57 protein-coding genes (2 of these 57 only partly in view) are annotated in these 54,885 nt (G+C 72.1%); 30 read left to right on the top strand and 27 right to left on the bottom strand.

What is annotated here, in order from left to right; translation table 11 throughout:
* The 3 genes in view from HZF19_RS17010 to HZF19_RS00635 are tightly spaced (at most 25 nt apart) and all read left to right on the top strand, a layout consistent with a single transcriptional unit that may run on beyond the window.
* A protein-coding gene (locus tag HZF19_RS17010) for an ECF transporter S component (protein WP_235979054.1) crosses the window boundary here: on the top strand, positions 1-58 show its final stretch. 770 nt of this gene lie to the left of the window's left edge; 58 of the gene's 828 nt are visible here — the last part of the coding sequence; the start codon falls outside the window, past its left edge; the stop codon is at positions 56-58.
* A gap of 25 nt (positions 59-83) precedes the next feature.
* Positions 84-1,055 carry a 2-hydroxyacid dehydrogenase gene (locus HZF19_RS17015; protein ID WP_208026785.1) on the top strand — a complete coding sequence of 324 codons (972 nt, stop codon included), beginning with the start codon at positions 84-86 and terminating at the stop codon, positions 1,053-1,055.
* Positions 1,052-2,074 (top strand): TIM barrel protein, encoded by a 1,023-nt coding sequence (locus tag HZF19_RS00635; protein WP_208026786.1) that lies wholly within the window; start codon positions 1,052-1,054, stop codon positions 2,072-2,074. Before HZF19_RS17015 ends, HZF19_RS00635 begins: the two co-directional genes overlap by 4 nt.
* Before the next feature lie 7 nt (positions 2,075-2,081).
* Here the strand turns inward: HZF19_RS00635 and HZF19_RS00640 are convergent, their stop codons facing one another.
* Positions 2,082-2,933 carry a B12-binding domain-containing protein gene (locus HZF19_RS00640; RefSeq protein ID WP_208026787.1) on the bottom strand — a complete coding sequence of 284 codons (852 nt, stop codon included), beginning with the start codon at positions 2,931-2,933 and terminating at the stop codon, positions 2,082-2,084.
* Positions 2,934-3,000: 67 nt separating this feature from the next.
* Between HZF19_RS00640 and fni the strand changes: the two genes are divergently transcribed.
* A complete protein-coding gene (gene fni, locus HZF19_RS00645; protein WP_208026788.1) occupies positions 3,001-4,107 on the top strand; it encodes a type 2 isopentenyl-diphosphate Delta-isomerase in 1,107 nt (368 codons plus the stop codon).
* Here the strand turns inward: fni and HZF19_RS00650 are convergent.
* From HZF19_RS00650 to HZF19_RS00660, 3 genes are read right to left on the bottom strand one after another with little or no spacing between them, the layout of a single operon-like run.
* A complete protein-coding gene (locus tag HZF19_RS00650; protein WP_208026789.1) occupies positions 4,070-4,972 on the bottom strand; it encodes a phytoene/squalene synthase family protein in 903 nt (300 codons plus the stop codon). The two genes, fni and HZF19_RS00650, sit on opposite strands and share 38 nt — an antisense overlap.
* Positions 4,969-6,453, bottom strand: a complete 1,485-nt coding sequence (locus HZF19_RS00655; protein WP_208026790.1) for a phytoene desaturase family protein — start codon at positions 6,451-6,453, stop codon at positions 4,969-4,971. Before HZF19_RS00655 ends, HZF19_RS00650 begins: the two co-directional genes overlap by 4 nt.
* A gap of 2 nt (positions 6,454-6,455) precedes the next feature.
* On the bottom strand, positions 6,456-7,583 hold the full coding sequence (locus HZF19_RS00660) for a polyprenyl synthetase family protein (protein WP_208026791.1): 1,128 nt from the start codon (positions 7,581-7,583) through the stop codon (positions 6,456-6,458).
* A 143-nt stretch (positions 7,584-7,726) separates the two neighbouring features.
* Here HZF19_RS00660 and HZF19_RS00665 point away from each other — a divergent pair, with 143 nt between their 5' ends.
* From HZF19_RS00665 to HZF19_RS00675, 3 genes are read left to right on the top strand one after another with little or no spacing between them, the layout of a single operon-like run.
* Positions 7,727-8,122, top strand: coding sequence for a lycopene cyclase domain-containing protein (locus HZF19_RS00665; protein ID WP_208026792.1), 396 nt, complete (start codon positions 7,727-7,729; stop codon positions 8,120-8,122).
* A complete protein-coding gene (locus tag HZF19_RS00670) occupies positions 8,115-8,438 on the top strand; it encodes a lycopene cyclase domain-containing protein (RefSeq protein WP_208026793.1) in 324 nt (107 codons plus the stop codon). Before HZF19_RS00665 ends, HZF19_RS00670 begins: the two co-directional genes overlap by 8 nt.
* Positions 8,435-8,926, top strand: a complete 492-nt coding sequence (locus tag HZF19_RS00675; RefSeq protein WP_208026794.1) for a sterol desaturase family protein — start codon at positions 8,435-8,437, stop codon at positions 8,924-8,926. Before HZF19_RS00670 ends, HZF19_RS00675 begins: the two co-directional genes overlap by 4 nt.
* Here HZF19_RS00675 and HZF19_RS00680 read toward each other — a convergent pair.
* Entirely contained in the window at positions 8,923-10,071 is a 1,149-nt protein-coding gene (locus HZF19_RS00680) for a CpaE/TadZ family protein (protein ID WP_208026795.1), read from the bottom strand. The genes HZF19_RS00675 and HZF19_RS00680 overlap by 4 nt on opposite strands.
* 65 nt (positions 10,072-10,136) lie before the next feature.
* On the opposite strand from HZF19_RS00680, the gene HZF19_RS00685 reads away from it, so the two are divergent.
* Together HZF19_RS00685 and HZF19_RS00690 are read left to right on the top strand one after the other, a co-directional pair.
* The gene (locus HZF19_RS00685) at positions 10,137-11,060 is read left to right on the top strand and encodes a Swt1 family HEPN domain-containing protein (protein WP_208026796.1); all 924 of its coding nucleotides are present in this window, start codon (positions 10,137-10,139) and stop codon (positions 11,058-11,060) included.
* Between the two features lie 55 nt (positions 11,061-11,115).
* Positions 11,116-12,252 carry an LLM class flavin-dependent oxidoreductase gene (locus HZF19_RS00690; RefSeq protein WP_208026797.1) on the top strand — a complete coding sequence of 379 codons (1,137 nt, stop codon included), beginning with the start codon at positions 11,116-11,118 and terminating at the stop codon, positions 12,250-12,252.
* A gap of 19 nt (positions 12,253-12,271) precedes the next feature.
* Here HZF19_RS00690 and HZF19_RS00695 read toward each other — a convergent pair whose 3' ends face one another.
* On the bottom strand, positions 12,272-13,039 hold the full coding sequence (locus HZF19_RS00695) for an SHOCT domain-containing protein (RefSeq protein WP_208026798.1): 768 nt from the start codon (positions 13,037-13,039) through the stop codon (positions 12,272-12,274).
* 868 nt (positions 13,040-13,907) lie between these two features.
* Between HZF19_RS00695 and HZF19_RS00700 the strand changes: the two genes are divergently transcribed.
* Complete coding sequence (locus HZF19_RS00700) at positions 13,908-14,087, top strand: hypothetical protein (protein WP_208026799.1); 180 nt, start codon at positions 13,908-13,910, stop codon at positions 14,085-14,087.
* Between the two features lie 15 nt (positions 14,088-14,102).
* Here HZF19_RS00700 and bioD read toward each other — a convergent pair whose 3' ends face one another.
* The 5 genes from bioD to HZF19_RS00725 are packed head-to-tail and all read right to left on the bottom strand — an operon-like array spanning position 14,103 to position 19,765.
* Positions 14,103-14,792, bottom strand: coding sequence for an ATP-dependent dethiobiotin synthetase BioD (bioD, locus tag HZF19_RS00705; RefSeq protein WP_208026800.1), 690 nt, complete (start codon positions 14,790-14,792; stop codon positions 14,103-14,105).
* Positions 14,789-15,925 carry an aminotransferase class I/II-fold pyridoxal phosphate-dependent enzyme gene (locus HZF19_RS00710; protein WP_208026801.1) on the bottom strand — a complete coding sequence of 379 codons (1,137 nt, stop codon included), beginning with the start codon at positions 15,923-15,925 and terminating at the stop codon, positions 14,789-14,791. The genes bioD and HZF19_RS00710 overlap by 4 nt, the downstream gene beginning before the upstream one ends.
* Entirely contained in the window at positions 15,922-16,992 is a 1,071-nt protein-coding gene (locus tag HZF19_RS00715) for an alpha/beta hydrolase (RefSeq protein ID WP_208026802.1), read from the bottom strand. Before HZF19_RS00715 ends, HZF19_RS00710 begins: the two co-directional genes overlap by 4 nt.
* Positions 16,989-18,272 (bottom strand): adenosylmethionine--8-amino-7-oxononanoate transaminase, encoded by a 1,284-nt coding sequence (bioA, locus tag HZF19_RS00720; RefSeq protein ID WP_208026803.1) that lies wholly within the window; start codon positions 18,270-18,272, stop codon positions 16,989-16,991. The genes HZF19_RS00715 and bioA overlap by 4 nt, the downstream gene beginning before the upstream one ends.
* Complete coding sequence (locus HZF19_RS00725) at positions 18,269-19,765, bottom strand: ABC1 kinase family protein (protein ID WP_208026804.1); 1,497 nt, start codon at positions 19,763-19,765, stop codon at positions 18,269-18,271. The genes bioA and HZF19_RS00725 overlap by 4 nt, the downstream gene beginning before the upstream one ends.
* Positions 19,766-19,829: 64 nt before the next feature.
* Between HZF19_RS00725 and HZF19_RS00730 the strand changes: the two genes are divergently transcribed.
* Complete coding sequence (locus tag HZF19_RS00730) at positions 19,830-20,636, top strand: sulfite exporter TauE/SafE family protein (RefSeq protein WP_208026805.1); 807 nt, start codon at positions 19,830-19,832, stop codon at positions 20,634-20,636.
* 86 nt (positions 20,637-20,722) lie between these two features.
* On the opposite strand, the gene HZF19_RS00735 is transcribed toward HZF19_RS00730, so the two are convergent.
* Positions 20,723-21,247 carry a DUF6036 family nucleotidyltransferase gene (locus tag HZF19_RS00735; protein ID WP_208026806.1) on the bottom strand — a complete coding sequence of 175 codons (525 nt, stop codon included), beginning with the start codon at positions 21,245-21,247 and terminating at the stop codon, positions 20,723-20,725.
* Complete coding sequence (locus HZF19_RS00740; RefSeq protein ID WP_208026807.1) at positions 21,237-21,812, bottom strand: helix-turn-helix domain-containing protein; 576 nt, start codon at positions 21,810-21,812, stop codon at positions 21,237-21,239. Before HZF19_RS00740 ends, HZF19_RS00735 begins: the two co-directional genes overlap by 11 nt.
* Positions 21,813-21,995: 183 nt before the next feature.
* Between HZF19_RS00740 and HZF19_RS00745 the strand changes: the two genes are divergently transcribed.
* The 4 genes from HZF19_RS00745 (at position 21,996) to HZF19_RS00760 (ending at position 25,867) form a co-directional block, all read left to right on the top strand.
* On the top strand, positions 21,996-23,234 hold the full coding sequence (locus tag HZF19_RS00745) for a hypothetical protein (RefSeq protein WP_208026808.1): 1,239 nt from the start codon (positions 21,996-21,998) through the stop codon (positions 23,232-23,234).
* A gap of 166 nt (positions 23,235-23,400) precedes the next feature.
* Positions 23,401-24,000: a GNAT family N-acetyltransferase gene (locus tag HZF19_RS00750; protein WP_208026809.1), complete on the top strand. Its 600-nt coding sequence runs from the start codon at positions 23,401-23,403 to the stop codon at positions 23,998-24,000.
* Positions 23,997-25,253 (top strand): alpha/beta hydrolase family protein, encoded by a 1,257-nt coding sequence (locus tag HZF19_RS00755; protein WP_208026810.1) that lies wholly within the window; start codon positions 23,997-23,999, stop codon positions 25,251-25,253. Before HZF19_RS00750 ends, HZF19_RS00755 begins: the two co-directional genes overlap by 4 nt.
* Before the next feature lie 14 nt (positions 25,254-25,267).
* Positions 25,268-25,867: a hypothetical protein gene (locus HZF19_RS00760; RefSeq protein ID WP_208026811.1), complete on the top strand. Its 600-nt coding sequence runs from the start codon at positions 25,268-25,270 to the stop codon at positions 25,865-25,867.
* A gap of 234 nt (positions 25,868-26,101) precedes the next feature.
* On the opposite strand, the gene queD is transcribed toward HZF19_RS00760, so the two are convergent.
* Genes queD through queC form a run of 3 tightly spaced genes read right to left on the bottom strand, consistent with a single transcriptional unit; the run spans position 26,102 to position 27,878 of the window.
* Positions 26,102-26,470: a 6-carboxytetrahydropterin synthase QueD gene (gene queD, locus HZF19_RS00765; RefSeq protein ID WP_208026812.1), complete on the bottom strand. Its 369-nt coding sequence runs from the start codon at positions 26,468-26,470 to the stop codon at positions 26,102-26,104.
* Positions 26,471-26,490: 20 nt separating this feature from the next.
* Positions 26,491-27,144, bottom strand: a complete 654-nt coding sequence (gene queE / locus HZF19_RS00770) for a 7-carboxy-7-deazaguanine synthase (protein ID WP_208026813.1) — start codon at positions 27,142-27,144, stop codon at positions 26,491-26,493.
* Positions 27,141-27,878, bottom strand: coding sequence for a 7-cyano-7-deazaguanine synthase QueC (gene queC, locus HZF19_RS00775; protein ID WP_208026814.1), 738 nt, complete (start codon positions 27,876-27,878; stop codon positions 27,141-27,143). Before queC ends, queE begins: the two co-directional genes overlap by 4 nt.
* Before the next feature lie 74 nt (positions 27,879-27,952).
* On the opposite strand from queC, the gene HZF19_RS00780 reads away from it, so the two are divergent.
* The 5 genes from HZF19_RS00780 (at position 27,953) to HZF19_RS00800 (ending at position 34,837) form a co-directional block, all read left to right on the top strand.
* Complete coding sequence (locus HZF19_RS00780; protein WP_208026815.1) at positions 27,953-29,686, top strand: N-acyl-D-amino-acid deacylase family protein; 1,734 nt, start codon at positions 27,953-27,955, stop codon at positions 29,684-29,686.
* Between the two features lie 80 nt (positions 29,687-29,766).
* Positions 29,767-30,258 carry a hypothetical protein gene (locus HZF19_RS00785; RefSeq protein WP_208026816.1) on the top strand — a complete coding sequence of 164 codons (492 nt, stop codon included), beginning with the start codon at positions 29,767-29,769 and terminating at the stop codon, positions 30,256-30,258.
* 130 nt (positions 30,259-30,388) lie between these two features.
* The gene (locus tag HZF19_RS00790) at positions 30,389-31,516 is read left to right on the top strand and encodes a carboxypeptidase-like regulatory domain-containing protein (protein WP_208026817.1); all 1,128 of its coding nucleotides are present in this window, start codon (positions 30,389-30,391) and stop codon (positions 31,514-31,516) included.
* Positions 31,513-33,651, top strand: coding sequence for a transglycosylase domain-containing protein (locus tag HZF19_RS00795; protein WP_208026818.1), 2,139 nt, complete (start codon positions 31,513-31,515; stop codon positions 33,649-33,651). The genes HZF19_RS00790 and HZF19_RS00795 overlap by 4 nt, the downstream gene beginning before the upstream one ends.
* Before the next feature lie 82 nt (positions 33,652-33,733).
* Positions 33,734-34,837 (top strand): trypsin-like peptidase domain-containing protein, encoded by a 1,104-nt coding sequence (locus HZF19_RS00800; RefSeq protein ID WP_208026819.1) that lies wholly within the window; start codon positions 33,734-33,736, stop codon positions 34,835-34,837.
* A 245-nt stretch (positions 34,838-35,082) separates the two neighbouring features.
* Here the strand turns inward: HZF19_RS00800 and glgP are convergent, their stop codons facing one another.
* Together glgP and HZF19_RS00810 are read right to left on the bottom strand one after the other, a co-directional pair.
* On the bottom strand, positions 35,083-37,644 hold the full coding sequence (glgP, locus tag HZF19_RS00805) for an alpha-glucan family phosphorylase (RefSeq protein WP_208026820.1): 2,562 nt from the start codon (positions 37,642-37,644) through the stop codon (positions 35,083-35,085).
* Between the two features lie 50 nt (positions 37,645-37,694).
* Positions 37,695-38,150: a peroxiredoxin gene (locus HZF19_RS00810; RefSeq protein ID WP_208026821.1), complete on the bottom strand. Its 456-nt coding sequence runs from the start codon at positions 38,148-38,150 to the stop codon at positions 37,695-37,697.
* Between the two features lie 55 nt (positions 38,151-38,205).
* On the opposite strand from HZF19_RS00810, the gene HZF19_RS00815 reads away from it, so the two are divergent.
* Together HZF19_RS00815 and HZF19_RS00820 are read left to right on the top strand one after the other, a co-directional pair.
* Positions 38,206-39,045, top strand: a complete 840-nt coding sequence (locus tag HZF19_RS00815) for a ParA family protein (protein WP_208026822.1) — start codon at positions 38,206-38,208, stop codon at positions 39,043-39,045.
* Positions 38,993-39,448: a hypothetical protein gene (locus HZF19_RS00820; protein WP_208026823.1), complete on the top strand. Its 456-nt coding sequence runs from the start codon at positions 38,993-38,995 to the stop codon at positions 39,446-39,448. The genes HZF19_RS00815 and HZF19_RS00820 overlap by 53 nt, the downstream gene beginning before the upstream one ends.
* A 14-nt stretch (positions 39,449-39,462) precedes the next feature.
* On the opposite strand, the gene HZF19_RS00825 is transcribed toward HZF19_RS00820, so the two are convergent.
* The gene (locus tag HZF19_RS00825; RefSeq protein ID WP_208026824.1) at positions 39,463-39,975 is read right to left on the bottom strand and encodes an ANTAR domain-containing protein; all 513 of its coding nucleotides are present in this window, start codon (positions 39,973-39,975) and stop codon (positions 39,463-39,465) included.
* Between the two features lie 129 nt (positions 39,976-40,104).
* Between HZF19_RS00825 and HZF19_RS00830 the strand changes: the two genes are divergently transcribed.
* The 3 genes from HZF19_RS00830 to HZF19_RS00840 all read left to right on the top strand — a co-directional run bounded on the left by HZF19_RS00830 (position 40,105) and on the right by HZF19_RS00840 (position 44,568).
* Positions 40,105-40,860: an esterase/lipase family protein gene (locus HZF19_RS00830; protein WP_208026825.1), complete on the top strand. Its 756-nt coding sequence runs from the start codon at positions 40,105-40,107 to the stop codon at positions 40,858-40,860.
* Positions 40,861-40,984: 124 nt separating this feature from the next.
* A complete protein-coding gene (locus HZF19_RS00835) occupies positions 40,985-42,004 on the top strand; it encodes a zinc-dependent alcohol dehydrogenase family protein (protein ID WP_208026826.1) in 1,020 nt (339 codons plus the stop codon).
* Between the two features lie 185 nt (positions 42,005-42,189).
* Complete coding sequence (locus HZF19_RS00840) at positions 42,190-44,568, top strand: putative bifunctional diguanylate cyclase/phosphodiesterase (protein WP_208026827.1); 2,379 nt, start codon at positions 42,190-42,192, stop codon at positions 44,566-44,568.
* Here HZF19_RS00840 and HZF19_RS00845 read toward each other — a convergent pair.
* The 3 genes from HZF19_RS00845 to HZF19_RS17020 all read right to left on the bottom strand — a co-directional run bounded on the left by HZF19_RS00845 (position 44,540) and on the right by HZF19_RS17020 (position 48,093).
* The gene (locus HZF19_RS00845) at positions 44,540-45,964 is read right to left on the bottom strand and encodes a putative bifunctional diguanylate cyclase/phosphodiesterase (protein WP_208026828.1); all 1,425 of its coding nucleotides are present in this window, start codon (positions 45,962-45,964) and stop codon (positions 44,540-44,542) included. The genes HZF19_RS00840 and HZF19_RS00845 overlap by 29 nt on opposite strands.
* A gap of 62 nt (positions 45,965-46,026) precedes the next feature.
* Entirely contained in the window at positions 46,027-47,430 is a 1,404-nt protein-coding gene (locus HZF19_RS00850) for a sensor histidine kinase (protein ID WP_208026829.1), read from the bottom strand.
* Positions 47,431-47,433: 3 nt separating this feature from the next.
* On the bottom strand, positions 47,434-48,093 hold the full coding sequence (locus tag HZF19_RS17020; protein ID WP_208026830.1) for a response regulator transcription factor: 660 nt from the start codon (positions 48,091-48,093) through the stop codon (positions 47,434-47,436).
* Positions 48,094-48,243: 150 nt separating this feature from the next.
* Here HZF19_RS17020 and HZF19_RS00860 point away from each other — a divergent pair, with 150 nt between their 5' ends.
* Positions 48,244-48,714: a hypothetical protein gene (locus HZF19_RS00860; protein ID WP_208026831.1), complete on the top strand. Its 471-nt coding sequence runs from the start codon at positions 48,244-48,246 to the stop codon at positions 48,712-48,714.
* A gap of 288 nt (positions 48,715-49,002) precedes the next feature.
* Here HZF19_RS00860 and HZF19_RS00865 read toward each other — a convergent pair whose 3' ends face one another.
* A complete protein-coding gene (locus tag HZF19_RS00865) occupies positions 49,003-49,143 on the bottom strand; it encodes a hypothetical protein (RefSeq protein WP_208026832.1) in 141 nt (46 codons plus the stop codon).
* 80 nt (positions 49,144-49,223) lie between these two features.
* On the opposite strand from HZF19_RS00865, the gene HZF19_RS00870 reads away from it, so the two are divergent.
* From HZF19_RS00870 to HZF19_RS00880, 3 genes are read left to right on the top strand one after another with little or no spacing between them, the layout of a single operon-like run.
* The gene (locus HZF19_RS00870; protein ID WP_208026833.1) at positions 49,224-50,135 is read left to right on the top strand and encodes an FAD:protein FMN transferase; all 912 of its coding nucleotides are present in this window, start codon (positions 49,224-49,226) and stop codon (positions 50,133-50,135) included.
* Positions 50,132-50,710, top strand: coding sequence for a ferric reductase-like transmembrane domain-containing protein (locus tag HZF19_RS00875; protein WP_208026834.1), 579 nt, complete (start codon positions 50,132-50,134; stop codon positions 50,708-50,710). The genes HZF19_RS00870 and HZF19_RS00875 overlap by 4 nt, the downstream gene beginning before the upstream one ends.
* A gap of 15 nt (positions 50,711-50,725) precedes the next feature.
* Complete coding sequence (locus HZF19_RS00880) at positions 50,726-51,526, top strand: universal stress protein (protein WP_208026835.1); 801 nt, start codon at positions 50,726-50,728, stop codon at positions 51,524-51,526.
* A 36-nt stretch (positions 51,527-51,562) separates the two neighbouring features.
* Here HZF19_RS00880 and HZF19_RS00885 read toward each other — a convergent pair whose 3' ends face one another.
* The 4 genes from HZF19_RS00885 to HZF19_RS00900 form a co-directional block, all read right to left on the bottom strand.
* Positions 51,563-52,372, bottom strand: a complete 810-nt coding sequence (locus HZF19_RS00885) for a maleylpyruvate isomerase family mycothiol-dependent enzyme (protein ID WP_208026836.1) — start codon at positions 52,370-52,372, stop codon at positions 51,563-51,565.
* 26 nt (positions 52,373-52,398) lie between these two features.
* Positions 52,399-53,115 (bottom strand): crotonase/enoyl-CoA hydratase family protein, encoded by a 717-nt coding sequence (locus tag HZF19_RS00890; RefSeq protein ID WP_208026837.1) that lies wholly within the window; start codon positions 53,113-53,115, stop codon positions 52,399-52,401.
* Entirely contained in the window at positions 53,112-53,648 is a 537-nt protein-coding gene (locus HZF19_RS00895) for a DUF6790 family protein (RefSeq protein ID WP_208026838.1), read from the bottom strand. Before HZF19_RS00895 ends, HZF19_RS00890 begins: the two co-directional genes overlap by 4 nt.
* Positions 53,649-53,867: 219 nt before the next feature.
* Positions 53,868-54,704 (bottom strand): DUF6159 family protein, encoded by an 837-nt coding sequence (locus HZF19_RS00900; protein ID WP_208026839.1) that lies wholly within the window; start codon positions 54,702-54,704, stop codon positions 53,868-53,870.
* Between the two features lie 148 nt (positions 54,705-54,852).
* On the opposite strand from HZF19_RS00900, the gene HZF19_RS00905 reads away from it, so the two are divergent.
* On the top strand, positions 54,853-54,885 hold the start of the coding sequence (locus HZF19_RS00905; RefSeq protein ID WP_208026840.1) for a CarD family transcriptional regulator. The gene runs 480 nt beyond the window's last position; the window shows 33 of its 513 coding nt (coding positions 1-33); its start codon is at positions 54,853-54,855; the stop codon falls past the right edge of the window.

A 54,885-nucleotide genomic window follows, 5' to 3' on the forward strand; every position in this document is an offset into this window, starting at 1 on the left:
GCTTCGGCGGGCGACCCGGCGAGCGGCCTTCGGGGCCCCGGTCGAGTTCGCCGGCTGAGCGGCGAGATGGCCAGACTCACAGGGTGCCCACGGTGCTCGTCACCCGTCGCTTACCGCCGCCGGGCACCGCGGCGTTGCGCGACGCAGGGGTGGAGGTCCGGGAGTCACCCTCCGACGCCCCCCTGGACCGTGGCGAGCTGCTGGTTGGGGTGCGCGACGTGGACGCCCTGCTGTGCATGCTCACCGACCGGGTCGACGCGGAGGTCTTCGATGCCGCGCCGTCGCTGTCGATCGTCGCCAACTTCGCGGTGGGGTTCGACAACGTCGACGTGGCCGAGGCCGCGCGACGGGGGATCGTGGTCACCAACACCCCCGACGTCCTCACCGAGGCCACCGCGGATCTCGCCTGGGCGCTGCTGCTCGCGGCGGCTCGGCGGGTCGGCGAGGGCGATCGACTGGTGCGCACCGGGAGCTGGACCGGCTGGAGCCCCACCCAGCTGCTCGGGGCCCCGGTCCACGGCGCCACCCTGGGCATCGTCGGGCTGGGGCGGATCGGCACCGCGGTGGCCCGCCGGGCCCGGGGATTCGACATGGACGTCTGCTACACCAGCCGGCGGCGCCACGAGGCGGCGGAGGCCGAGACAGGGGCCCGGTACGTGACGCTCGGGGAGCTGCTGCGCACCAGCGACGTGGTCTCGCTGCACGCCCCCCTGGGCGAGACCACTCGTCACCTCATCGACGAGGCCGCGCTCGGTTCCATGAAGCCCACGGCCGTGCTCGTGAACACCGCCCGAGGGGCGCTGGTCGACGAAGATGCCCTGGTGCGGGCGCTGCGGGACGGGACGATCGCTGCTGCCGGTCTCGACGTGTTCGAGCACGAGCCGGCGCTGGCGGCAGGCCTGCGGGATCTGCCGAACGTGGTGCTCGCCCCGCACATCGGCTCGGCGACCACCCAGGCCCGGGCGGCGATGGTCAAGCTGTGCTGCGAGAACATCGTCAGGGTGCTCGCCGGCCGCCCCCCGCTGACGCCGGTGCGCCCCGAGGCCACCGGATGAGCGAGGCACCGGCGCCGGCCGGCAACCCGCTGGGGGTGATGGTCCCGCAGCTGTTCTGCGGCCCGGGCAACGACGGGTCGACCCTCCGTGGCGCGGTCGCCGCCGACTACCTGGTGCCCCATCTGGCCCGGTTGCCCGGCGAAGGGTTCGGCGCGGTCGAGTTGGCCCGCATGCACGGGCGAGCGTTGCGGGCGCGGGTGGCCGAGGCCGTCGCCGGGCTCGACGTCACCTTCGGGGCGTACGTGACCCAGTTGCTGAACGTGGAGCGTCTGCACCCGTTCGACCTGTCGCACCCCGAGGAGCGCGAGCGCCGGCGGGCCGTCGAGCGCCTCCGGGTCTGCCTGCGTGAAGCCGAGCAGCTCGCCGCCCGGCGGGTGGGGGTGATGTCGGGCCGGGACCCGCTGCTGGCCGGCGAGGCGCCCGGCTCGCCGGCCCGCGCCCGGCCGCCGGCCGGGGGTGACGATCTGCGGGCCCGGCACCGTGATGCCCTGGTGCGCTCACTGGTGGAGCTGGCGGGGGAGACGGCGCTCGACGTGGTCGTGATGGCCTTCGATCGCCAACCCTCACCGGCGGCGGTGCCGGGCGCGTACAAGGGGGCCTTGCTCGGGCCGGTGGACGAGGTGGTCGAGGTGGTGGCTCGGGCTCGGGACCAGGGGGCCACGAACGTATGGGTCGCGCTCGACACGGCACACCTCCGCGAGAACGGTGAGGGCCCGCGCGAGCTGGCCGGTGCGGTGGGCCTGCTGGGGCTGCTCCACGTCTCGAACTGTGTGGTCGACCCTGGTGCACCCGATGCCGCCGCTCGCCTGGGTGACCGTCACCCTGCCTTCGGTTGCCCCGGTTCAGCGGTAGATGCGGCCACGCTCGCGGGGTGCGCCCGAGCCATCGCCGGGCGGTACCAGGGTCCGGTGACCTTCGAGATCCGTCCCGTCGGCGACGAGGACCCCTGGGTGCTGCTCGGCCAGGCTCGTGCTGCCTGGGAGGCGGCGGTGAGGACGGTGGCCGCCGGGTCGTCCTGAGGTCCGCTCACGCCGGCTGGTCACGACCCGGCCGGTTCCGCTGCTGGGCGAGCTGGTCGAACAGCTCGACCGCCTCGGGCGCCGACGCGCTGTGGTGGTCCGCTCCCAGCTGGCGTGCCCGGGCGGGCGTAGGTACGGCGGCCCCACCGAGGACGATCGGCGCCAAGCCCTGATCGCGCACCGCGGCGACCGCGGAGCGGATCCCGTCGTCGTTGCCGGTGCGCGTCGCCGCGATGCCCACGGCCACCAGCCGCTCGGCGTGTTCGGCGGCATCGGTGAAGGACTCCGCGGGTGTGTCCGCACCGAGGTCGATCACCGAGAAGCCCCGGGAGCGGAGCAGGTCGGCGACCAGGGCGGAGGGGATGCCGTGGTGGTCGCCGGGCGGTGCGCCCAGCACCACCGTGCCCCGGGTGCGGCCCCGGCGACGGAACAGGGGGCCGAGCCGGCCGATGAGCCGGAGCACGACCGCGGAGGCCTGGTGCTCCTGGGCGACGCTGATCGTTCCCGCGGCCCAGTCATCTCCGATGGCCGCGAGCGCGGGGGCGATGAGGTCGAGATACAGCTCCTCGGCGGGCATCCCCGCGGCCAGCGCGTCCTGCAGCACGATCCACGCGCCTGGTTCGTCCGCGACCACTAGGCGGCCCGCGAGCCGCCGGGGGTAGTCGCGCCGGCGGGAGGCGCGACCGCTCGGCGCTTCTCGCGGTCGGCCCAGCCGGCGCACGTCGCTGGGGTCGACCAGCCAGATCCCGTCGGCCTTGCTGGCCGGCAGCCGGCCGGTGCGCACGTAGCGGTAGGCCGTCATGTAGTGGACGCCGAGCCGGCGGGCGGCCTCTTCGAGGGTGATGGGCGGTTCGCTCACCCAGGTCTCATTCGTGCAGACACCCGATACAGTTTAGCGCTAAATCAGGCCCCCATGAGGAGCTGCGATGGGCACCACCAACCCCAGTCCGACCGCTCGAGTCGTCGAAGCCCGCAAGGCTCACCACCTGGCGCTGGCACTGAGCTCCGGCTCGCAGTCGGCCCTGGACCCGGGTTGGGACGACGTGCATCTCGTGCCGGCTTCGCTACCCGAGCTGTCGCTCGACGAGATCGATCTCTCGACCACCCTCTTGGGGCACCGCCTGGCGGCGCCGGTGGTGCTCGCACCGATGACGGGCGGGTATCCCGATGCCTCGCGGGTCAACGCGGTGCTGGGCGAGGCCGCGGAACATCTCGGGTTGGCGGTGGGCGTGGGCAGTCAGCGGGCCGCGCTGCTCGCGACCGAACTTGTCCCCACCTACACCGCGGTGCGGGCCCGGGCGGCAACGGCGCCGGTCTTCGCCAACATCGGGGCATGCCAGCTGGTCGATCAACCCGGGTCGCCGGCGCTCGGGCGGGACGAGATCCTACGGGTCATCGAGATGGTGCGCGCCGACGTGCTCACCGTTCACCTCAACGTCGTGCAGGAGCTGCTCCAGCCCGAGGGCGATCGCCGCACTGACTCGCTCGCCCGGGCGATCGCCGCCGTCGTGGACTGGTCGCCCGTGCCGGTGCTGGTGAAGGAGACCGGTGCGGGGATGACGCGAGAGTCGGCCGGCCTTCTCGCTGCCGCCGGCGTGGCCGCCTTGGACGTCGGGGGCGCGGGTGGCACCAGCTTCGCCCGGATCGAGGGTGCCCGAGCAGCGCGAGCCGGAGATGACCGCCGAGCGGAGCTAGGCCGGGTCTTCGCCGATTGGGGGCTGCCGACCGCGGCATCGGTGTTCGAGGTCCGTGGCACCGGCCTGCCGGTGGTGGCCACCGGCGGGGTCCGGACCGGTCTCGACGCGGCTAAAGCGTTGGCGATCGGCGCGGTGGTGGTCGGCGTGGGCCGGGTGGCGATCAGAGCGGCGGTGCGCGGCACCGAGGAGCTGGTGGCGCGACTCGAGCAGCTGCTGGATGAGTTGCGGCTGGCGATGTTGTTGACCGGTTCCCGCACGCCGGCCGATCTGCGCCGATCCCCTCCGGTGCTGACCGGCTTCACCTCGGAGTGGGTCCGCCAACGGGCTCTGTGCTGACCACCGCCGTGGTGGGCCACCGCGAGACGAGCAACGCCCGAGCCACCGCTACCGCCTTGCGGGCCGCCGGGACCCGAGCCCGCATGCTGAATACGTCGTAGCCATTGCGCTCGATCTCGCGGAGGATTCCCCCGTAGAGCGTGCTGGCGGTGGCGATGCAGCGCGCCGACGAGGGCGGCAGGAACGCGATGCCCCGCTCCGCCTCGGCGTAGAGGGCGCGGGCCCGTTCGATCTCGAAGCGCATGAGCGCCACCCACGCCGGGTCGACCCGCCGCCGGGCCGGGTCCGCGCCGAAGGCCCGCAGATCCTCCTGGGGGAGATAGACCCGACCCCGGTCGAGGTCCTCGCCCACGTCCCGGAGGAAGTTGGTGAGCTGGAACGCCTCGCCCAGCGCGCGGGCGGGGCGGACGGCCGCGGTGCCCGACGGCTCGAGCAGTGGGAGCATCATCTCACCGATGACCGACGCCGAGCCGTCCATGTAGTCCTGTAGGTCGGCGTACGTCTCGTACCGCTCGACGGTCAGGTCCATGGCCATCGAGCGCAGGAAGCGGCGGAAGAGGTCGGCGTCGATGTCGAACGCGTGCACGGTGTGCACCACCGCCTTGAGGACGGGGTGCTCAGAGCGGCCGGCGGCCAGATCGGCGAAGAAGTGTTCGGCGAGCCGGTCGAGGGCGGCTCGCCGGTCATCGACCGAACGCCAGCCGGGCGCGTCCACGATCTCGTCCGCGAACCGGCAGAAGGCGTACAGCGCCCACACGTGGTGGCGCTTGACCGCGGGCAGCACGAAACCGGCCCAGTAGTAGGTGGTGCCGTGCCGGCGGTTCAGGTCCCGGCACACGGCGTAGGACTGCTCGAGGGTGATCATCGGCGCCCCGACGCTTCGAGGGCCGACACCCGCCGGGCAGCCAGCTTGCCCGACAGCAACACCATCGGCACGCCCACCCCGGGCACCGTCCCGGAGCCGCTGAAGACCAGGCCCGGCGCTCGCCGGTCGACGTTCGGGGGCCGGAACGGGCCGGTCTGGAAGAAGGCGTGCGAGAGCGCGAACGGCGTGCCCCGCTCGAGGCCCTGCCGCTCCCAGTCGAGCGGGTCGACCAGTGCCTCGACCTCCACGTCGGTGGGGTAGCCCAGCGTCGCGAGCCGCTCGTAGAGGCCGTCCCGCACCCGTGATCGCTCACGGAGCCAGTCGATGCGCCCGTCGAGGTTGGGAACCGGCTCAAGCACATAGAGAGTGTGACGTTCCGGTGGGGCCATCGCGGGGTCGTCGCGGGTGGGGATGGTCACCAACATCGACGGGTCGGGCATCCGGGTCCCGTCTTCGAGCAGGGCCCGGAACGCACCGGCCCACTGCCGGCCGAAGTGGATGTTGTGGTGGGCGGCGCCGACCGGGAGCTCGCCGCGCACGCCCACGTGCCACACGACGCACGAGGGCGAATAGGTGCCCCTGCGGGTGACCCGGGGAGGGGCGAGGCCCGGCAGCAGGGTGCGGTAGGCGACGGGTAGGTCGGCGTTGCAGACCACCGCGTCGACCCGGAGGATCTCGCCGTCGTCGAGGCGCACGCCGCGCACCGGACCGCTGCTGCCGTGCGCCAGCAGGATGCGCTCGACCCCGGTGCGGTAGTGGAAGGTCACGCCGGCCTTCTCGGCGGCGGCGGCGAGGGCGGCGGGGAGCGCGTGCATGCCGCCTTCGGGCACGTAGACCCCGGCCACGGTGTCCATGTAGGTGATGACGCCGTAGAGCGCCAGGGCCTCGTAAGGCGCGAGCCCCGCGTACATGGACTGGAAGCCGAAGACCCGGTGCAGGCGCTCGTCGCCGAAGAACTGCTCCAGCTTGCTGGCGAGGCGGCGGAAGCCGCCCAGGCGGGCCAACTGCACGCCGGCCCGCAGCGGCCGAGCCAGGTCCAGCACCGAGTCGTAGTTCCGGTCGATGAAGTGCGGAAGCTCGACATCGTGGAGCGCGGTCAGCCAGTCGCAGAACCGGTGGAAGGCCGCGGCCTCGCGGGGCCCGCAGACCTCGTCGATCTCGGCTGCCATGGCTTCGCGCCCATGGCGCACATGCAGCACCGTACCGTCGGCGAATGAGGCCAGGTACATGGGATCGACCCTCCGGAAGGACACGAAGTCGGGGCGGCTCAGCCCGACGGCGTCGAAGCACTCGTCGGCGAGCTCGGGCATGGTGAGCACCGTCGGTCCGGTGTCGAACTGGTAGCCATCGATGATCAGGCGACCGGCTCGCCCCCCGGGGGTGTCGCCCCGTTCGAGGACCGTCACCTGGTGGCCGGCGCCCGCGAGGTGGCAGGCAGCCGACAGCCCGCCCAGGCCGGCCCCGACGATCGCGACCCGCATCGTCAATGCTCCCGGTGCACGACGAAGGCCGCGGCCTCGGTGAGGGATCGGGCCGCGTGGGGCGGGAGCGAGTCGATGGCGAGGGCCCGGACCGCGTCGCCGGCGAGCCGCTCGATGCGCTCCTCGATCGCCTCCACGGCGCCGGTCCGGATCAAGGCCGCCTGGATGTCCGCCACGGCGGCGTCGTCGAGGCCCGGCGCACCGGCCGTCTCGAGCACCTGCCGGTCATGGGCGCTGGCCCGCTCCAGGGCGAGGGCGAGCAGCGGCGTGGGCTTGCCGTCGCGCAGGTCCGCGCCCACCGGTTTGCCGACGGTGTCGGGCTGCCCGAAGGCGCCGAGTAGATCGTCGCGCAGCTGGAACGCCAGCCCGAGCGCCCGGCCATAGGTGCTGAGTGCGTGGTGGATCGGGAACGGTGCTTCGGCCAGCGTGGCGCCGATCCGCAACGGCCACTCGATGGTGTAGCGGGCGGACTTCAGCACGGCGATGCGCTCCGCTTGCGCGACGCCGGGGCGGCCGTGGGCGGTGCGCAGGACGTCGAGGTACTGGCCCATCATCAGTTCCGCCTGCATCTCCCGCCACAGCGGCTGCACGACCGGGGGGAGCTTGCCGGCGAGGTGCTCCGCCCAGGCGTGCGCGAGGTCACCGATCAGGATGGCGACGCTCTCCCCGAACCGGCGGCTCTCACCCCGGGCGCGCAGGAGCTGGTGCTGGGCTTCGAAGCGCACGTGCGTGGTGGTCCGGCCGCGGCGGGTGAACGAGCCATCCATCACGTCGTCGTGGATCAGGGCGAAGGCGTGCAGCAGCTCGAGCGCCGCACCCGCATCGTCGAGCTGCTCGCGTCCGGGAGAGGCGTCGGGATCGGCCCCACCGGCCTCGAAGCCGAGCCGGCAGAAGGCCGGGCGTAGGCGCTTGCCGCCGGCGAGGACCGCGTCCGAGAGTGCTTCGAGGGGTGCGGCGAGGTCGGGGTCGAGCGCGGTCCAGCGCGCGTACTGGTCGGCGAGGAAGCGGCCGAGGTGCTCGTCGATCCTCGCTCCGGCGTACCGGATGGCGGCCGGAGCGGCGACCGGAGCAGCGACCGGCCGGGCACTCCCGGATGGGAGAACGGGAGGTTGGGTAAAGGTGAGGGTCACAGGTGGTCCTTCGCAGTTGCGGGCCGGTGCCCGGAGTGCAGGCCGGTTGGCGCTGCACGTATTTAGCACTAAACTCTAGCCCGGACGCTCCGCAGTCCCACCCCCGGAGGGCAGGAAATCCACCCTCGACCAGACCATCGACCATGGACCGCTTCCAGTACCTCGCCCTGATGGGTCTGTGCCTCGCGCTGACCCTCCCTCTCGAGTTCGCCTTCCGGGCCCGGGTCTACCGGCGCCCCCGGCGGCTGCTGCGGACGCTGGCGCCCGTGGTCGGTGTCTTCTACGTCTGGGACGCGGTGGCGATCGCCCGCGGGCACTGGTGGTTCGACCGGCGGTACGTGACCGGGGTCGAGCTCCCGCTCGGGGTGCCGCTGGAGGAGCTGGTGTTCTTCGTGGCCATCCCCCTGTGCGCGCTCCTGACCTTCGAAGCCGTACGCAACCTGCTGGAAGGGACGGCGCCACGTGATCGGCGGGGCGAGCACTCGATCGAGGCGGCCAGCGCGGGCGCCGATCTCTCGGGAGGGCGGGGCGGTGGCTGAGTACACGGCGCTCGCCGTCACCGCGGTGGTCGCGATCGTGGCCCTCGAGCTCGCCGTGCTGCGCACCGGACTGTTCCGCCGACCCGCCTACTGGGTGACCATCGGCATCTGCGCGGCGTTCATGGTGCCGGTCAACGGGTGGCTGACCAAGCTGTCGGCCCCCATCGTGTGGTACTCGCCGGCGATGCGCACCGGCTGGCGCTTCCCGCTGGACATCCCCGTCGAGGACTTCGCGTTCGGCTTCGCCCTGCTCACCCTGGTGCTCCTGTCGTGGTGGCGAGCCGGCATCCAGGGATCGACCGAGGATCGGCCGTGAGCCCCGGGTGGTCGTTCGCGGCCATCGCCCTGCTGGCCTTCGCCGTGATGGAGCCGATCACCTACGCCGTGCATCGCTGGGTGATGCACGGGCCGGGGATGGCGTGGCATGCGAGCCATCACCGGGCTCGCCGCGGGCGGTTCGAGCGAAACGACCTGTTCCCCGTGTGCTTCGGTCTGCTCACGGTCGCCGTCCTCATCGCGGGGAAGGCTGTGCCCGCTCTGGCGGTGCTCCTGCCGGTAGGAGCCGGCATCACGGCCTACGGAGTGGCGTACCTCGTCGTGCACGACCTCTACGCCCATCGCCGGTTCGTGCGGCTCCCCCGAGGGCTCCCCGTGCTCGAGCGGCTGGCCGCGGCCCACCGGGTGCACCACCGAAGCTCCGGGGAGCCGTACGGGTTCCTGGTGCCGTTCAGGTCGTTCAGGGCCGGAGCGTCGGCAGCAACGGCACGGCGAGTGACGGCTCGCGATCGTGCCGGCCGGGACTAGGAGGGCGCGCCGCGCGACCAGGAGCCGGCGAGGCGGGCCATCGCCTCGCGGAACGGGCGTGAGCCCGCCGTGGGGGTCACCGCCAGGTTCGCATCGGCCGGCACCACGGTGGCCAGCGGCAGGCCGATGGCGTGGGCGATGTCGTGCGGGTCGGGCACGGTGCCGTGCGGCCCCTCCGCGAAGCGGTTCAGAACCAGTTGCATGTTCGGCGGCTGGCAGAACAGCTCGGCGATCACCTTGGCGTTCTTGACGCTGCTGAGCGAGGTCCGGCTCACGAGCAGGAGGTGGTCGGCGGTCGACACCAGACCTGCCTCCGCCACCAGCGCGATGGGCACGTCGGCGACGACCACGTCCACCCGGTGGGCCAACCCGTCGACCAAGGCGAGCAACGCGGGGCCGCCGAGCGGGGTGAGCGGGTCCAGCGGGCGGGGCGGCAGCACGACGTCGAGGCCGGTCGGGGCGTCGTGATGGGTGATCCGCGCCACGTCCGGAATCTCCGCGGTGAGCCCGGCGGCGTCCGGCGGGTGCAGGCCGAGCCGCAGCGCGAGATCGCCCAGTCCCGGGTCTCCCTCCAGCAGCGCCACCCGGAGGCGGCTGCCGGGACCGGTGCCGGTGCCACCGTCGGACGCGGACACCAAGTGGAGCGCGACCCCGAGCGCGACGGTGGTGGCACCTTCACCCGCTTTCGCTCCGGTGACGGCCACCAGCCGGGGTCGCGGCCCCGGCCCCTTTTCTGCCGACCCTGTCGTGGCGAGGGCCCGCGTCTGCTCGAACAGCTCGGTGGCTCGCCGGGCGATGGCGTCCGCCGGCAGGTCGCTCGGCTCGACCTCGTGGATGCCCGCCCGCAGCGCGGACAACGCCACCTGGTCGAGGTTGTCGAGGACAGCGAGGAACCGGACCGCGGGGAACGACGCCCGGAACGCCACGAGGTGTTCGAGCGCGTCGTCGAGCGCGTGGGGACCGAGCACCACCACCGCCGGCGCGGACGGGGTGAGCACATCGGCGGCCTCCAGCAGCGTGGCCGCGCTGTGGGTGTTGAGCCCACGGAACTCGTTCGCGTGCTCGACCCGCCAGAGCAGGTCGGGCTCCACCACGACCAGGTCGACGTCCTGGATCCCGTCGGCGTCGGAATCACGGCTGGCCATGCCCCATCTTCGACGCTCGCCGCGCCGCCCACCAATCCGGCTCCGATCCGGCTAGACAAAGGGTGATGGCAGTGAGCTACCGGGCTCAGGTGGCGACGGCGTTCGAGGTGCTCGCCGACGGGCTGGCCCCGTTCGTCGACGACCGCATGAGCGCCGCCTACCCGGACGAGGACTGGGTCCTGATGGCGGCGACGAAGCTGGGCAAGCGCCGCGACGTGCTGGTCTCGCTGTCGGACCCGCACTTCCAGCTGGAGGTCATCAACCGATGGTGGGGCCCGGCGTTCGCCGCGGTGCTCGGCGAGAACATGCGCCAGACCATCACCGACCTCCGCACCGCTCGCAATCACTGGGCCCACCCCGACGAGGACCACCCCTTCGATCTCGACTACGCCCTCCGGGTGCATCAGTGGGTGGAGGACGTGCTCCGGGCGTGCGACGCTCCCGAGGCCGACCATGTCGTGGCGCTGGCCGACCAGCTCCGGTGGGACGGGGTGCGGGACCAGGCTCGCGAGAAGGGCATGTCGGAGGCCGACGCGCTGATGGAGCAGCTCACCGAGCTGCAGAAGGCCTACGACGAGCTCAATGCCCACCTCGCCGAGGCCCGGGCAGCCGCCCGCTCCGCGACCGGGCGCCAGCGAGCCGTCGCCCGCCAGCTCGCTGAGCTGCAGAGCCAGTACGCCGCGGTGTCGGGCTTGCGGGACGAGTACCTCGTGCTGCGCCGCCAGCTCGACGAGGAGCGCACCAAGCGCGAGGCCCTGCTGCAGGACACCACCGCGGTCCGGGAGCAGCTCGCCCGGGCCGAAGCGGTGCTCGACGGCCTGCAGGAGGAATCCACCTCGTTGCGCCAGCAGCTCGCGACCACCCGGGCCTCGCTCAGCGACGTCGATCCGGTGGAGACCGAGGCCGGTCGTCGCTGGATCTGGCTCATCACGGCGCTGGTGGTGGTGATGGGCGTGGTCATCGTTCTCGCCTCCGAGTTGCCTCGGTAGCGGGCGGCCCGGCGAGCGTTCGGCCGGCAACGAGAACCCGTTCTAATCTGCGCCGATGGAGTTCGGGCTGTTCTGTGGTGGGTTCACGCCGCGCGGGCTGTGGGGTCTGGACGACCCTGCCCGGGCCGAGCACGAGCGTCTGCTCAGCGAGGTGGAGTTGGCGGTGCTCGCCGATCGCACCAACTGGAAGTATTGGTGGACCACCGAGCACCACTTTCTGGATGAGTACTCCCACATCTCGGCGAACGAGGTGCTGCTGCCCTGGGTGGGTGCTCGCACGGAGCGCATCCATCTCGGCTCGGGGATCTTCAACATCACCCCGCCGGTGAACCATCCGGCACGGGTGGCCGAGCGGGTGGCGATGCTCGACCACCTGACCGAGGGCCGTTTCGAGTTCGGCACCGGTCGCGGGTCGTCCACCACCGAGCAGCAGGGCTTCGGCATCTCCGATCCGGACCTCACCAAGGACATGTTCGACGAGGTGATCGGCGAGTTCCGGCGCATGTGGTCGGAGAGCGACTACTCCTTCGAGGGCAGGTTCTTCTCCATGCCGACTCGCAACGTGCTGCCCAAGCCGTGGATCAAGCCGCACCCGCCGATGTGGGTGGCGGCGGGCAATCCCGGCACCTTCGAGAAGGCCGCTCGCATGGGGCTCGGCGTGCTGTGCTTCACCCGGGGCAGCCCCCGCGACCTGGCGCCGCTGGTCGAGATCTACAAGACCGCCATCGCCGACGCGGACCCGGTGGGGGAGTACGTGAACGACAACGTGGCGGTAGTGAGTCAGTTCCTCTGTCTCGAGGACCGCGAGCAGGCGCGGGACTGGATGGTCCGCGCGGGATCCAACTACCACAGCAGCCTGTTGTACCGGTACCTCGACACCTTCCCCCGCCCGCCGGGCGTCCCCGAGTGGCCCGCCGTGCTGCCGCCGGCCACCCGGGACGTGGTCGACGAGCGCATCGAGCAGGACGCCAGCGTGGTCGGCAACCCCGAGGACTGCCTGGCCGCCCTGCGACAGTTCGAGGCCATCGGCTGCGACCAGGTGCTCATGGGTCCCAGCTCCACCACCTGGCCGCACGACCTGTGCGTGGAGTCGGTGGAGCTGTTCGGCAAGCAGGTGATCCCCGAGCTCGACCGTGACCCGGAGCACCGCACCAGCCGTTTCCGCCGGGAAGCCGCGGCCGCGGCGAGTTAGCGGCGCAGGACAGCCGGTCTCAGGTGGGGGTGGGGGAGAGGTCCTCGCCCCGGACCAGGCGGCCGACCAGGTCGATCTTCTGCTCGTACTCCTCGGCGGTGAGGATGCCCGCTCGATGGAGGTCGCCGAGCTTGCGGAGCAGGTCGGCCTCGTCGATGTGGCGCGGTCTCGGAGGCGTGGCGGGGCTCGCCGGCGCGGGTCCGGGCCGGCCCGCTCGGGCCTTGCGGTCGACCGGGCCGACGGGACGGGTCTTCTTCATGATGAGGGTGCGGGCCTCGTCGGCCTGTTCGGCCCGCAGCCCCTTGGCCACGATGGCGGGCCCGTCCACGCTCTCGATGCTGAGCACCGCGCCGGTGAGCTTCTTGTGGACCACCACGTCGGTGATCTCCTCGCCGCGGATCACCTGCCGCACCCGGTCGTTGCGGTCGCGCAGCTCGACCCGATCGCCGAAGATGGCGAGCCGGTCCCCGAGCCGGTCGAGGTCGGTGGCCAGGGGGGAGGGCCTCACCTCGAGCAGCGGGCCTTCACCCGGCGGGGGTCCATCGGGTCGGGGTGGTTGCGGGGCGCCCGACGCCGTGGCTCGACCAGCGGCGCCGGGCTTCGGGGTCTGGGTGCGGGGCGGCGCGCTCGGTGTCGCCGGAGCGGCGGCCGGGGTGGCAGGGGTCGCCGCGACCGCGGTCTCGATCGACGGGTTCGATGCCTTGGCGGCCGCTCTGGCCGCCTCCAGCTCCGCCTGCAGGGTGGCGAGGGCCCGCGAGGCCGCGGCCGCCCGCCTCGGCGCGAGCACCGCGGCGTCCTCACGTGACGCCGCGTTCCGCCGCTCGAACTGGGTGAGCGGGTCGAGTCTGCGGCGAGGGGCCGGCGGCGCCGGCGCCGCACCGGCAGCCGGGGGCGCCGATCGGGGCGGCGCAGCCCTGCTGGTGCGCCCCGCTGCCCCCGACCGGTCACGTCCCTTGCCGGCAGCCCGGGACCCCGATGGGCCAGGCTTCGTCTCAGCGGCCCGGGCAGCGCTTCCCTTAGCCTTCGTAGCCCTCGGGGCCTTCGATGCCGACGGGTCGGCCTTCCCGCCGCTCGCCTCGGCCCGATCGCCCGCCGCCTTGGTGCGTGCCGCCACGGCCGCGGCGCCGCTCACCCCAGCGGACGCCGACCGCAACTCCGGCGGGTACCACTTCCCGTCGGATGCCAGCCACCAACCCGGGCCGGGAGGGTCGTCGCGCTCTCTGGGGGGGTACCACTTGCCGTCGGATGCCTGCCACCAGCCGGGACCTTGCGAAACGTCGCTCACCTGCCCACCACTTCCCGCCGTCCATGCGCTCCGCCAAGGCGCGGCGAGGTCGCCCCGACCCGCATCCCTCGCCTCAGGACCCCTCGGTGGATCGACACCTTCTCCCTCTGCTCCTCGCTGCGGCACCGTAGGCCCCACCGGGCCTACCGGCCACACCTCCGCATTAGTTCTTCGGCCCGCGGGGCCCTCGGGTTGAGCGTTCGTCGGTCGGGCCGTCCCACCATGATCTGCCACCCGCAGCCCGGATGACGCATGATTCCCGCACACCAGCGAGGATGGAGGTCCCCCGCGGCATGAGCGACACCGACGGCATGAACCCGGAGCCCCCGAGTCCGAGGCCCGGCGTGAGCCGGAGCTGCCCACCGAGGACGTGGAGGACGCCCGCTTGCTGGCCAACGAGGCCCGGGCCCGGCTCCGAGCGGAGGGCTTCGACGACGACGAGATCGATGCGTGGGCTCGCGTGTACTTCGAGCGAGGGCACGAAGGCTCGGTCGAGGGGCTGGTGGCGTTCATCCGCGCCGAGCAGGAGGCGGGGCGAGACCACGCCTGAGCGGTGGGCTGCGGCTCAGGCCAACCGGGCGGCCAGCTCGCCGATCCCGGTCACCACCTCTGAGCCGGCCCGGTCAGCCAGCCACCGGCGGTTGCGGCGGTGCAGCTCGACGTGCTCGTCGAAGCGGTTGAGGTGCACGATCAGGCGGGCCTGGTGGGCGCCGCGCTCGAGCGCCTCCACGGTGAGCCGCACCGCGTTGATCGTGCCGAGGCCGGCGTCGGCGACCACCACGACCACGTCGGGTCGCAGGGCCTCGACCAACGTGATCGAATCCCCGTCGACCGCGAGCGGTGAACGCACCCCTCCCGCGGTCTCGACCACCGCCACCCGCGGGCTGGGCCACTGCCAGTGGATCTCGGCCACCAGGTCCGCGATCGTGAAGGCCGGCCGCCCGAGCACCTCGGCGGCCATCGGTGGCGCCATGGGCACCTCGTACCAACGATGCGGCGGGCACACCGATGTCGGGTCCTCGCCGGATGCCGCCCCCAGCAGGTGAGCGTCGGTCTCGGGGTCGCCTGGGTCGAACGACTGGGCGGGCTTGCGCGCCGCCACGGTGGTGCCACCGGCGCGCAGCTCCTGCAGCACCCGCGCCGCTACCCAGGTCTTGCCGACCTCCGTCCCGGTCCCGGCCACGACCACCAGCCGCTCGGGCCGCGCGCCCGGGGCCCCCGGGTCGTGCTCATGCCGGGAGGGGACGGAGGTCATGGCGTGGACACCGCCAGGCCGAGCTCGTCGAGCGCAGCACGCAGCCGGAGGACCTGCTCACCGGTGTGGGCCGCGCTCAGGGCGACGCGCAGCCGGCAGGTCCCCGGCGGCACCGTCGGCGGCCGGATGGCGGGCACCAGCAGGCCGCGTTCGGCGAGGGCGGTGCTGGCCGCCACGGCGTCGGGCTCATCGCCGATCACGACCGGCAGGATAGGAGTGGGGTGGCCGGGTGCGACCACCCCGATGTGTTCCCGCAGCCTGCGGCGCCGCGCCTCGCCCTCCGCCGAGCGGAGGATCTCGAGCGCGGCCAGGGCCGCGGCGGTGTCGGCCGGGGTGAGGGCGGTGGTGAACACGAAGGGCCGTGCCCGGTTGACGAGCAGCTCGACGACCCGTCGGCTCGCGGCCACGAAGCCGCCGAGCGAGCCGAGCGTCTTGGACAGGGTGCCCACCCGCACCACCTCGACACCGCCGAGGTCCGCGCCGACGTCGAAGACCGCGTGCGCGTCGTCCACGACCAACAGCGCGCCGTGCGCCCGGCACACGCCAGCGATAGCGCCGAGCGGAGCCACGTCACCGTCCATCGAGAAGACCGTGTCGGTGACGACCAGCGCTCGGCGGCCGTCCAGGCCGGCGAGCTGCGCCCGCAGGTGCTCGGGATCGGCATGGCGGTACACGCGCACCTCGGCGCCGCGTCGGCCGGCGAGCCGGCAGCCGTCGATGATCGACGCGTGGTTGAGCTCGTCGGAGCACACCACCGTCCCGGGGCCGGCCAGCGTCGCCAGAGTGCCGGTGTTGGCGGCGTAGCCGGTGGGGAACACCAGCGCGGCCTGCGTGCCCCGCCACGCCGCGAGCTGCGCTTCCAGCTCGTCGTGGATCGGGCGGGAGCCGACGATGAGTCGCGAGGCGCCCGCGCCGGTGCCCCACCGCTGGATGGCCTCGATGGCGGCCGCCTTCACTGCCGGGTGCTGCGAGAGACCGAGGTAGTCGTTGGACGCGAACGACACGACCGGCACGCCGGTGCTCGTGATGGCAGTCTCGGGCGCCCCGCCGTCGAGCGCCCGTAGCGTCCGCCACCGTCCGGCCTGCTCGATGAGCCGGCACTCGCCGTCCACCCACTCGGCCCACCCGGTCACGGGCCGGCACCCCGGTGCGATCGGCGCCTGGCGATGGCGATGGCGATCACGAGCGCGGTCGACAGCACGGCAGCGGCGACGGCGAGCAGGAGGGCGCGGCGGTCACGGCCGGTGAAGTCGATCGGCTCCGGCTCCGGAACCCCGAGCCGGGACGCCAGGAAGGGCATCATGTCGTTCCACGCCGACGGGGTGTAGGCGGAGGCGTGCGCCGAGCCGGGCACGACACGCAGGTGCACGTCCACGCCGAGTCGCTCGAGCGCGTCGTGGAGCGACTGGGCCTGGGACATCGGCACCATCTCGTTCGTGGCGTTGGCGATGAACGTCGGCGGCGTCGCCCTCGTCACCTGCTCGACGGGCGATGCGGAGCGGTAGCGCTCCGGACACTGCTGGGGCGTGCAACCGAGGAAGTCCGCCACCAGCGGCATCGACCACACCTTCTCGCAAGCGGTGTTGCCCGCGCAGCCCGGTGGGCTCTCGGAGCCGTCGGGTGTCAGCGCGACGAGATCCGTGGGCGCGGACCACACAGCCAGCGCCCGCACGCCACTGGTGCCGTCGGCGGCGGCGAGCGCGGCGAGATGCCCGCCGGCGGACATCCCCACCAGGGCGATGTGGTCGCGATCGACGCCGTGGTCGGGGGCATGCTCCACGACCCACGTCACCGCCGACCGGACCGCGTCGACCTCGGCCGGCCAGGCGCCACCGCCCGTGCCCAGCTGGGCCGTGGTGGGGTAGTCGACGTTGAACACCGTCCAACCCTGCGAGGAGGCCAGGCGTGCCCGGGCATCCTCCTCGGCGCGGGTGCCGCCCGCCCAGGCACCCCCGTGGACCAGGACCAGCGCGGGGCTCCCTTCCGCCGGCTCGACCGGACGCCACACGTCGAGCTGGCGAGCCGGGTCGTCCGGGGCGCCGTAGGGCACGTCACGCTCGACGACGACCTGCCCTCGATCGGTGCGCACCAGCATCGTCGACCCCTGGGCCCCGGCGGTGGCAGTGGCGGCCGTGACACCCGCAAGGGCGCCGATCATGGCCGCCCACCGGCGCACGTCGCCCATCCCCACGCTGCTCATCCCGTGCAGACCACGTCGATGGCCTCCGCCAGCACATCGACGATGCGGCGGAGCTCGTCGGGGGTGGTGGTGAGGATGGGCATCAGCACCACCACGTCGCCGAGCGGCCGCAGCAGCACCCCGCGATCGACGGCCGCGGCGCAGGTGCGCCGACCCCAGCGCAAACCGTCCTCGGGTGGGGCCAGCTCGACCCCGACCATCAGGCCCCGCTGGCGTACCTCCCGCACCGCGGGGAGTGGGGTGATGCGCTCGCGCAGCAGCTCCGCCAGGAGCGCGGCCCGCTCACGCACGCCCGCGATCACCTCCCACTCGTCCATCAGCTCGAGGTGCCGGCGGGCCACCGCGCATGCCAGCGCGTTCCCGCTGTAGGAGTGCCCGTGGTAGAAGGTGCGCTCCCCGAGGTCCGGGCCGAGGAACGCCTCGTAGACCCGCGGCGAGGCGGCGGTGGCCGACAGGGGCAGGTAGCCACCGGTGATCCCCTTGCCCATGCACGCCAGGTCGGCGCGGACTCCGCACTGCTCGGTGGCGAAGAGGCTGCCGGTGCGCCCGAAGCCGGTGGCCACCTCGTCGACGATCAGCAGCACGTCGGCCCGGTGGCAGGCCTGCGCGACCCGGCGGACGGATTCGGGATCGGTGACCAGGATGCCGGCCGCGCCCTGCACGAGTGGCTCCAGCACCACCGCGGCGAGCTCGGGCGCGTGCTCCTCGATCAGCGACACCGCGGTGTCGGCCCACGACGGGTCGTCGTAGCCCGGCGAGCGCCGGACCGGGAAGCGCAGCGGGTCGAACACGTCGGTGCCGAACCCGCCGGCACCGAGCGAGATCGAGCCCACGGTGTCGCCGTGGTAGGCCTGACCGAGGGCCAGGTAGGTGGTGCGCCCCCGCACCCCCTGGTTCGCCCAGAACTGGAAGGCGATCTTGAGGGCCTGTTCCACCGCGGCGGCCCCGTCGGAGGCGAACAGGAAGTGCGGGTCCTCGACGGGCACCCGCGGCGCCAGCGCTTCGGCCAGCTCGATCGCGGCCCGGTTGCCGTTGCCGAGCAGCGTGGAATGGGCCACCCGGTCGAGTTGCTCGCGCACGGCGCGGTCGAGCTCGGGGACCCGGTGCCCGAGGGTGTTGACCCACAGCGAGGAGATGGCGTCGAGGTAGCGGCGGCCCTCCACGTCGATCAGCTCCCGCCCCTCGGCTCGCTCGACGATGACCGGAGCGTTCTCCGCGAAGCACGACATCTGGGTGAAGCCGTGCCAGACGACCGCCTCGTCGCGCGCCACCCAGCTCATGCCACGGCTCCCTCGCGGCGGGCTCGCCACGCTTCGATCTCCTCGCCCATCGGCGTGGCGGGTGGACCGGCGACGAAGGGCCAGATCTCCTCGGCCAGCCGCCGCCAATTGCCGGTGGCTCGCATCTCGCCGAACAGCGCGTACAGGCCGAGGTTGATGCGCTGGATGATGACCATGCTCGGTGGCACGTTCGCGGCCTTCATGATCTCGCCGTAGGGGCCGCTCTTGTCGAAGAACCGCCGCACGGTCTCCGATGCGTATTCGGGGGTGATGGTGCACACCCCGTCGTGCATCACGAACTCGTAGAAGTGGCCGAAGTAGTCGACGATCTGCTCGTCGGTGAAGTCGGTGCCGGTCTTCAGCAGGCCGATGCGCTCACACACCCGACGGAACTCGGCCGGGTCGTGGTCGATGACCATGGCCACGATCATGTCCTCGAACTGCTGGATCTCCTCGGCGGTGAAGTGCTTGACCAACCCGAAGTCGAGGAAGGTGACCCGGCCACCGGGGCGGAAGAGGTAGTTGCCCGGGTGGGGGTCGCCGTTGAACATGTGGAGCCGGTACAGGCTGCCGAACGCGAACCGGTAGATGGTCTCCGCGGCGAGGTCCCGTTCGCCCTGGTCCCAGGTGAGCATCTCGTCCCAACGCACCCCCTCGGCCAGCTCGGTGGTGAGCACCCGCCGGGTCGAGTACCGGTCGAGGACCTCCGGTACGTGGATGGTGGGGTGACCGTCGTAGTACCGGGCGAAGGCCCGCTGGTTGGCAGCCTCGAGCCGGTAGTCGAGCTCCTCGCGCAGGCGGCTCCGCAGCTCTTCCACCAGCGGGCCGTGCTCGAGGCCGGGGAAGAGTTGAGCCATCCCGGCGAACAGCAGCCCGACGTTGTCGAGGTCCGCGCCGAGCGCCTCCTCCACGCCCGGGTACTGCACCTTGACGGCCACCGCTCGGCCTTCCCGGGTGATCGCCCGGTGGACCTGGCCGATCGACGCGGAGGCGATCGGGTGCGGATCCCATTCGAGGAACAGCTCGGTGGGATCCGCGCCCAGCTCGCGCCGGATCGTGCCGGCGGCCAGTTCCGGGCTCATCGGTGGCGCGTTGTGCTGGAGCTCGGCCAGCGCGGCGCGAACGTGCTCGGGCAGGCCCTGGTCGAGGTAGCTGGCCATCTGGCCGAGCTTCATGAGCGCACCCTTCATGTGTCCCAGGGCTTCCGCCACCTGCGCCGCGGTCCGCATCTCGAACGCCGTGTCGAGGCGCTCGCGGGTCGCCGCGTCGGCGAACACCCGGCGTGCCCGGTGGAGGGCGTAGTCCCGCCCGGCTCTGGCACCGACCTTGACCAGCCGGGCGTTGCGTGCTCCTCGACCGAGGTGGCGCACGGCATGTCCCGGCGGTGATACCGGCTCGCTCGGTGTGGTGGCCCTCGTCGATCGCCACCACCGCGCCGCCGCAAGGGTCGTGGCCGCGGCTGCCGCGGTGGCCAGGAGCGTCGCCCGTCTCACGGCCGACAGGCTAGGCGGGCGCGATCGGTGTCCCGGCAGGGCGGAGGTTGAGGGATACTCGGGCGTGACCTGGTACGTGGCGCTGGCCGTGTTCGCCCTGGGCGTGAGCGCCGGCGTCCTATCGGGCATGCTGGGAATCGGCGGTGCGGTGATCACCACCCCCGGCATCCGGGTTCTCGGCGCCACGCCGCTCGAAGCCGTCGGCTCCACGGTGCCGGCGATCCTGCCCAGCGCGTTGTCGGGTACCTGGCGCTACGCCCGGGCGGGGATGGTCGACTGGCGGATCGGGGGGATCTGCGGCGTGGCCGGGTCGGTACTGGCGGTGGGCGGCGCTTGGGTCTCCGATCTCGTCAACCCGCACCTGCTCATGGTGCTCACGGCGATCCTCCTGGGATGGAGCGGCGTGTCGACCGTCCGGTCGGGGAGGCGGGTGCGAGCTCAGCCCGAGCCGGAGCCCGCTCTCGTGCCCCGCGAGCCGATCATCACCACCACCCGGGCGCACACCGGTACGGCAATGCTGACGCTGGTGGGATCAGCAGCGGGGTTCCTCGCCGGGCTGCTCGGGGTGGGCGGGGGCATCGTGTTGATGCCCGCGTTCACGGTGGTGCTGCGCATCCCGATCAAGGAGGCAGTGGCCTCGAGCCTGGTGGCGGTGGCCATCTTCTCCGTGCCGGCGCTCGTGACCCACGTGGCGCTCGGTCACGTCAACTGGTGGTATGCGCTCCTGCTGATGGCCGGCGGGGCCCCCGGTGCCCAGATCGGCTCGCACCTGACTCTCGGAGCGTCCGACCGGACGGTACGCCTGGTCTTCGGTGCGTTCATGGTGGTGGTGGCTGCGATCTATGGCACGGCCGAGCTGCTCGCCCTCTGATCGGTTCCGGCGCGTTCGCCACGTGCCGGCGATGTCGTTGGTCCGTGGCATACCGACCCGCCGATCGGGCGCGACGCACCCGCGGGTCACCTGCCGATGAGCGCCTTGGCCCGCTCGCGGATCTGGGCCGGCGCGTCGAGCAGGTCGATGCGCGCGGTGAGCAGATCACGGTCGACGATGCCCGCCGCGAGCAGCGCCCGTGCAAACTCGACGTCTTTGGGTCGCCCCGCGGCGAGCTTGGACGCCACGAGGTCGTGAGGCTCGAGGCACCAGGCGGTGACCCCGCCCGTGTTCTCGTTGTGGAGGGGAACGAGTCGGTCACGCCAGCCCTCCGGCAGGATCGCCGCGGTGAGCGAGACGCCCTGCGCGTAGATCCCGTGCGTCTCCTCGAACAGCGACGCCTCACCGATGGAGCCGTCGATCAGGTCGGCCTTGCGCTCGTCGGGATCGTTCATGGGGACGATATCGGCTTCGATCGAACGGGTCGCCTCGGGCGGTAGACCTGATCGCACCGACCCCAGGATCGCCTGGCTGCCGATGACGATCAGCTCGTCGTCGCCGGTGATCGCGCCGGCAGCGCGGACGAGGTGCTCGAGCTGTTCACGACGCACGGCGGCCGTCCCGGCGGAATCGACGGTAGAGGTCCCACCGCTGCTTCGCCGGTAGGACTCCCGCGAACGGGGAGGTCTGCCGGAGCTCGCGAGCGTGGGGTGTCGGCGAGACGAGGACGTCTGCGATGATCTCGACCGGCAGGCCGACTATCAGCTCCCACTCGTCGAGCCGGCGTGACACCGACCCGTCCGGATGCGCCGCCCGGAAGTGATCGAGGGTGGCACGGGCGCGCCGCAGCACGGTCGCAGGCTCGCGCCGCAGCTCGTCGAGGATCGCCGCGTGCAAGGCGATGCTCCGGGCCTCGTGGCGGTCGCGGGCCGCTTGCCGGGTGTCGGGGGTCGACGCCGGCGCCGATCCTTCCTCGACCAACGACGCGCCACATTCTCGGAGCAACCGCAGCGCGGTCGACAGGCGGGGGTCGCGCTTGCCGGTCTCGTACTCGGCGAGGGTGCCTCTCGACGTCCCGGCCCGCACCGCCAGCTCACGTTGGCTCAGTCCGGCACGGCGCCGGGCCCCGGCCAGCAGCCGGGCCCCGGCCGGCCGGTCGTTCGAGTGGGACTCCATGGGGGCAGGTTAGCAGCATCGCTCTCTGATAAGAGAGCAGGAGACGGGGACGACCGGATCGGGCAGGGCGCCCGGACCGTCCGCGGCGGTCAGGTGGTCGTAGGATTCCGGGAACCGGCGCGGGACGGACCACCACTTGACTGTCCGGCCGGAACCTGAGCTGCGCGACCTAGTGTGATGGCCATGGCGAGGGGAGTGAGGCGGCGAGGCCCTGCACTCGCGCTCACCCGGGCGTCGACGCTGGCTGCGCTGGTAGCGCTCATGGCGCTGGCCGTCTCGACCGTCGGTGCGCCGGCGGGCGCCGGCCCCGCTCCCGCCGGGCGTGGCTTCCCGTCCCCCCGCTTCGCCCCGGTGCAAGCACCATCCGCGCCCGGTGCGGCCGCGCTGGTCGCAGTCGGCGACGACGGGGGGCGGCCCGTGCTCCGCTTCGCCCCGGGCGCGCCTGCGGAGCTGTCCGCGACCGCGGAGGTCGTGATCGGGGTGCCAGGGGAGGAGACGGTCGCGTTCCGTCCGGGGAGCACGCCGCGGGCAGTTCCCGCCGGGAGCGGGTTGTGGGTCATGGCCGGGACGACCCAGCTCTCCGCGGTCTTCGACGCCTCGGCGTTGCTCGGCCCGGACGCCGGGCCGGAACGGTCCATAGCCGGCAATCGCTGGGGGGCGGTGCAGCGCGACGGCGTGCCGCTCCTCGGTGCGGTGGACACGGGCATCACCGCGCCGGCACTGTCGATGGACAACCGGGCGCTCGTGCTCGCAGCCGCGGACCGGCCGCCGGCGCGCATCGAAGGGGCGCCGGTGGTCGCCGTCGACGACTTCGTCCGGCTGGCCCCGAGTGAGCAGGCGGCCAGCGGGGGGACCGACTTCATCCGCGTCGATCGCACCGCCGGGCGCATCCAGCTGCTCGAGACCAGCAGCGGGACGCTCGCGGACGTCACTGGTGACGGCAGGTGGGTCATCGAAGGCCTGCCCCCAGAGGATCCCACCGCCCCGGGGGTGGTCGCGTTCGACCTCGAAGCCGCGGCCCGGGCCGTGGGGTTGGCCGCGGGTGCGGACCAGCTCGCGGTGTCCGTCGATCGCCGGTACACGCTGGCCGACGGGCGCGTGGTCACGGTCTACGGAGTGGCCGCCACCGTCGGTTGGTTGACGGGAGCGGGGGAAGCTCGAGCCGCGACCACGGTCACCCTCCCGGCGCGTGACGAGTCAGCCGTGCCGGCACAGGCCGCCTCGACCGGGGGTGGCTCGGGCGCGCTGGTGGGTGGCGCGGTGGCAGCAGGGCTGGCGCTCGTGGTGGTGGCGATCGTGCTGGTCGTGCGCACCCGCCGCCCCGGCCCGGCGAGGCGCAGCCCCGAGCAGGCGCTCGCGGCCCTCGAGTCGCAGATCAGCGAGCTGAGGCGAGGGCGGTCGGGACCGCCCGCGCCCCGCTGAGCTGCCAGATCGCCACCGTCGCCCCTCCCCCTTCCACTCCCTCTCCCCCCGACAGCGCTCCTGTTCTGTTCATCGATCCGCGGTCGACGGGCGCGCCGCGCTGAACAGGTCGTGCCCGAGCAGGTGGTTACCGCCGGAATCAGGCGGGGGTGGTTAGGGTGCGGGCGTGCAGCGGGGTGAGGTGCGGGTCAGGGACGCGGCACCCTCCGATGAGCCCATGCTGGCCGACGTGCTGGCCCGGTCGTTCCTGGACGACCCGATCATGGAATGGCTGGTCCCAGACGACGCGAATCGGTACCGGCGCCTGCTGCCCTTCTACCGGGCCGAGCTCGGCGTGGCCCGGCGGTGCGGTCGGGTGCTCACCGACACCGACGTGAGCGGCACCGCGCTCTGGTATCCCCCGGGTCGATGGAGACAGCCCACCATCGAGGTGCTGCGCTCGGCTCCCCGCATAGTCCGCAGCCTGGGCCGTCGGCTGTCGCGGGGATTGCAGCTCATCCGCGAGGTCGATGCGGCCCATCCCCGGGAGCCGCACTGGTACCTGGCGATCCTCGGCACCCACCCCGATCGCCAGGGTCGGGGGGTGGGCGCCGCGGTGATCACGGCGATCACGGATCGCTGCGACCGGGAGGAGACACCGGCATACCTCGAGTCCTCGAAGGCAGAGAACATCCCCTATTACGAACGGTTCGGTTTCTGGGTCCGGTCCGAGGTCGCGGTGCCCGGCGGACCCACCTTGTGGACCATGTGGAGAGACCCAGCATGATCGTCCAGCAGCTGCGCGGGCTCGAGAAGGCATTGGCGAGGGTGCCACCCTTGCGGATGCTCAAGGCGCTACCCGAGACCGGGGGGTTCGCCATCCGCACCCTGGTGCGCCAGCGCACCTCCCGGCTCCCCGACGGGTTGCCGGACACCCGCCTGACACCGTCGTTGCTCGCGCACGTCGCGCTCGACGAGGCGATCCTCACCGCGGCGATGGGCCCCGACCGGTTCCCTCGCCGGGCCGATTACGAGCGAGTGGGGGCGGAGCTGGCCGCGGCCCGGGAGCTGTTCGACCGGCGAGGCTGGCTGGGCGATCCCCGCTCCTACCACTCGGATCCCCCACCGTTGACCCACGTACAGGTCGGAGGTGGCTGGGCGCACCGTCTGCGCTACGAGCGGCTCGTCTGGGAGAGCGGCTTCGAGCCCCGAGCCGAAGAGCCCGGTGCCGACCGGTGGCTCGGCTACCAGTCGAACCGGCTCGCGGGGGCGTGGATGCTGCGTCATCCCGGCGACGAGCCCCGGCCCTGGCTGGTGTGCCTCCACGGCTTCGGCATGGGGTACGCGTTCATGGATTTCCCGGCCTTCCACGCCGCCCACCTCCACCGGGACCTGGGGTTGAACCTCATCGGGCCCACGTTGCCGCTGCACGGCCGCCGGAAGGTGGCTCGCATGAGCGGCGACCAGTTCCTCGGCTTCGACCTGGTCAACACGGTGCACGGGCTGGCGCAGGCGGTGTGGGACGTGCGGCGCGTGCTGGGCTGGCTGCGCGAAGTGCAGGCCGCACCAGCCATCGGCCTCTACGGGGTCTCGCTGGGGGCGTACACGGCCGCGCTGGTGGCCGGGTTCGAACCGGACCTGGCGCTGGTGCTGGCGGGCATCCCGGTCTCGGACTTCCCGTCGATGTTCCGCTCGCAGAGCCCGCTGCCCATCGCCCGGCGGGCCGTGGAGCACGGGATCCTCGGTGGGCCGGCTGAGGACGTGCACCGCGTGGTGTCGCCGCTGACCATCGAGCCCGCGGTGCCCCTGGAGCGCCGGTTCATCTTCGCTGGGTTGGCGGACCGCATGTCCCACCCTCGGCAGGCGCACGCGCTCTGGCAGCACTGGGGGCGTCCCCGGATCCGGTGGTACCCCGGCAACCACGTCGGCTACCTCTGGTCGTCCACGGTCACGGCCTTCGTCGACGAGGTCCTCGTCGGATCGGATCTCGCTCGGCCAGGGGATTCCGTTCAACGTGAGCGGGTTCCGGCCGATGGGTAGGGCGAACGAGGTCTGTGACCCAACCTGTTCAGGAGTCGACCTTCCGCATGCCCTCGGCCGAGTCCTCCCCGCCCCGCCGCTCCCCGGACGAGCCCCGGTTGTCGTTCAAGGAGCGGGAGATGCTGACGGCGCTGCGCCGGCTCGCCAACGCGCGCTTGCAGCTCTCGCAGCTCGAGGAGAAGCTCGCCGCACAGCAGCAGCGTGACTCGTGGGATCCCGGTGACCTCGAGCGGGTCGAGGAGCTCCAGCGAGAGCTCGACAAGCTTCGCCAGAAGGCCCAGAGCCGCTTCGGTGGCGGCTCGGCCCGCGAGCGGCTGGCCAAGGCGGAGCTCGAGCAGCGGCTGATCCTGGACCGGCTCGGGGTCGGGTCCGTCGAGGAGCTCGAGGCCCTGCGGCGGTCACCGGCCAGCACGGGTGACGACGTCGATCCGGTGTTCGTGCAGTTCGCCCGCCGGGAGCTGGCCGCCGCCGAGGAGGCTTACCAGCAGGTGCTCTTGCTGCCCGACGACGCTCCGGCCGCTCCGGGGAGTGGAGACGAGGAGCTGCTCGGTGACCTGCCCGAGATCCCCGATTACCCCCCACCGATCGATCTCACCCACCCCGAGGGCTCCTGACGCCGTCCCCCTTCGAAACGAACTGGCATGTCAAACGCGTGCTGGGGCACGCGTTTGGCCGGCCGGTTGGTGGTGGTGGGTGGTGGGGGGTGGCGGGAGGCGGTTCCTCGAGCGAAGGGTTCCTCGAGCGAACTGGCATGTCAAACGCGTGCTGGGGCACGCGTTTGACATGCCAGTTGGAGGGGGAAAGCGAGTTGGGGCTTGGACTGGGGCTGGGAGTGGGGTCGGAGCGGTTCAGGCGCCGGGGTCGGGGCCGCGGTACTCGACACCGGAGGTGCAGGTCTCCCGCACCACGACGCGGCTCAGCCCTGGTAGGGCGGTGGCGAGGCGCTCCCAGATCCAGGCGGCCAGCACCTCGCTGGTCGGGTTCTCAAGTCCCTCGATCTCGTTGAGGTACCGGTGGTCGAGCGCCTCACGCACCGGACCACACGCCTCGGCCACGTCGGCGAAGTCGGTGACCCACCCCGTCGTCTCGCCCACGGGTCCCTCGACGTACACCCGTACCCGGAACGAGTGACCGTGCAGTCGCGCACACTTGTGCCCGTCGGGGACGTTGGGCAGGCGGTGGGCGGCCTCGAATCCGAACTCGCGGAAGATCTCCATGGGCGCTCAGGCTGGACGGCTCACGGGATGCCGAGCAGCTTGTGGGTCTGCACGCTCAGTCGCCACCGAGGATGGTCGAGGCAGTAACGGATGGCCAACTCGGTGTTGGCTCTGATGTCGGGACCGTCCATCGGCTGCAGGAAGAAGTGGTCGAAGTCGAGATGCGCGAAGCGATCGGGCTCGGCCCCCTCCTGGGGAAACACCAGCTTGAGCTCGTCGCCGCCGGCGACCACCAGCTCGGTGCCGGCCTTGGGGCTCACGCACACCCAGTCCACGCCCGGGGGAACCGGCAGGGTGCCATTGGTCTCGATGGCCACCTCGAATCCGTGCTCGTGGAGGGCGTCGACCAGCGGACGGTCGAGCTGCAGCAGCGGTTCGCCGCCGGTGCACACCACGTAGCGGCTGTCGCTCCCGCCCGGGTGGTCGGCAGGCGCGGGCCAGGTCGCCGCCACGTGCTCGGCGAGCGCGCTCGCACTCCGGAAGACGCCACCCCCGGGCCCGTCGGTCCCGACGAAGTCGGTGTCGCAGAAGCGGCAGGTGGCGCGGGAACGGTCACGCTCGAGACCACTCCAGAGGTTGCAGCGGGCGAACCGGCAGAACACCGCCACCCGGCCGGTGCGCGCCCCTTCGCCCTGGAGGGTGGCGAAGACCTCTTTGACGGCGTACGTGCTCACGCGTCGAGGGTATCGGCGACCCCGCTCGCATAGCGGGTGGGGTCCTCCACCCCCGCCTCGTGGAAGCCCTTGGCTCGCAGCCGGCAGCTGTCACACCGGCCGCACGCCGCGCCATCCGCCGCGGGGTCGTAGCAGCTGATGGTCGAGGCGTGGTCGACGCCGAGCTCGACCCCGCGGCGGATGATCTCCGCTTTCGTGAGGTGGATCAGTGGGGTGTGGATGGTCACCGGCGAGCCCTCGATCGCGGCTCGGGTGGCCAGGTCGGCCATCCGCTGGAAGGCTTCGATGTACTCGGGCCGGCAGTCCGGGTAGCCGGAGTAGTCGAGGGCATTGACGCCGATGAAGATGTCCTGTGCACCCCGCACCTCCGCCAGCGCCAGCGCCAGCGAGAGGAAGACCGTGTTGCGTGCGGGCACGTAGGTGACGGGGATGCGCTCGCCGCTCTGCACTTCGCTGGCGACGCGTGTTGCGTCGCGCGTGCCGTGCTTCGGCACGGCGAGGCGGCGGTCCGTGAGGGCGGACCCCCCGAAGGCGGCGAGGTCGATGTCGATCACGACGTGCTCGACCCCCGCGGCGGCGGCGATCCGGGCCGCGGCCCCGAGCTCGACGTGGTGCCGCTGGCCGTAGCGGAAGCTCAACGCCACACACTCGAAGCCGGCGGCCTGCGCGATGGCCAGGCAGGTGGCGGAATCGAGCCCCCCGGAGAGGAGCACGACGGCGACGGGTGCGGGCACGAACCGCAGCGTAACGGCGGGGAGCGAAGCGCGATCCGGTGGACTCGCTCGACGCGCGGCGCTACACATCGTCCATGCACGATCTGATCGTTCGAGGGGGCACGATCGTCGACGGCACCGGGGGGCCGCCCTACCACGGCGATGTCGCGGTCACCGACGGGTTGATCACGGAGGTCGGTCCCTCGGTGGAGGGCCGAGCCCGGCGGGTGATCGACGCCGCCGGCCTGCTCGTGACCCCGGGATTCGTCGACATCCACACCCACTACGACGGCCAGGCCACGTGGGACCCGTTGCTCACCCCGAGCTGCTGGCACGGGGTCACGACGGTGGTGATGGGCAACTGCGGTGTGGGCTTCGCCCCGGTGCGGGCCTCCGAGCGCGAGTGGCTGATCGGTCTGATGGAGGGTGTGGAGGACATCCCCGGCACCGCCCTGCACGCGGGCATCCGCTGGGGGTGGGAGAGCTTCCCGGAGTACCTCGACTTCCTGGACGCCGCGCCCCACGCGCTCGATGTCGGCACGCAGGTGCCACATGGCGCCGTCCGGGCGTACGTCATGGGCGAGCGCGGAGCGGACAACCAGCCGGCGGCCCCCGATGACATCTCGGCGATGGCCCGTCTGGTCCGGGAGGGGCTCGATGCGGGGGCCCTCGGCTTCTCGACCTCCCGCACGATCATGCACATGGCCGTCGACGGTCGTCCGGTGCCCGGCACGTTCGCGGCCGAGGACGAGCTCTTCGGCCTCGGCGACGCCCTGCGGGCCGCGGGGGTCGGGGTGTTCGAGCTGGCGCCGGCGGGGGTGATGGGAGAGGACCTCGACGCGCCGGAGCGGGAGATGGCCTGGATGCGGAGGCTGGCGGCCCGCACCGGCCGGCCGGTGTGCTTCGCACTGAGCCAGAACCACCAGGCGTCGCAGGATTGGCGGCGCATGCTCGAGCTGTCGGCGGAGGCCGAGGCCGAGGGCGCGGTCGTGCGGCCCCAGGTGCATGCTCGCACCGTCTCGCTGCTGCTCGGGTTGTCCACGTTGCACCCCTTCATGTTCGTGCCGAGCTGGCAGGAGGTCGCCGGCCGTCCGGTACCTGCGCAGGTCGCGCTGTTGTCGGACCCGCACCGCCGCCAGCGCCTCGTCGCGGAGATGGCCGCGATGGGCGACGATCCGATCGTGGTCGGGTTCATGAGCCCCACCCGCGTGTTCCCGATGGGCGATCCGCCCGACTACGAACCGGAGCCGTCCTCGAGCGTCGCCGCGCAGGCGGCCCGCGAGGGCGTGTCGCCCTGGGAGAAGCTCTACGACCTGTTGCTCTCCGGCGAAGGCCGTGAGCTGTTGAACTCGCCGGTGTTGAACTACGCGGACGGGTCGCTCGATCCGACCTACGAGATGCTCGCCAGCCCGGTCACGGCGTTCGGTCTCGGCGACGGCGGTGCGCACGTCGGGCAGACCTGCGATGCGAGCAGCACCACCTTCATGCTCACCCATTGGGTGCGCGACCGCCGCCGCGGTCCCCGGCTCCCGCTGGAGCTGGCGGTGCACAAGATCACCGGCGCCACCGCGGACCTCTACGGGCTGGGCGATCGGGGTCGGCTCCTGGCAGGGCTGAAGGCCGATCTGAACCTCATCGACTTCGATCGGTTGCAGCTCCGGCGCCCGGAGCTGGTGGAGGACCTGCCAGGGGGTGCCAGGCGGCTGGTGCAGCGTGCCGACGGGTACGTGGCCACCGTGAACGCGGGTGAGGTGATCATGGCGGAGGGGGAGGACACCGGCGCCCGCCCGGGGCGCCTCATCCGCGGGGCGCGAGCCGCGTGCAACTAGGGCCGCGGAGGTGCAGCTCGTTGCGGGCTTCACGGGGCGCAGCCAGAATGTGTGCCAGGTGCCACGAGGAGGGGCAGGTGATGGCGACCATCGACACGTGGCGATCGATCGGTGACGACCCGGAGCTGCGCGTCGGGCCGAGCGATCGTGAGGTGATCGAGGTGCTCCAGCGGCTCGCGAGCGCCAAAGCCCACTTGGTGCACGCCGAACGCGAGGTGCAGGCCGCGCAATGCTCCCGAGGTGGGGAGGAGCAGGTGCGGGTGATCGAGCAGGCCCACGCCGAGGTCCTGTGGGCCCAGGCCGGTCTGCTGGCCACACCGAAGGCCAAGCAGGCGCGTCAGGCGTTCGAGGTGGCCCGAGCTCGTGAGGAGGCGCTCCTGCGTCGCCACGGCTACGGCTCCTTCGCCGAGTTCCGTGCTCGCAGGCGGGCCGTGCCGACCGCCGAGCTGCACCTCGAGCTGGCTCGCCGGGAGCACGCGGCGGCGCTGGAGGCGTGGGAGCAGCTCCAGTCGGCCATGGCGCCCACGCTGATCATCGACCTCACGGGCGACGAGCCCCGAGTCCTTCGCTGATCCCTTCCCTGCACGGATTCGACGCCGTGTCGGTCGCCGGCGCGAGCCTGCTTCCGCGCCACGTATCCGACCCTCGCGGATGGCATCGTTCTACCCTTGCCCATCGGGCGGGGGTGACGACCGACTGCCGATGACCCATCTCGATCGAACCCACGATTCGCCTCGCCCCTCGAGGTTCGCTGTCGCGGCGATCACGGTCGCGATCGCCGCGGCCAGCGCGTGCTCGGGCGGGGCGGGCGAGGCCACCACGACCACCACCTCGACCGCCCTGGTGCTCGCGCCACCCCCGAGTGACGTGACGCCGGTGAGCGTGCCCGACGGTTTCGTGGTGCCCGACACCCGCACCGCGGTGCTGCTGCCCGTGAAGGGTAAGCGTCCGGGCAGTCCCGCACCGCAGCTCTTCGGGGGCACCGCGCGCCTGGGGGGCACGGTCAGCGGGCCCGACGGTCCCGTGGGCGGCGCCACGGTCCGCGTGGAGCGGGTGGTCGGCGACCGGGTGGCATCGACCGATGTGACCACGGCCGATGACGGCACCTTCGCCGTCTCCGGCCTGCTCGGTGGCCACTTCCGGGTGCGGGCCTGGCTGCGGCCCTCGCTGGCGTCGACGCAGGCGGCGGCCACGTTCCTGGCCGCGGCCGGCGGCCGCGCGGACCTGCAGATCCGCCTGTCGCGCTTCGACGGCCGCCAGCTGCAGGCGGTCCTCGATTCGGCCGAGCCCCGGGTCGGCGAGACGGTGACCCTGCGGGCTCTCTACACCGAGCAGTCCGTCGACGAGAACGGGATCGTGACGGGGGAAGGCATTCCCGGCACCCAGGTGAGGGTGGAGCTCGACGGGGGGTTCCGCCTCGACGGCGATGCCACCACGACCACGGGTCGCGACGGCATCGCGACGTGGCGGCTGGTGTGCACCCGCGAGGGTCAGCACGCGGCGACGGTGTCCACCCAGGACCTGAGCACCAGGGTGACGCTGCCCGGCTGCGGGCCGCGAGCGCCGACCACGACCACGCCGGCCGGCATCGACGTGCCGGACTTCCCGATCGGCGAGGAGTTCTCGGTTCCCCACAGCGGGGTGCTCCCTCCCGGCACCTACCGCACCTTCCTGCGCGGTTGTGCCACCACCTATCAGGTGTACGTCGACGGCCGCTGGCAGGAGGAGCGCCGGACCGCGACCGGACCGACCATCGAGCTGTCCACCCCCGCCCGCGATTTCCGACCCGCGAGCGGCACCGACGGGTGTCGCTACCAGCGCGTCACATGACCGGGCTGCGCAGACCTCGCTGGCGTCGTGGCGTGCGCCTGTCGTTGCGGGTGCTCGTGGTCATGGTCATCGGCCTCCCCGTGCTGGCGGTGGCCACCACAGCGTCGGGGTTCGGGCTGCTGCTGTTCGGGAACCTCCCGGGGACCGTGCCCGAGGAGAACCCTCGCATCCAGGCCCAGCCGTCCTACGTGTATGACAGCCAGGGCAACCAGATCGGCGAGTTCCGCCAGTTCGATCTCACCGTGCCCATGTCCCGGGAGGACGTCCCCCAGGTGCTGAAGGACGCCACCGTGGCGGCCGAGGACCATCGCTTCTGGTCACACAAGGGCATCGACCCCGAGGGGCTCGTGCGGGCCGCGCTCACCAACTACGAGCAGGGCGAGGTCGTCCAGGGCGGCTCCACGATCACCCAGCAGTATGTGAAGGCCGCGTACCTCTCGCCGGAGCGCACGTTCTCGCGCAAGTTCAACGAGGCGCTGCTGGCGACCCGCGTGGAGCGAGAGCTCACCGAGCAGTTGGGTTCGGCTCGGGCCGCGAAGGAGGAGATCCTCTATCGCTACCTCGACGGGGTCTACTTCGGGAGCGGCGCGTACGGCGCTGGTGCGGCCGCGCAGACCTACTTCCATAAGAACGTCCGCGACCTGAACCTGTCGGAGGCGGCCACCCTCGCGGCCATCATCCCCTCACCGTCGAAGTTCAACCCTCGGGAGAACGTCTTCGTGGCCGAGACCCGCCGCCAGCAGGTCCTCTCCGACATGCTGCAACTGGGGTTGATCACCCAGGAGCAGTACGACGAGGCCCGTCCCGCGCAGCTCTGGCACCTGGGCTTCGGGTTGCCCCCCGAAGGGCAGCCCGCCACGCTGGTGTTCCCCCAGACCGATGCCGGCGCATCGGCCTATCCCTACTTCGTCGACTACGTCCGCCGGTACCTCGAGGAGCGGTACGGCGACGAGCAGGTGTTCAAGGGCGGGCTGCGGATCGAGACCACGATCGATCCTCGTCTGCAGTCCCTGGCGGAGGCGGCGGTGTCCGATGCGCTGGCGGGCACCTCCTACCCGCGGGAGATGTCACTGGTGGCGGTCGAGCCGTCCACCGGGTTCGTGAAGGCCTTCGTGGGAGGCCGTGACTGGAACGTCAGCCAGGTGAACCTGGGTCTCGGCGGCGAGACCGGCATGCAGGCGGGCTCCTCGTTCAAGACCTTCACCATCGCCGCGGCGCTGGAGCAGGGGTTCGGGCCCTCCACGACCTATCCGGGCGGCCCCTACAACGAACCGGGCTGCTTCCGGCGGGCGAACGTGCCCTGCGAGCCGCTCGGCGGCACGGGAGGCGACATGCGCACCGCGACCGCCGCCTCGAGCAACGCCTACTTCGTCCAGCTCGCCCGTGACGTCGGCCCCAACCGCATCGCGGAGATGGCGAACCGGTTGGGGGTGACGACCTGGATCACCCCGGACGGCTCCTACACCTCCCGCATCACCCTCGGGCAGTACAGCGTGTCGCCCCTCGACATGGCGACGGGCTACGCCACCCTCGCGAACCACGGGGTGCGCCCGAACGTCACGCCGGTGGTGAAGGTGACGGCCGCCGACGGGACGGTGCTCGAGGACAACACGGTTCCCGGGGGGACGCCGGTGCTCGATCCGGCGATCGCGGACACGACCACCGACATCCTGCGCGGCGTGATCGACGGGGGCACCGGTCGGCGGGCGAACATCGGGCGGCCCGCCGCGGGCAAGACGGGTACCACCGACAACAACACCGACATCTGGTTCGTGGGCTACACCCCGCAGCTCGTGGCGGCGGTGTGGATGGGGCACGCGGACGGTCAGCGCTCGTTGGGGAACGTGTTCGGCGGCGACACCGCGGCCCGCACCTGGGCTGCGTTCATGCGACCAGCGCACGACGGGCTCCCGGTGCTCGACTTCCCGGTGCCCGGACCGCTGCCGCCACCTCGTGGGGACGGCGAGGGGGGCGCGGCCCGTCGACCGCTGCGGCGGGCGCCGGCCGAGCTGCCCGTCGACTGCGGTGGACCGTGCGTACGCACGCCGTCGCTGCCCGCACCGACCACGACCACGACCACGACCACCACGGTGCCGGCGGAACCGCCGGCGACCACCACCACCACCGGCCGGTGAGGTCGGGGCACGGGAGGCGCGAGATGGGCATGAGCACCGGCACGGGTGAGGTGACGGGGACAGCAGGAGAGGGTGGGCGGCGATGAGCACCGGGAGCGAGGATCGCCGGGGCGGCACGACCGGCCCGCTCGATCTCACCAAGCCGGTGATCGACGCCGAGCCGGTGACCGGCTCGCAGCCACTGGTGAGCCCCGGCGGGGCCGGGAGCGCGACCAGCGGCCAGCCAGCGGCCGGCGGCGCGATGTCGCGCCGCGAGCGGCGGCGCGCGTGGCGACGCGAGGACAAGGCCCGGCGGTACGCGGCCCGCAACTCGGTGCGCTTCCCGATCTTCACCCGGTCGGTGCTGTTGTGGATGCTGATCTTCGCCCTCACGGGCGTGGCGTTCGGTGCGAGCGGCGCGTTCTGGTGGGCCAACTTCAACAGCCAGGTGAGCGATCTGCGATCGACGACGGAGGACTTCGAAGAGCGCTCGGCGGATGCGCAGGCGTCGATCGAGCAGCTGCGTGAGCAGGCGCTCACCGACATCAACGATGCGCTGGGCCCGCTGCAGGGCTTCCTCGCCGAGACCCAGGTGCTCCAGCTCGCCCAGCTGTTCTCTCCGGCCGTCTACAGCGTGGCCACCCTCGACGAGGAGGGGCGCCCGGCGGTCGGGACCGCCTTCGCGGTCATCAGCGACGACCGCGAGACCTATTTCGTCACCTCGTACACGACGGTCAAGGCCGCGACCGTGATGCCCGGTCCGGACGTCACTATTCGCAAGGGCACCGAGGAGACGAGAGCCGAGGTCTGGAACTGGGACCCTGAGCGCGACCTGGCCTTGATCCGGGCGCCCAAGGGTGGGGTCCAGGTGCTGGAGTGGATCAGCAACGACGCCGCGGCCAAGGCGCTGGGTGGGCGGATCTTCCCGGTGAGCGGGCTTGGTGGCGCAGGCGCGAGCCTGACGACGGGCGTGGTGATCGATCAGTCGGCAGCTGGATTCCAGCACACCGCTCCCCTGGGACCGGCCTTCCAGGGTGGGCCGATCGTCACCGTCGACGGCAAGGTCCTGGGGGTGGCGTCACTGACCTACGAGCCACTCGGCTTCGACGCCGGCGAGATCCACTTCGCGGTGCCGATCAACCAGGTCTGCCAGAAGCTGCTCCAGTGCGGCGGCGCCGACCGCACCCCGTCGCCGCGGGGAGGCTGAGCGCCCCCTCGCACTCGCCGCCGTTCGGCCGCACGACCCCAGATGGGCGCGGGAGGCACTGACTCCGCGCTCGGCTGGGTAGAGCGGACAGCATGTGGGTGTACCCACGCGATGTGGGTGTACCCACGCGATCGTCGCAGGTGGTCCGGGGCGGGCGCCTGGTACCGCCGCCACGCGGTGCCCGCAGACCCCGGCGGACCGGCCCACGGCGGTGTGGTGGCGTCGGGCCGGCGGGGCGGGAGTGCTCAGGAGTGGGCGGTCTGGGTGCCAGGGTGCGGGGCCCAGGCGATCCGCCCCAGCACCGCGGGGTTCGGCAGATCGGGGTGCGAGGGAACCACGCGCACCGTGAAGCCGAAGTTGCCGGCGCGGTCGAAGTCGATCTCGTGCTGGTAGCGCCGCCACCCGGGGTGCTCCCCGTCGCCCGCGAGCTCCATGGCCACCACCCGAGGCTGGCGGATCTCGTCCTCGAGGTCCACCTCCCCGTACACGAGCTGGACGGCGACGTCGCCGGGCTCGAGCTCGCCGAGCACGATCTGCGCGGTGACGAGGTAGGACGCGCCCTGCTCGGTCGGGAGCTCCTCGTAGGTCGTCGACCGAACCGCCACCGACGGCCAGGCCCGGTCGAGCTGGTGACGCCAGCGCACGAGGGCCTTGGCCCGCTCGTAGCCGCTCGCTGAGAGGTGCTCGGAGTGCACGGCGGCCGGCTCGTACATCTCGGTGACGTACTCGCGCAGCATCCGGCTGGCCTCGACCTTGGGGGCGAGCCGCGAGATCGAGCGAGCGACCCGCTTGACCCAGTCGTTCGGCACGCCGTCGTCGTCGCGCCGGTAGAACATCGGGACGACCTGGCGTTCGAGGATGCTGTAGAGGCCGGCTGCCTCGAAGCGGTTGCGGGCCTCGATGTCGGGCTCGTCTTCCACGGAGGGGATCGCCCAGCCCACGTCGGGCTCGTACATCTCGTCCCACCAGCCGTCGAGCACCGAGCAGTTCAGCCCACCGTTGAACACCGCCTTCATGCCGCTGGTACCGCACGCCTCGTTCGGTCGCAGCGGCGTGTTGAGCCAGACGTCGGCGCCCTGGACCAGCATGCGGGCCACGCTGATGTCGTAGTCCTCGATCAACACCAGCCGGTGGCGGATGTCGAGGTCCGCAGCAGTGTTGGCGATCGTCTGGAGCAGGTGGTGTCCCTGCTCGTCGGCCGGGTGGGCCTTGCCTGCGAAGACGAGCTGCACGGGGCGTTCGGGATCGAGCAGCAGGGCCCGCAGGCGCTCGGGATCGCTCAGCAGCAGCACAGCCCGCTTGTAAGCGGCGAAGCGGCGGGCGAAGCCGATGGTGAGCACGTCGGGATCGAGTGCCTCCTCGGTCCACGCCACCTGGGGTTCCGACAGCCCGCGCCGCAGGCCCGACTGGCGCAGGCGGTGCCGGGCGTAGCTCACCAACCGCTCCCGGTTGGCGCAGCGCAGCTTCCACAGCTCCCTGGCCGGGACGTCCTCGATCGCTCGCCAGGCGGCCGGATCGGCTTGCGGCCAGTCCTCCCCGAGCACCTTCTCGTACAGGCTGCGGAACCCGGTCGAGGTCCAGGTCCGGGCGTGCACCCCGTTGGTGACCGAGGTGATGGGGACCTCGGCCAGCGGGACCTGGGGCCACAGCCCGGCGAACATCGCCCGGCTCACGGCGCCGTGCAGCTTCGCCACCCCGTTCGAGCGACCGGCGAGCCGCAGGCCCATCGTGGCCATGTTGAACACCTCGCCTTCGGGGGTGCCCGGCTCGTGACCGAGCGCCATCAGCTCGTCGAGGGTGACCCCGAGCTCGTGGCACCAGTTCCCGAAGTACTTCTCGATCAGCTCCCGCGGGAACCGGTCGATGCCGGCGGGGACGGGGGTGTGGGTGGTGAAGATCGTCGCCGGCCGGCTCGCGGCGCGAGCTTCGGCGAAGGAGAGCCCTTCGTCGAGCATCAGGCGGCGGATCCGCTCCAGGGCCAGGAATCCCGCGTGGCCCTCGTTCATGTGGAACACCTGGGGCCGGGCTCCCAGCGCGTCGAGAGCCCGCACCCCACCGACGCCGAGGACAAGCTCCTGGCGGATGCGCTCCTCCGGGCCGCCCCCGTAGAGGCGGTCGCAGACCAGGCGGCTGTAGTCGTCATTGTCGTCGATGTCGGTGTCGAGCAGGTACAGCTCGATGCGCCCGATCTGCGCCTGCCAGAGGCGGGCGTGCACCGGCACGCCGGCGAGCTCGACCGTCACGGTGAGGTCCTTGACCGGCGAGAGTGCCATGGCCCGGGGGTCGAGGCGGGGGAAGCGCTCGACCTGCCAGCCGCGGGCGTCGAGCTCCTGGCGGAAGTAGCCGTGCCGGTAGAGCAGGCCGATGCCGATCAGCGGCAGTCCGAGATCGTCGGCGGCTTTCAGGTGGTCGCCGGCGAGCACGCCGAGTCCCCCGGAGTACTGGGGGAGCGCGGCCGCGATGCCGAACTCCGGTGAGAAGTAGGCCACCGATCGCAGCGGGGATCCCTCGCGGTGCTGGAACCAGCGGGGCTCGTCGAGCGTGCGGCGCAGCTCGCGATGGACGGTCGCGGCCAGCGATGTGAAGGCGGCGTCGGTGGCGAGCTGCTCGAGGCGCTCGGTGGACATGGTCGACAGCATCAGGGCCGGGTCCTGGCCCTCGAGTTCCCAGCCCTCGCGGTCGAGCCGGCGGAAGAGGTCCTGTGCCCGCTCGTCGTCGCTCCAGCCGAGGTTGAGGGCGACCTCCCGCAGCGGCTCCAGCGAGGGCGGGAGCTGGGAGACGACGGTGAACGTCTGGACGGCCTTCATGGCGACCGACGGTAGCGGTGGTGGGCCCCTGCCCGTGCCGGTCCCGGGGCTCAGCTGCCGGAGCGGATCGTGGCCAGAGCTGCGTCGATGTGCTTGCGGGGGCGGAACTGGGAGCTGAACACCGAGCGGATCGTGCCTTCGGGGTCGATCACGTAGGTGACCCGGCCGGGTAGCAGGCCGAAAGTCCGACCCACCCCGAACGCCGAGCGGGCCGTGCCGTCGACGTCGGCCAGCAGGGTGAAGGGCAGCCGGTGCTTCTCCGCAAACTGCCGGTGCGATTCCACCGGGTCGGCGCTGATGCCGATCACCTCGGCGCCGGCGTCGGTGAAGTCCTCGTAGGCGTCCCGGAAGGAGCAGGACTCAGCCGTGCAGCCGGGGGTGTCGTCGGCGGGGTAGAAGTAGACGACGACCCAGCGCCCTCGCAGGTCACGGAGCGCGACCGGCTTCCCGTGCTGGTCCGGCAGGGTGATGTCCGGCGCGGCGTCGCCTGCTCTCAGCTCGGTCACGTAGGTCCTCAAGGCGTGGGCGACGCCGCGTATTCCTGCACTACCGTTGGATCCCATGTCCGGGCGCACGACGATCGCCGTGGTGAACCAGAAGGGCGGCGTGGGCAAGACCACGGTCGCGCTCGGGCTGGCCTCCGCGGCCGCTCACACCGGCCGGCAGGTGGTGGTGATCGACCTCGATCCCCAGGCCAACGCCACCACCGGGCTCGCCGTGTGGGACCCGCCGGTCACCGTCGATCGGGCCCTCGAGGCCGAGCGCCCGGGCGTGCTCACCGAGGTGCTGTGCCCGTCGGGTTGGCCGGCCGATCTCGGCCGGCTGCCACTGGTGGCGCCCAGCTCGCCGGCGCTCGCCGCCCGGGAGCCCCAGCTGGCCACCGATCCGGTCGGGGCCCAGGACCGGCTCCAGGTGGCAATGGAAGGCCTGGCCTGCGAGCTGGCGATCATCGACTGCCCGCCGTCGCTCGGGCTGCTCACCGTCAACGGTCTGTTCGCGGCCGACCAGGCGTTGATCGTCACCGAGCCCGCGGCCTGGGCCTCGGACGGGGTGCAGCAGATCACGCGCACCATCCACCGGATCAGCCAGCGCCGGGGCGGAGCGCTCACCATCGCCGGCATCGCGGTGAACCGCCTCGGCCGCACCCGGGACGCCCGCTACTGGCACGACCAGCTCGTCGAGCAGTACGGCGACGAGGTGCTCCCGCCGGTTCACCTGCGAGCCGCCGTGGCCGAAGCAGCCGCGCAGTCGCTGCCGATCCACGCGCTCGGCCACCGGCCGGGAGCGCCCGAGGCCGCCGCGGAGCTCGAGGCCGTCCTCGAGCGCATCCTGCCCACTGGAGCCCCTGATGCCGCAGTACGACCCGCAACGTTCGCGTCGCCGCCAGCCGCCGCCTCCTGACGACGAGCCGGCTCCGGTCGACGCCCTGCTCGAACCCCCGACCAAACCGGCGGGGCCCGAGGGGGTCGACGGGGTCGAGCTGCCCCGCGGTGTCGAGGTCGAGGTCGTGGGGGGCGAGGTGGTCGTGCACACGGGTGAGGCCGACGTGGAGATCTCGCCCCGGGGCGACGACATCGTGGTGCACACCGACCAGGCCGATGTCGAGGTGCTCCCGACGGTCGACGAGGTGATCGTCAGCACCCCGGCCGAGGATGTCTACGTCGACACCACCAGCGGCGTCGTCGAGCACGCCGATGGGGCGGGGCGCCGCTCGCGCCGGGCCGCGCTGGCCGCGGTGATCCTGGCCGTGGTGATCGCCGCCGTGCTGCTGGTGCGCCGGTGGTCCGGTAAGCGCACCGGCTGAGCGACGGCCGTTGCTCAGCCCCCTGCCCGGCGGTCCCCCCGGCGGCGATCCTGGCCGCTGCGGCGCTCGGCGAAGACCTTCGTCCAGTCCTGGTGCTGGCGGCGGTCCTTGCCGGAGCGGCGCTCGCCGCCTACGCGGCGCTCCCCGGTCAGGAGCTGCTCACGCAGCCGGGCGAGCGCCCGCTCGAGCGTGGGCAGGTCACCCCAGGGCACGGCCTCGCTGACGGAGGGATCGGCGGCGAGGAGCTCCAGGTCCGGTGAGGAGCTGGTGAGGATGACCTCGGGAGCTGCGGCACCGTCCTGGCTGGCCGGGGAACGCAGCTCCCGCGCCGCCTCCACGCCCGTCGTGCCGGGCAGCTCCTGGCGGGCCACCACCACGCTCGGGTGCACGTGCGCGAGCAGACGCAGCAGGTCGACGGCGTTCGCCACCCGCCCGGCGACCGTGTAGCCCGCCGCCTCGGCGGCCGCCTCGACTGCGGTGGCAGCGAGGTCGTCGTGGTCACACACCACCAAGCTCAATTCGCGCACGGTGACAGCGTGCCACTCTGCGCGTTGACAAGTGAACACCCCTCCTCTAGGGTGTGACTACGGTCACCCCGGGGCGATGGGAGGGGTGGCCTTGGACCGCCGCTCCCGCGGCATCTGGAGGAGGGACAGATGCGTCGTAACCGCCGCACGCTCGTCGTGCTCGCGCTCGTGCTCGCCTTGCTCGGCATCGGGACGCCGTTCGTGGCGACCGCCGGAGCGACCACGACCAAGGATCCGGTCATCATCGTGGCGGGGACGTTCTCCCCGGCCATCGCCAACGAGCCGCTGGCGGCCCGGCTCCGCAACGACGGCTACAAGGTCTGGATCTACGAGCTGCCCGGCCTCGGCCTCGGCGATATCGGCCAGACCTCGAGGCCCCTGGCCACGCTCGTCGATCAGGTCCGTGCCCAGACCGGCTCGGCCAAGGTCGACCTCATCGGCCATTCGCAGGGCGGGCTGGTCGCTCGCTACTACGTCAAGTACCTGGGCGGCTCGACCAAGGTCGACCGGGTGATCAGCCTCGGCGCCCCTCACTACGGCACCTATGTGGCCAACATCGCCGATTTCCTGGGACTCGGGAGCTGCATCGGCATCATCGCCTGCGAACAGATGGCGATCGGCTCCGCGTTCTTGAACGACCTCAACGCCGGGCCCGACGTGATCGCTCCGGTGAAGTACACCAACATCTACACCGCCCAGGACGAGCTGGTCCGCCCGGTCACCAACGCCACCCTGCGTGACGGGGCCGAGAACGTGAAGGTGCAGGACCAGTGCTGGTTGCGGGTGGTCGGCCACCTGGGCTTGATCCTCGACGGGACCGTCTACGACGGCGTGCGCGACGCCCTGCGCAACGAGCCCGTGCGGTTCAACTGCTGGGCGCTCTGACCGCGTCGATCACCAGGGGGTGGGGGATCGAAGGGGACCGGTCGTGAGGCCGGTCCCCTTCGCGTCCGCCCCGGAGTCGACCGCGACCGGGCGTCCCGCGAGGCAGCCGGTTACCGTTCGCGGCGTGAGGCGTGCGATGCGGCTCAGCGATCCCGCGCCGGCGAGCGCGGGTCCGCTGGAGCTGGTCGAGGACCCGGACCTCGAGCCTGCTCCCGGTGAGGTGATCGTCGAGGTCGCGGCGTGCGGTGTGTGCCGGACCGACCTGCAGCTCTGCGAGGGTGATCTCCCGGCGCGGCGGCTGCCGATCGTGCCCGGCCACCAAGCGGTCGGCGTCGTGCGAGCAACCGGGGACGGCGTGGACCAGGCGCTCGTCGGCACCCGGGTCGGCGTGGCGTGGATCGCCGGTACCTGTGGGCGGTGCCGGTTCTGCCGCCGCGGTCGGGAGAACCTCTGCGAGCAGGCCACCTTCACCGGATGGGACCGCGACGGGGGCTTCGCCACCCAGCTGTCGGCCCGCGCCGAGTTCGTGCACCGCCTGCCGGACGGGTTCGCCGACCTCGACGCTGCGCCGCTCCTCTGCGGCGGCGCGATCGGGTACCGCTCGCTGGCGGTGGCCGGGCTCGGGCCCGGATCGGCCGGGACTCGGCTCGGGCTGTACGGCTTCGGTGCGTCGGCGACCTGCGTGATCCAGGTCGCTCGCTACTGGGGGTGCGAGGTCCATGTGGTGACCCGCTCCACCGCGGAGCAGCAGCGGGCCCTCGACCTCGGTGCTGCCTGGGTGGGCGGCCCCGCCGAGCAGCCACCCGTGCCGCTGGACGCGGCCATCACCTTCGCGCCGGTGGGGGATGTCGTGGTGTCGGCGCTGCGGGCCCTCGACCGCGGCGGGATCGTGGCCGTCAACGCCATCCACCTGGACCGGGTCCCCGAGTACCCCTACGAACTGCTGTGGTGGGAACGCCAGATCCGTAGCGTGGCGAACGTGACCCGCGAGGACGTGCGCTCATTCCTTCACCTGGCGGCCGAGATCCCCGTGCGCACCACGATCGAGGTGCACCCCGTCGAGCAGGCCAACGAGGCCCTGCGCCGGCTGGCCGACGGCGAGGTCACCGGCTCGGCCGTCCTGCGTGTGTCTCGAACCGACTAGGCTTGCTGGGCCTCGCCCGCCGGACGCTGGCGGACAGGACGGGCTCGGGGCTCGACGGATGGGCCCACCGATGGGCCCGGACGAGACGATGGGCACGGCGGGCGGGACGGACCGGGCAGGCGGTCAGAGGGCAGTCGGTACGAGAGCAGCGTCCGCCAGGACCTGCTCGATCGAAGGGTGGGCAGTTGACGACGTGGAACCGGCGGCTGTCGGTCGCCAACCAACGTCAGCGACCGGCGTTCGCGAAGGACGACGTGCTGCGAGAGGCGGTGACCCTCGGCGTGCAGGCGGACGACCAGACCGCGCTGCTTGCGCTGGCCCGGGTAGCGGCGAACCGGCCCGGGTACCGCACCACGCTGGTCGTGCGCACCGACGAGGATCGCCCGGTGGTCTTCGAGGTGATGCACACGCCGAGCGGCCCGGTCGCCCGGCCGAGCGGCGCGGCCCAGCCCATCGACGACGGTACGGCGGAGAGCCCGGGCGAGCGCGGGCAGGCTCAGCAGGATGAGCCCGCCGACGGCCCCGACATCACCCGGGTACTCACCGACACACTCGTCGAGACCCCGGACCTGGTGGCGGTGTTCGCATCGGTCGGGCACGAGGCGTTGTGGGCCAACGACGCGTTCGTCACCCTCGTGCCGATCCGCGCCGCGGACAAGATCTGGCTGGTCGAGCTGCTCGACGAGTGGTCCAAGGGTCACTACGAGGTGAAGGTCCTCCCCGCGCTGGTGAAGTACGGTCGGTGGCGCGGCCGGCTCACCCTGCTCGCGGGCGGCGGCGATCCGACGCCGGTCTCGGCGGTGCTCGTGGCCCACCGCGACCACCAGGGCGAGATCGAGGCCGTTTCGATGGTGGCCCGCAACCTGGCTGACCTGCTCGGGGCCGATCAACCTGCTGACACGAGCGAGACCCGGTTCGCGGCCCTGGTGGAGCACACCAGCGATGTGATCGCCGTGGTCGGCATCGACGGGGTGGTCCAGTTCGCCAGCCCGGCCACCACCCGCATCCTCGGGCATCCCGACGGCGCGCTCGAGGGGAGGAACCTGCTGGAGCTGGTCCACCCGGACGACGTCCCGGCCGATCTCGCTGCGCTGGCTCGGCCGGACGAGCAGGGCGTCGGCGCACCGGTCGAGCTGCGCCTGCAGGCAGCCGACGGCGGGTGGCGCCATCTGGAGATCATCGTGAGCGATCTCCGGGGCAACCCGGCGATCGGTGGGCTGGTGCTCAACGGCCGTGACGTCACCGACCGTGTGGAGGCGGCGCAGGCGGTTGCTGCCCGGGCGTTCACCGACCAGCTGACCGGCCTGCCGAACCGTGTCCGGCTGCTCGACCGGCTGGCGCGGGCACTACAAGCTGAAGAGGGGGCGACTGCCACGGTGGCGGTGTTGCTCGTGGACCTGGACCGTTTCCGGGCCGCGAACGAAGCCTTCGGCAAGGAGGTCGCGGACCAGGCGCTGGCCGAGGTCGGTTCCCGCCTCGCCGCCGCCGCTGGCCCGGGCACCACCACCGCCCGGTTGCGCAGCGACGAGTTCGCGGTGCTGCTCCCCGACGTCGGCGACCCCGCCGAGGCGGTGCGGGTCGCCTCGCGGCTGCTGGCCGCGGTGCGCGAGCCCCTCGGCGCGGGAGGCTCGCGGCTCGAGCTGACCGCGAGCGTCGGCATCGCCTTCGGGGCGTCGGGCGACGAGTCCGAACAGCTCCTTCGCGACGCCGATCACGCCATGCAGATCGCCAAGGAAGCCGGCGGCGACCGCAGCGAGACCTTCACCGACGCGTTGGCCGAGCAGTCCTCGCGCCGGCGCGACGTCGAGCAGCGGTTGCGCGAGGTGATCGATGACGAGTCGCTCGTCGTCCACTACCAGCCGATCATCGACGTCGAGTCCGAGGCGGTGGTCGGGGCCGAGGCGCTCCTGCGGGTGGATGACGGCGCCGGCTCCCTGCTGTCCCCGGCCGAGTTCATCGACGCCGCCGAGTCGACCGGGTTGATCACCCGCCTCGGCTCCCAGGTGTTGGGTCTCACCTGCGCCCAGCTGGCAGCGTGGTCGCAGCTCCCGGACGGTCCGCACGAGGTGTCCGTGAACGTGTCGCCCCGGCAGCTCGCCGACCCCGATCTCCCCAACCACGTGCTGCACGCCCTCAACGCGTCGGGCGTCCCGGCCGACCAGCTGTGCCTGGAGATCACCGAGAGCATCCTGCTCGGCCACCAGGCGATCGTCGATGCCAGCATCTCCTATCTCCGCGCTCTCGGGGTGAAGGTCGGTCTCGACGAGTTCGGTGCCGGGCACTCGTCGCTGGGCTACCTCAAGCGCTTCCCACTCGACTTCGTGAAGATCGATCGCTCGCTCGTCGCCGGGCTCGGCACCGACGAGCAGGACACCGCCATCGTCCGAGCAACGGTCGAGTTGGCGCACAACCTGGGGCTCACGGTGGTCGCCGTCGGGGTGGAGACCGATGAGCAGCTCGAGATGCTGCAGTTGCTCGGCTGCGACCGGGCACAGGGGTACCTGTTCGCGCCGCCCTCGTCCCCCGAGGAGCTCGTCAGCCGGATAGCGGGGGGCGGCGCCTGACCGTCCCCGTGGCCAGCATCGCGTCGATGTCACCGGCCGGCACCGGTGCACCGAACAGCTCACCGGTGCCATAGTCGCAGCGCATGCTCTGCATCAGCACGGCCTGGTGCTCGGTGTCCACGCCGTCGGCGAGCGCGGCCATGCCGAGTGCGTGGCACAGGCTCACGAGCTGCTCCACGATCGCGTCGTCGGCACGGTTGGAGCCGATCGCCTGCACGAAGACCCGGTCGATCTTCAACAGGTCGAGCTGGAAGCGGCGCAGGTAGCGCAACGACGAGTAGCCCACCCCGAAGTCGGCCAGGCCGAGCAGGATGCCGGCCTCCTTCAGCGGCCGTAGGCGGGTCCAGGAGTCCTCCACCTGGGAGCCGTACGCCCATCCGGGGATCTCGAGGCAGAGGCGGTCAGGGGTGGCGCCGGCGCGGTCGAGGATCCGTAGCACCTGGTCTGCGAGATCGGCCTGCGCCAGCAGCCTCGGCGGCACCCGGGCGATCGTGCGCAGCTCGATCGTGCCGAACCGGTCCTGCCAGTCACGGCTCTGGCGGCAGGTCTCCTCCAAGCCCCACCAGGCGACGGGCACCAGGAGCCCGGTGGCGTGGAGGCGTTCGACGAACGAGTGGTCGGTGACCGTTCCCCGGTCGGGGTCGTCCCAGACCAGCCTGGCTTCCACGGCGGCGATGCGGCCCGAGCCCAGCTCGACGACGGGCAGGTAGTGGAGCCGGAACTGCTCTTCGTCGACCGCTCGGCGTAGCCGCCGCTCGGCGTGGACGGGGGTGTCCCCGACTCGGAGGTTCTCGTCGTAGATCGTGATCGTGGTGCCGGCGGAGCCGGCCGCGGCCGCCCGCTCGAGCGCCAGCCCGGCGTCCGCGAGCAGGTCTCCCACCGAGCGGTCGGCGCGGTCGTCGAGCACGGCCCCGATCAGCAGCGTCACCCGGATGTGGTCGTGGCCGATCGCGTACGGCACCTCCATCGCGGCGCCGATCTCGGCGGCGCGGCGCGCCAGCGCGTCGCGGTCCCGTACCCCGTCGAGCACGACCACGAAGGTCGGCCCGGCGTCGCGGGTGACCACCTCGCCAGGGCGGTCACGCTCGAGGAGCTGGGTGGCCACGGCGCGGAGCAGCGCGTCACCCACCTCCGGCCCGTAGGTCTCGTTGACCAGCTCGAACCGGTGGAGGCGAGCGGCGATCACCGCCACGTGCGTGCCACCGCGGCCCGCGCGCTCCCGGGCGGCGGTGAGCGTCTCGGCGATGACCGTCCGGTTCGGCAGGCCCGTGAGGCCATCCGTGCGGACGGTCCGCTCGAGCTGCCGCTGGGCGACGGAGGCGCGGCGCTGGCCGGCCAGCGCGGTCGTGACGGCCACGGCGGTGACCACCAGGAGCGCGACGATGGCGAAGGCCATGGTCAACGATAAGCCGTCCGGGGCCGCCAGGACGCCTGTGTCGGCTGCGAGGTGGATCGGCTTCAGCGTGGCGGGGCGAGAGGGAGTCGCACGACGGCGTCGATGCCTCCCCCAGGTGCCTCCTCGAGGGTCAGATCCCCGTGGTCGGCCCGGGCCAGTTGGCTGGCGATCGAGAGACCAAGACCGCTCCCCCCGAGCTCGTCCCGGCTGGTGCCCGCCCGCCAGAAGCGGTCGAAGGCCCGCCCGCGCTGCTCCGGTGTGAGGCCGGGACCCTGGTCGATGACGTGGATGGCGACGGTGGCGGGATGACCGTCGGAACGGCCGCCGGGCTCGGCCCGCAGCTCGATGGTCGAGCCGCTCGGCGCGGCATCGAGGGCGTTGGCCAGCAAGTTGTCGAGGATCTGCATGAGGTGATCGGGCGTGGCCAGGGCCGTCAGCCCTGCCCCGTCGGCGTGGAGGCGGATGCCGCGCTCGGTGGCGATCGGCTCCCACGCCGCCGCTCGCTCGCCCAGCAGCTCGTCGAGGGACAGGACCTCGGCGGCCGACGCGTCTGGGCCGCGGTCGGCACGGGCCAAGGTGAGCAGGCCGTCGACCAGCCTGGCGAGCCGGCCCACCTCCCGGGTGGCGCCGGCGAGGTCATCGGCCGCCACCTCGTCGATGTGGTTCTCCATCATCTCCAAGCGCAACCGCAGGGCGGTCAAGGGGGTGCGCAACTGGTGGGAGGCATCGGCCACGAACTGCCGCTGGGCGCCCACGAGTTGCTCGAGCCGAGCGGCCGTGGCGTTGAAGGCCCGAGCCAGCTCACGTAGCTCCGGGGGGCCGGAGCCGACCGGGGCCCGGGTCTCCAGCGCCCCTCCACCGAGTGCCGCGGCAGCCCGGCGCAACTCGTCGATCGGTCTCGTGACCCACCGGGCGAACAAGGTGCCCACCCCGGCCGCCGCGGCCAGCGACACCGCGGCGATGGCCCCGAGCAGGAGCCAATATCGGTGGACCTGCTCATCGATCTGGGCGGTGGAGTAGCTGAGCCGGACTGCGCCGTGGATCACGCCCCCCGAGCTGACCGGCACCGCCACGTAGAGCAGCTCGGTGCCCAGCGTGTCGGACCATCGGCTCCCCGTCACGATCCGCTGTTCGAGCGCCTCGGCGATCTCCGGACGGCTCACGAAGGACCGCTGACCCTCACTGGGTGGATCCGAGTCGGCTTGCACCACCCCGTTCGCGTCGACGATGACCACCCGGGCCCCGGTGCGCGCCGTGTAGCCGTCGACCAACACTTGCTCGTCGATGGGTCGGAGCCCTTCGAGCGAGTCCTCCACGAACGCTGCGAGGGTGAACGCGTCGCGCAGCAGGTTGGTCTCGAGCCGTTCCCGCTCCCGTTGCGAGTAGCTGACCGCGAGCGGGATCTCGAGCGCGGCGAGCACCAGCACCGTCAAGGCGAGGTAGGAGAGCAGGAGGCGGCGGCGCAAGACTCAACCCGGGGCACGGAGTCGGAACCCGACGCCGCGGACGGTCTCGACCAACGTCGGGTCTCCGAGCTTCTTGCGCAGCGAGGCGACATGCACGTCGAGGGTCTTGGTGGGGCCGTACCAGTGGGCGTCCCACACCCGCTCGAGGATCTCGTCGCGAGTCCGGGTCGCTCCGGGATCCTCCGCCAGCAGGGCGAGCAGGTCGAACTCCTTGCGGGTCAGGACCACCTCCTCGCCTCCCACGTGCACCCGCCGCCGGCGGGTGTCGACCGACAGCGGGCCCAGCGTGAACACCCCGTTCGAGGGTGCAGCCAGAGTCGCCCGGCGGGTCACGGCCCGGATGCGGGCCACCAGCTCGCGGAACCCGAAGGGCTTGACCACGTAGTCGTCGGCGCCGAGCTCCAGCCCGATCACCCGATCGACCTCGTCACCCCTGGCGGTGATGACGATGATCGGGACGGTGGATCGGGTACGCAGCTCGCGGCAGACCTCGTACCCGTCGATGTCGGGCAGCCCGAGGTCGAGGAGGATCACGTCGACCGGGTCGTGGGCGATGGCGTCGGTTCCGGTGCTGACCCGACTGACCGTGAAGCCTTCCCGCTCGAGGCCCCGCACCAGGGGCTCCGCGATCGCGTCGTCGTCCTCGACGAGTAGCACCTGCACGTCACCAGGCTGTCACGGCAGGGTCGGGCCGGGAGCGGACTTTGCCAGGACTTAACCCGGCCCGAGCCTGGCGTTGGGAGGCCGACTCGTACGCTCGGACCATCGGAAGCCGGCTCCTCCCGGAGCCGCTGCTCGTCGAGAGGAGCACGCATGGATCGTCGGGTCGCACTCACCTTCGCCGGCGTCGGGGCGCTCACCGTCGCCGCCGGAGCGGCTGTCGTGGCGGCCAACCTCGGGATCCTCGGGATGGCCGGAGCGGACGGCGAGGTCGGGACGCTCGACGCGCAGACCGTCAGCGACCTCGCCGGTACCGTCCCGCCGACCACCGCCGGCCCCGGGGTGGTGGTGGTCGACGAGTACGTGGTCGAACCCGCCTCTGCACCCCCCAGCACCACCGGCGCCGGCGGATCGAGTTCCTCGGCCGGTGCGACCGGGGATGATCGATGGGAGCAGGGTGGGGCGAGCCTCGATCCGGCCGTGACGGGCGCGGGCAGCAGCGCCGCCTCGGCGTCGCCGACGACGACGACCCGGGTGCGTGTCGACGACGACCGTGAGCGGCACGGCGAGGACGACGACCTCGAGCACGAGATCGAACGGGAGCGGGACCCTGATGACGACTGACGAGCCGGCGAGGCAGGGTCCTCCGGTGCCTCCCCCCTCGCCTTCCTCGCCTCGAGCCTCCTCACCGCCCCGGCGTCGTCGACACCCCGCGGCCGCCGCGCGGGTCCTGGCCGGAGGTCTGAGCCTCACCGCGACCGCGGCGCTGATGACGGCGATGGCCCTCCAGCGTGATCAGGCATCGAGCCAAGCGGTCCAGCTCGCCGTGAGCGGCCCCTCCAGCGGGTCCAAGGTGGTGGGGGACGATCCGGCCACCTCGTCGGGTCCTCCGGCCACCCTCGTCAGGCGGCGTCACCTGCTGGTCCCGGACGACGGGTCGCGCTCGACGGCCCGCAGCTCGACGGCGTCCAGCCGGGCGACCCCCGGACGTTCGAGCACGGTGGGGACGCCGGCGTCGTCGTCCGGATCCTCTTCGTCGTCATCGTCGTCCACCCTGTCAGGCTCGTCCTCATCGCCATCCTCGTCGTCATCGTCCTCGTCGGGATCGACCCGAGCCCCGGTGACGAAGAGCCGTGCGAGCTGAGCGGCGGTTCCCGGCCATGGGCTCGGAGGCCCACGTCATCGTGGTCGGCGTCGCGACCGAGCGGCTGGTGGAGCTCGCGGTGCGGGAGCTCGAGGCGCTCGAGGAGCGGTGGAGTCGCTTCCGCCCCGACAGTGAGCTGAGCCGTCTCAACGCCGTCGCCGGCACGCCGGTGGAGCTGAGCCCGGTGACCTTCGACGCCGTCCAGCGAGCGGTGGAGGCGTGGCGTGACACCTTCGGGTACTACGACCCCACCGTCCTGCGGGCCCTCGAGCGAGTGGGCTACGACCGCAGCTTCGAGCTGCTGACTCACGCCGGTCCCCGACCCCGGACCGACGCGCCACTGCCGTGCCCTGGCTGCGTGGGCATCGAGCTCGACCCCGCCAATCGGACCGTACGGTTGCCGGCCGGCGTGGCGATCGACCTCGGCGGCATCGGCAAGGGTCTGGCGGCCGACCTGGTCTGCGAACACCTCCTGGATGCAGGTGCCGACGGCGCGTCGGTGAACGTCGGGGGCGACGTGCGGGTGGCAGGCGCGTCCCCCTCCCCGGACGGGTGGGTCATCGACGTCGACGATCGGGCGGTCGTCAGCCTGGCCGAGGGTGCGGTGGCGACCAGCTCGACCACCCGGCGGCGCTGGACCGTCGGCGGGCGGGGCTACCACCACCTGATCGACCCGGCCACCGGCCTCCCGGCGGAGTCCGACCTGGTCACCGTGTCCGTCGTGGGAGCGACGGCGGCCTTCGCCGAGGTGGTCGGCAAGGCGGCGTTGATAGCGGGTGCGGCCGTCGGCACCTCGATCGTCGTGGAGCACCAGATGGCTGCGCTTATGGTGGACGCCGACCGCTGCGTGTCGCGGGTCGGCGGTTTCGAGAAGTACGAACTCGCCGGGGCCTTGGCATGACCTCGGTGCTCGGCGCGACGCAAGTGTGGTGGCACCTGGCCCGCTCGAGCGGGCTGGTCGCCTGGGCGCTCTCCGCGCTCGCGGTGCTGTGGGGCCTGGCCCTGTCTACCCGGGCCCTCGGGCGGAGACCGAAGGCCCCGTGGTTGCTCGACCTCCATAGGTTCCTGGGTGGGCTCACGGTGCTGTTCGTCGGGGTGCACCTGCTCGGCCTGTGGGCCGACTCCTACGTCCAGTTCGACGCGGCCGACCTGCTCGTGCCCTTCGCCAGCTCCTGGCGCCCGGTGGCGGTGGCGTGGGGGGTGATCGCCTTCTACTTCCTGCTGGCGGTGGAGGTCACCTCGCTGCTGATGAAGCGCCTCCCGAAGCGGTGGTGGGGGCGGATCCATCTCACGAGCTACCTGGTGTACGGGCTGGCGACCGTGCACCTGCTCACCACCGGGACCGATGCCACGAGCCGGGCGGTGTTCTGGGTGGTGTTGGCGTCGCTGGCCGGCGTGTCGTTCTTCAGCGTGTACCGCTGGGTGGGCCCCGGTCGGCAGGGAAGCACGGGACGCATCGCGGGGTCGCCGGGCTGAGCCAGAATGGCTCGGATGTACGCGAACGTGATCGTCCCCTTCGACGGCACGCTCCCGGCCCGGGCGGTGCTGGCACCGGCGGGCGACCTGGCGTGGCATTGTGATGCCCGGGTGGTCATCGTCAACAACACCGAGGCCAGCGACAAGGCCTCGAAGGCCGCGCTCAAGTCCCGGGCGATGTCGATGAGTGGCTCCGACGTCGACTTCTGGGTCGACCTCGACCACGACCTCGGCCGCGCGCTCATCGAGGCGGCCAGGCACCGGGCGGATCCGATCATCGCCATCCCGATCCGCACCAAGCCGGGAGGGTTGCGCCGCCGGCCGGTCATGGCCGCCATGCCCGCGCAGGTGCTGCTCGAGTCACCCGTCCCGGTGCTGGTCATCGGCCCCAAGACCGACGTGACCCGGGGCCTGCCCATGACCGAGTTGGTGGTGGCCCTCGACGGTTCGCCCGAATCCGAACAGGTGTTGCCCGTGGCGGTGCAGTGGGCCCGGGAGCTGAAGCTCGACCTGATCCTGGTGGGCGTGGTGCGGGCGGGCGGCGGGGGTGCCGGCGGGCACGAGGGCGAACGGCGCTACTTGGAGGAGCGGGTGGCGGCGGTTGGTGCCGAGGTGCCGAGGACCTCGTTCGAGCTGCTCGAGGCACCCGATCCGGCCACCGGCCTGTGCCGCTTCTTGGCCGACCACGAGGACGCGGTCATCGCCATGAGCACCCACGGCCGCAGCGGGCTCGACGACCACCCGCTCGGCAGCGTCGCCCAGGGCGTGCTGCTGGAGTCGCCTCGGGCCATGCTCTTCGTGCGCCCCACTCGCTAGCCGGTCGCGGCCCGGCGCGCCCGTCGCGGACCGGGGTCAGGGCGTGAAGGCGAGCGAGGCGAGCACCCGCTCGCCGAGAGGGATGTCGCCTTCGATGGTGACGCCTCCGGCGGCGCGTGCCTGCTCGGCGTCCCAGCGCCCGCCCCCCAGGGCGACGAAGGTCTCGAAGGGCAGGGTGATCCGCACGGTCGGATCGTCGGGTGGTTGCTCGACCAGCCGGGCCCGGCCGTCCACTACCACCGGGAAGGTGATCCCGGGACCGCCAGTGGTCACGAGCACCACGGAGCTGCCCTCCGGGGCTCCAGCTCGCTTGCCGACGACGTAGCCCAGCGCGGCCCGGAAGCGCTCGAGGGCCACGTCCACCACCGGACCGGTCAGGTGACCCGGCCGGTCGAGCGCCCGCCGGATGTCCTGCTCGTGCATCCAGCAGTCGAACACCCGCACGGCCATGAAGTCCCGGTAGGGCACCTCGCCGATGGGTGAGAGGCTCGGCCGATCGAACTCCTCGGTCGTCATGGCCCGCAGGTGCTCGAGCCGGCGGGTGATCTGCTCCCGGAACTCGGCGAGCAGCTCCGCACCGGGACGGGAACGGCGTTCCTCGACCCAGGTCTCGAGGCTGACGGCGAAGGCGTCCCGCAGGTAGGGGAGGTGGGAGACGTCGACGGACGGTTGCGGGTCACCCATGAGCATGCGCTCCACCCCGACGACGTGGCTCACGCAGTCCTTGACGGTCCAGCCGGGCAAGGCGGTCGGGGTCTGCCATTCCGCTTCGGTGAAGCCGTCGCAGAGCGCGTCGATCGAGGCCCACTCGTCGGCCAGCCGATCCACCATCGGTTCGTCCGCCATGCCCTCGATGCCTCCTGTGTTTCGGGTCACGGCTCGACGACGAACGCGGCGATGTCAGCCGCCAGACCGGCCCGGACTCGCTCGGCCCGCTCGCCCCGCAGGTGCTCACGGGTTCGCCGGAACCCGGCTGGGTTGAGGGTGGTGGCGAGGGTGCCGGCGTGGTCCAGCGCGGCTTGCTCGACGTCGTCGGGTGAGACCACCTCGTCCAGGTAACCCGCATCGACGGCGGTGGTGGGGTCGTAGATCCGGGCGTGGTTCACTGCTGCGGTGAGGTGCCGGGGCGAGAGGCGATCCCGGGCGAGTTCGGTTGCGAACCGGGGGACTGGCATGCCGATCGCCACCTCGTTGAGGCCGATCTTGAACTCCCCCGCGGCGCCGATCCTCGTGTCGGCCGCGAGCAGCAGGATGGCGCCCATGGCCAGGGCGTGGCCGGTCACGCCCAGCACGACGGGTGCTGGGAAGGTGTAGATGCGCAGGGCGAGTTCGGCGCCCACCCGTAGCAGGTCACGGGCTTCGTCGATGCCGCTGCGCATGACGGTGAGGTCGAACCCGGCGGAGAACCGTCCGGGCCGGCCGGCGATGACCACCGCCCCGGCGGTGTCGGTCTCGGCCTGGGTGAGCCCGCGGTCGAGCTCGGCGGCGATGGCGTGCGAGATGGCGTTGGCCTTGCCGTCGTCGATGCGGATGACTGCCACGGAGCCGTCGAGCCGGTAGGTCACGGCGCCCTCGGTGCTCCCGGTCATGCGCCCACACCTGCCCCCGCCTGCGCGGGTGTCAGACGGCCTGCCGGCCCGCTGGCCCGGCGGTAGGCGGCGAGCAGGATCACCGCCACCAACGGTACGCCGACGTCGGTCGGCAGCACCCACACGTTCGACGGTTCGTTGTTGTCGTGCGCGACCCACTCCATGACGTGCCCGATTGCGTCACCCCAGTAGAGGAGCGCCCAGCTCCAGACCGCAGCGGTCAGCCAGCCGTCGCGCCGCCAGATCGTGCCCACCCCGAGGGCCCCGATGGTGATGTCGGCCCAGCCGACCTCCCACTGGAACATGCTCGGGGCGTAGCCGATCTGCTCGGCGATCTCGGTGGAGTTGGGACCGATGTGGCCGGTACCCCCGAAGATGCTCCACGCGCCGCTGCCGGCGGTGAGCCAGATCAGGTACAGCTCGATCGTCCGCCGGTGGGTCCCGCGGTCGAGGTGCTTGTCGAGCCGCACGTGGATGGTGGCTGCCACCACCACGATGACGACCGGGACGAGAAAGAACGCCAACGAGCCCATGGCGACCGACGGTACCGCACCGGCCCGCCCCGCCGCCCCATCCCGAACTGTTCAGCGATTCGCGGTGTGCAGCCGCGTGCTGCTGAACAGTTCGCTCACCCCTTCCGAAGTGTTCAGCGATTCGCGGTGTGCAGCCGCGTGCTGCTGAACAGTTCGCTCACCCCTTCCGAAGTGTTCAGCGATTCGCGGTGTGCAGCCGCGTGCTGCTGAACAGTTCGCTCAGAAGCGGCGGGTCTTGGGCTGGAAGGCGGCCTGCAGCTCCTCCGAGCTGAACGCGGCCGGGGCCTGCCCTCCGGACGCGAACAGGTACAGCGCGGTGCGGTAGATGCCGTTGAGCGCGCTGAGCACCACCGAGGTGACCGCGATCCAGATGGCGGCGATGGCGATCCCGGCGATGGGGATGGCGGGGACCACCACGAAGATGACGAGGAGCGCGGGCAGGACGACGAGCAGGCCGAGGATGCCGAAGCCGCCCTGGGCGACGAGGTTCTCACCCCAGGTCTGCTTGAACAGCGTGGCGGACCGCTTGAGGGAGTCCACCGGCCCGGTACCTTCGACGACCACGACCGGTACCGCCAGCCAGGTGACGATCTCCCAGGCCATCCCGACGAGCCTGACGACGATCTGGCCCAGGAACCCGGCTCGGTCACGGAGGGCCTGGAGGATCAGTCCGACGGTGCCGGTGAGCATGGACCACAGGAACAGCGGGCCGATCCGGGAGTTGGCTTGGCGGAACGCGCTGGCGAGTGTCGGGTCACCGCCGGTGAGCCGCTGATAGGCGCCCGAGACCAGCACCGCGGCGAAGAAGGTGACCACGAATGTGATGAGCAGGTACCCCACCGCGCCGACCACGTAGGTGAACGGCGTCGGGGTGACCTCGGTCTCACCCGCCTGGGAGGTCGGGTCGAGGGTGAGCCACGCGGCACCCCCGACGAGGGCCATGACCACGATTGTGCACACGAAGCTGATCACCGGGATCGCGGCGAGCTCCTTGTCGGTCTTGAGGACCGCCCAGGACGATTTGGCGAGGGCCCAGCTGTTGGCGATGCGCCGCATGGGACCACGGTAGGTCATCGCCGCCGACGATGGGAGGGATCGGTGACCGGCGGCGGTCGCCGCGTCGCCGTCGGGGGTCGCCCGATGGTGTGAATCGGCGGTCGATGAGGCACACTGGATGGTCCGCCGTTCCAGTCGGAGGTCGTCGGTGCGCTTCAGAGTCGGTTCGAAAGTCGTGTAT

Origin of the sequence: Rhabdothermincola sediminis, from assembly GCF_014805525.1 — a bacterium.
GTDB classification, from domain to species: domain Bacteria; phylum Actinomycetota; class Acidimicrobiia; order Acidimicrobiales; family Acidimicrobilacustridaceae; genus Rhabdothermincola; species Rhabdothermincola sediminis.

Bases quoted from the DNA above. Each gene is read 5' to 3' on its own strand.
- HZF19_RS00635 (WP_208026786.1), top strand. From the start codon at position 1,052: ATGAGCGAGGCACCGGCGCCGGCCGGCAACCCGCTGGGGGTGATGGTC.
- fni (WP_208026788.1), top strand. From the start codon at position 3,001: ATGGGCACCACCAACCCCAGTCCGACCGCTCGAGTCGTCGAAGCCCGC.
- HZF19_RS00650 (WP_208026789.1), bottom strand. From the start codon at position 4,972: ATGATCACCCTCGAGCAGTCCTACGCCGTGTGCCGGGACCTGAACCGC.
- HZF19_RS00655 (WP_208026790.1), bottom strand. From the start codon at position 6,453: ATGCGGGTCGCGATCGTCGGGGCCGGCCTGGGCGGGCTGTCGGCTGCC.
- HZF19_RS00665 (WP_208026792.1), top strand. From the start codon at position 7,727: ATGGACCGCTTCCAGTACCTCGCCCTGATGGGTCTGTGCCTCGCGCTG.
- HZF19_RS00680 (WP_208026795.1), bottom strand. From the start codon at position 10,071: ATGGCCAGCCGTGATTCCGACGCCGACGGGATCCAGGACGTCGACCTG.
- HZF19_RS00685 (WP_208026796.1), top strand. From the start codon at position 10,137: ATGGCAGTGAGCTACCGGGCTCAGGTGGCGACGGCGTTCGAGGTGCTC.
- HZF19_RS00690 (WP_208026797.1), top strand. From the start codon at position 11,116: ATGGAGTTCGGGCTGTTCTGTGGTGGGTTCACGCCGCGCGGGCTGTGG.
- bioD (WP_208026800.1), bottom strand. From the start codon at position 14,792: ATGACCTCCGTCCCCTCCCGGCATGAGCACGACCCGGGGGCCCCGGGC.
- HZF19_RS00715 (WP_208026802.1), bottom strand. From the start codon at position 16,992: ATGAGCAGCGTGGGGATGGGCGACGTGCGCCGGTGGGCGGCCATGATC.
- bioA (WP_208026803.1), bottom strand. From the start codon at position 18,272: ATGAGCTGGGTGGCGCGCGACGAGGCGGTCGTCTGGCACGGCTTCACC.
- HZF19_RS00740 (WP_208026807.1), bottom strand. From the start codon at position 21,812: ATGGAGTCCCACTCGAACGACCGGCCGGCCGGGGCCCGGCTGCTGGCC.
- HZF19_RS00745 (WP_208026808.1), top strand. From the start codon at position 21,996: ATGGCGAGGGGAGTGAGGCGGCGAGGCCCTGCACTCGCGCTCACCCGG.
- HZF19_RS00755 (WP_208026810.1), top strand. From the start codon at position 23,997: ATGATCGTCCAGCAGCTGCGCGGGCTCGAGAAGGCATTGGCGAGGGTG.
- queD (WP_208026812.1), bottom strand. From the start codon at position 26,470: ATGGAGATCTTCCGCGAGTTCGGATTCGAGGCCGCCCACCGCCTGCCC.
- HZF19_RS00780 (WP_208026815.1), top strand. From the start codon at position 27,953: ATGCACGATCTGATCGTTCGAGGGGGCACGATCGTCGACGGCACCGGG.
- HZF19_RS00785 (WP_208026816.1), top strand. From the start codon at position 29,767: ATGGCGACCATCGACACGTGGCGATCGATCGGTGACGACCCGGAGCTG.
- HZF19_RS00790 (WP_208026817.1), top strand. From the start codon at position 30,389: ATGACCCATCTCGATCGAACCCACGATTCGCCTCGCCCCTCGAGGTTC.
- HZF19_RS00795 (WP_208026818.1), top strand. From the start codon at position 31,513: ATGACCGGGCTGCGCAGACCTCGCTGGCGTCGTGGCGTGCGCCTGTCG.
- HZF19_RS00800 (WP_208026819.1), top strand. From the start codon at position 33,734: ATGAGCACCGGGAGCGAGGATCGCCGGGGCGGCACGACCGGCCCGCTC.
- glgP (WP_208026820.1), bottom strand. From the start codon at position 37,644: ATGAAGGCCGTCCAGACGTTCACCGTCGTCTCCCAGCTCCCGCCCTCG.
- HZF19_RS00815 (WP_208026822.1), top strand. From the start codon at position 38,206: ATGTCCGGGCGCACGACGATCGCCGTGGTGAACCAGAAGGGCGGCGTG.
- HZF19_RS00820 (WP_208026823.1), top strand. From the start codon at position 38,993: ATGCCGCAGTACGACCCGCAACGTTCGCGTCGCCGCCAGCCGCCGCCT.
- HZF19_RS00830 (WP_208026825.1), top strand. From the start codon at position 40,105: ATGCGTCGTAACCGCCGCACGCTCGTCGTGCTCGCGCTCGTGCTCGCC.
- HZF19_RS00845 (WP_208026828.1), bottom strand. From the start codon at position 45,964: ATGGCCTTCGCCATCGTCGCGCTCCTGGTGGTCACCGCCGTGGCCGTC.
- HZF19_RS00860 (WP_208026831.1), top strand. From the start codon at position 48,244: ATGGATCGTCGGGTCGCACTCACCTTCGCCGGCGTCGGGGCGCTCACC.
- HZF19_RS00875 (WP_208026834.1), top strand. From the start codon at position 50,132: ATGACCTCGGTGCTCGGCGCGACGCAAGTGTGGTGGCACCTGGCCCGC.
- HZF19_RS00880 (WP_208026835.1), top strand. From the start codon at position 50,726: ATGTACGCGAACGTGATCGTCCCCTTCGACGGCACGCTCCCGGCCCGG.
- HZF19_RS00885 (WP_208026836.1), bottom strand. From the start codon at position 52,372: ATGGCGGACGAACCGATGGTGGATCGGCTGGCCGACGAGTGGGCCTCG.
- HZF19_RS00890 (WP_208026837.1), bottom strand. From the start codon at position 53,115: ATGACCGGGAGCACCGAGGGCGCCGTGACCTACCGGCTCGACGGCTCC.
- HZF19_RS00895 (WP_208026838.1), bottom strand. From the start codon at position 53,648: ATGGGCTCGTTGGCGTTCTTTCTCGTCCCGGTCGTCATCGTGGTGGTG.
- HZF19_RS00900 (WP_208026839.1), bottom strand. From the start codon at position 54,704: ATGCGGCGCATCGCCAACAGCTGGGCCCTCGCCAAATCGTCCTGGGCG.